The sequence below is a fragment of the Streptomyces sp. G-G2 genome, assembly GCF_030063135.1.
Lineage (GTDB): Bacteria > Actinomycetota > Actinomycetes > Streptomycetales > Streptomycetaceae > Streptomyces.
Genome location: NZ_JASISO010000029.1, coordinates 55,747 through 107,393, shown reverse-complemented (window position 1 = coordinate 107,393; position 51,647 = coordinate 55,747). Strand labels below are relative to the sequence as shown.

Genomic DNA, 51,647 nt, shown 5'->3' with positions numbered 1-51,647 from the left:
GCCCGGCAGGCGCCTCCTCGTACTCCCGACGGCCGGGCGGTCAGCCGGCGGCTCCGGCCATCCTGCGGCGCAGGCTCAGCGGGCGCATGTCCGTCCACACCTCCTCGATGTGGTCCAGGCACTCCTGCTTCGTACCGGACGTGCCCTCGGCCTGCCAGCCCCCCGGCAGTTCGCGGTCCAGCCGCCAGATGGAGTACTGCTCTTCCTCGTTGCGCACGACCTGGTAGCCGCTCTCACCGCTGGCACTCATCGCTTGGGCCCTCCCGCGTTCGATCGGTCGACGCGCCCCAGCCTGCCCCGCGAACGCGGGCCGCCATAGAGACAAACGCGCAGAAGGAGCGGCGGCTCCCGCTGCACGTCCTTCCCTGGTGGCGCGCCGGGCGCACCGGCAGGGTTCCAGGCAGCCAGGGTGACGCCCAAGACGGTACCCGGCGCGGAGTCAGTACCGCCTGGAAGGAGCTCCGCCATGACGGACGTCCCGGACCACGTGCACCTACCCACCGGAGGGTGGCGCCTGTGGGAGCATTTCGCCCTGCGCGGTCCCGGTTTCCCGGCCGAAGGGGTGCTGCGCATGGCGCCCCCCGGACTGGGCGTGGCCGCCGACAAGTTCGGGCCGCGCGACGCGCTGGCCGGCCCCGAGTGGGAGGCCTTCACCGAGACCTTCGACACGGGCGCCGTACGCACCGCGGGCCTGCTCCAGGAGATCGCCGCCGCGCCGCGCTTCCGCGCCGCGGTGGCCTGGCAGAACCGGACCGTCCTGCGCACGGGCATCGCCCCGTTCCTGAACTGGACGCCGACCGCGGCGGGCCGCACCAGCATGCCCCGCCAGCGCGAGGAACTGGTCGCGCACTACTGGCAGCGGTTCTGCGTCAAGAACGACACCATCGGGTTCTTCGGACCCGTCGGCTGGGGCCGCTGGGACCTGGGCACCGAGGGCATCGCCGTCGACCCCGGGACCGGGCTGCTCGCCGACTCCCAGGTGTACTTCGCCAGTTGGGCCATCGACGCGCTCGCCAAGACGCTGGGCGCCGATCCGGCGCTGAAGGCGTGGATCCCGCCGCGCCGGGTGTCGTTCGTGCGGGCCGAGGGCCGTACGGTCCGGCTGCCCGCCCGGCCGCCCCAGCCCATCACCGACTCCGCGCGGGCCGTGCTGGACCTGTGCGACGGGACCCGGTCGGTGACCGCGATCGCCGAAACGGCGGGGATCACCCTGGCGGAGGCGACCGAGACCGTCGAGTGGCTCCAGTCCAAGCGCTGGGTGCACTGGCGGCTGGAGGTGCCGAGCAGTACCCACCCCGAGCACGACCTGCGGGCCATCCTGGAGCGCGTCGGCGACCCCGGGGTGCGCGAGTCCGCCCTGGAGCGGCTGGCCGTGCTGGAGCGCGGCCGCGACGCGGTGCAGGCGGCCGGTCTGGACGCCGACGCGCTGACCGGGGCGATCGGCGCGCTGGAGGAGGACTTCGCCCGGCTGACCGACACCGACGGCCAGCGCGCCAAGGGGTCCCGCACCGCGCCGTGCCGCGGGCTGGTCTACTCCGACTGCAGGCGGTCGGCCACGGCCACGCTGGGCACCGCGCTGCTGGACGAACTGACCCCGCTGGCCCAGTGCCTGACCTCGGCGCGCTGGATGACGAACCGGTTCACCGAGCGGGTCGGCGTACGGCTGCGCGAGGTGTACGAGCGCCTGCACGCGGGCGGTCCGGTGGACCTGGGCTCGATGTGGCTGGCCTGCCTGCCGTCGCCGTACGCCGAGGCGGGCGCCGATCTGGACGTCATCCAGGCCGAGATGCGCGCGAAGTGGGCCCGGATCCTTCAGGTCCCGGAAGGGGCCCGCAGCGTGCGGGTGTCCGCGGCCGACATCGCCGAGCAGGTCCGCGAGGAGTTCGAGGAGCCCGGTGCGGGCTGGTCGCTGGCCCGCTACTTCAGCCCCGACGTGCTCGTGCTCGCGGAGGACGCGCAGGCAGTGGCCCGGGGTGAGTTCGCCCTGGTGCTGGGCGAGATGCACAGCGCGCTCAACACCATGGGGGCCTCGCTCTTCGTGCACCAGCACCCCGACCGGGAGCAGCTGATCGCGGAGACCACCCGGGACTTCCCGGAGCCCCGGCTGCTGCCGATGCTGCCCAAGGAGCTGCCGCTGAAGTGGTCCACGCGCAGCAGGCCCTCCCTGGACCGGCCGCAGGACTACTACGTCTCACTGGTCGACGACACGGGCGACCCGCACCGGCCGCGCACCGTGCTCAGCGCGGACGTCGCGGTGGAGGACCGGGACGGGGCGCTGACGGCGGTGCTGCCCGACGGGACCGCCTTCTCGCTGCTCGACGTCTACGCCAACACCCTGACCCAGCGGATCATGGACCGGTTCACGCTGCGTCCAGAGGGCGACCACACACCGCGGATCAGCATCGACAAGATGATCGTGGCGCGCGAGACCTGGTCCTTCCCCGCCGACGAACTCACCTTCGCCGATGAGAAGTCCGAGGCCAGGCGGTTCGTCCGGGCCCGGCACTGGCAGCGCGAACACGACCTGCCGCGCTTCGTGTTCGTGGTCTCCCCCACCGAACCCAGGCCGTTCTACGTCGACTTCGACAGCCCGGTGTACCTGACCATCCTGGCCAAGGCGGCCCGCAGACTGGCCCGCAAGGACCCGGAGGCACGGCTGAAGATCAGCGAGATGCTGCCGACCCCGGAGCAGTCCTGGCTGACCGACGACCAGGGCCGCACCTACACCTCCGAACTGCGCTTCGTCGCGGTCGACCAGAGCGCCGTGCACCCGGCGGGCGCGCACCCCGCGGGTGTCCGCCCGGCCGGCGCGCACCGGGGCGGGGACGCGTGATGCGGACCTTCGTCGACGACATCGCCGCGCACGCAGGGAGCCGTCCCGACCGGGTCGCGGTCGTCACCCCGGCCGGGGAGCTGACGTACGAGGAACTCAGCGCCCGGATCGAGTCCCTCGCCGGGGTGCTGCGGGCCCGCGGCGCCCGCCCCGAGGTGGTGTGCGCGGTGGCCGTGGAACGTGGCGTGGACGCCGTGGTCGCGGTCGCGGCCGTGGTGCGCTCCGGCGCCGCGTTCCTGGGCCTGGACCCGGAGCAGCCCCCGGCCCGGCTGGCGGCGCTGGCGCGCAGCGGCGGCGCCGAGATGCTGCTCACCACCTCGGCGCTGGCCGCGCGGCTCGACCTGCCCGCCGTGGGGCCGCGGGTGCTGCTGGACCGGCCCGGGGCCACGGCGGCGGGCGCCGCGCCCGCCGGGGGGCCGCCGGAGCGCGGCCTGGCGTACGTCAGTCACACCTCCGGGTCCACCGGGGAGCCGAGCGCGGTGCTGGTCGAGCACAGGGGTCTCGATGCGTACCTGCGTTTCGTCGTCCGGGACTACGGCCTCGGGCCGGACACGGTGGGCCTCCAGGTGGCGCCGCTGGGGTACGACGCCTCGGTGCGGGACACCTTCGCGCCGCTGCTGGCGGGCGGGCGGCTGATCGTCGTGCCGCGCTCGGCGCTGCTGCGGCCGGAGGAGTTCGGGGAGGCCGTGCGCGAGCACGGGGTGAACGCGCTGCTCAGCGTGACCCCGTCGTTCCTGTCGTTCCTGGCCGGCCGGCCGGACGCGGCCGGGCTGCTCGCGGGGCTGCGGCTGGTGGTCTCCAGCGGGGAGTCGCTGCGGCCGTTCCTGACGGCGGGCGGGCGCGCGCTGATCTCGGGCTCGCTGGTCAACCAGTACGGGCCCACCGAATGCACGATGACCTCGACCCGCTACGCCGTCCCGGCCCGCCCCGATCCCGCCGCGGTCACCGCGGACCGGGTCGGGACCCCGATCGACGGGGTCGTCGTACGCCTGCTGGACGCGGACCTCGCGCCGGTCGCCGACGGGGACACGGGCGAGGTGTACATCGGCGGGACCGGGGTGGCCCGGGGCTACCGCGGGCTGCCCGCCCGGACCGCCGAACGGTTCGTACCGGACCCGCTGGGGCCACCCGGCGCCCGGCTGTACCGGACCGGGGACCTGGCCCGGCGCGGCCCCGAGGGCCTGAGCTACCTGGGCCGGGGCGACCGCCAGGTCAAGATCCGGGGCTACCGCGTCGACCCGGCCGAGGTGGAGGGCGCGCTGCTGACCCACCCCGGCGTGAGCGGCGCGGTGGTCACCTCCGACACCGACGGGCAGGGCCGGGTGTTCCTGATCGCGCACGTCACCGGCGACTCCGGGGTCCCCGACACCGCACTGCGCGCGCACCTGGGGACCACCCTGCCGCCGCACCTGATGCCGCGCCGCTTCGTGCGGCTGGCGGAACTCCCCACCACCCGCGGGGGCAAGGCCGACCGGCGTGCCCTGGCCGAGAGCGGAGGCACCCGGTCATGACCGTCGCCGTCAACACCCTGGGCCCGGCCGATGTGGACGCGGCCGCGGAGCGGCTCGCCGGGTACGTCCGGCGGACCCCGCTGCTGCCGGGCCTGGCCGCGCCGGGCGGGCCGCGCTCGGAGTGCGCCCTGCTGCTGAAGGCCGAACACCTCCAGCACAGCGGCTCGTTCAAGATCCGGGGCGCGGCCAACGCCGTCCTGGCCCTGGGCGCGCACCGGATCGTCACCGGTTCCTCCGGCAACCACGGGATCGCGCTGGCCCGGCTGGCCGTCCCGCTGGGGGTCGAGGTGACCGTCGTGATGGCGGCCGGGGCCAGCGCGGAGAAGGCCGCGCTGATCCGGGCCATGGGCGGCCGGGTGGTCTCCACGGCGGGCGGGGTCGCCGAGCGGGACTGCCGGGCCGTGGAGCTGGCCCGGGACACCGGCGCGGTGTTCGTGCCCTCCTCCGACCACGAACTCGTGATCGCCGGGCAGGGCACGGTCGGCGCGGAGATCCTGGCGGAGGTCCCCGACGTCGAGACCGTCTACGTACCGACCGGCGGGGGCGGGCTGCTCGCCGGGGTCTGCCTGGCCGCCCGCGGCCACCGGGTGCGGGTGGTGGGCGTGGAGCCCGCCGCCACACCCCGCTACGCCCGTTCGCTGGCGGCGGGCAGGCCCGTACGGCTGTCGCCAAGCGACACCGTCGCCGACGGGCTGCGCGGGCAGCAGCCGGGAGCGGTGACCTTCCCCGTCATCCGGGACCGGGTCGACGACCTGATCGCCGTGTCCGACGCCGAGATCCTGGCCGCCGCCGCACTGTTGCGGCGGTGCGGGGTCGAGGCCGAACCCAGCGGGGCCGTCGCCATGGCCGGGGCGCTGCGCGCGGGCCGGGGCACCGGCCGCGCCGTCGCCATCGTCTCGGGCGGCAACACCACCGCGGCGCTGACCGCCGCCGCGGCCACCGAACCGTATCTGGAGGAGATCTCATGACCACGTCCCTGAACCCGGCCGCGACCACGCCCGTGACCGGCGCCGAGCTGACGGAGCTGGTGCTCGGCATCTACCGCGACACGCTGGGCGAGCCGGACCTGCACGAGGACAGCGACTTCTACGAGTGGGGCGGGGACTCGCTGACCGCCTTCCGGATCACCGCGCGGATCGAAGAGGCGGTGGGGGTGGAGGTGCCGGTCGCGCTGGTCTTCGCCTACCCGTCCCCCGCCGACCTGGCGTCCGTCGTCGACGCCGACCTCGTCCGGGCGTAAGGGGAAGACCATGACCGAGACGTATCTGCGGGGCGGCCGCTGGCGGCTGTGGGAGCAGTTCGCACTGCGCGGGCCGGGCTTCCCGGCGCGCGGGGTGCTGCGGCTGGCCCCCGACGGGCTGGCCGCGGCCGCCGACAAGTTCCCCGAGGGAGAGCAGTTGTCCGGGGAGCGCTGGGCCGAGTTCGGTGCCCTGTTCGCCGAGGCGTCGGTGGAGAGCGCCTACGCCCTCCAGGACATCGCCCGGATGCCCCTCTTCCGGGAGGCGGTGGCCTGGCAGAACCGGCCAGTGCTGACATCGGGGATCGCGCCGTTCCTGAACTGGACGCCGACCGCGGCGGGTCGCACCAGCATGCCCCGCCAGCGGGAGGAACTGGTCGCGCACTACTGGCAGCGGTTCTGCGTCAAGAACGACACCATCGGCTTCTTCGGACCCGTCGGCTGGGGCCGCTGGGACCTCTCCGGTGCGGGCGCCGAGGGCATCGCCGTCGATCCGGGCTCCGGCCTGATCGCGGACTCCCAGGTGTACTTCGCCAGTTGGGCCGTGGACGCGCTGGCCGCGACGATCGGGGCCGACCCGGCGCTGCGGGACTGGGTGGCGCCCCGCCGGGTGCCGTTCGTCCGCCTCTCGGGCACCGAGGTGCTGGTGCCGGGGCGGCCCGCGCAACGGGCCGCCCCGGGGACGGCGGCCGTACTGGCCCGGTGCGACGGGGTGCGCACGGCGCGGGAGATCGCGGCGGAGCTGCCCGGGACGGACGTCGCGGCGGAGCTGACGGAGCTCGTGGCCCGCCGGTGGGCGGTGTGGAAGCTGGAGGTTCCCGCCGACGCCCGCCCCGAGCGGTACCTGCGCTCCTGGCTGGACCGGATCGGCGACCCGGCGGCGCGCGGCCGGGCCCTGGCCGCGCTGGACACCCTGGAGCGGGGCCGGGAGCGGGTGGCCGCCGCCGAGGGGCCGGACGCCCTGGTGGCCGCGCTGACCGGGCTGGAGGGCGAGTTCGTCGCGCTGACCGAGACCGCCGCCGTCCGGGAGAAGGCGGCCGGCACGGCTCCGTGCCGGGCCCTGGTGTACTCCGACTGCCGCCGCTCGGCGAGCGCCCGGCTGGGCCCGGCCGTACGGGAGGCCATGGCCCCGCTGGAGCCGCTGCTGACCAGCGCCGGGTGGCTCACCGCGCGGCTCGCCGAGGCGGTCATGGCGAAGGCCTCGGAGGTGTACGAGCGGCTGGCCGAGCGGGGTCCGGTGGACCTGGCCGCCTTCTGGTTCGCCTGCATGCCCATCCTGCACGGCGCGGCGCGCAGCGAAACGGAGGAACTGCAAAGGGAGTTCAGGGCCCGCTGGGCCGCGATCCTGTCGCCGCCCGAGGACGCCCGCCGGGTCCGGCTGACCCTGGCCGACATCGCGGGTCCGGTGGCCGAGCGGTTCGGCGCGGACGCCGGAACGGGCGGGGGTGAGGGCGGCGGGACGGGCGTACGCGGCGGCTGGACCGCCGCCCGCTATCTGAGTCCGGACATCATGATCGCCGCGACCGGTACGGACGCCGTGGAGCGCGGTGAGTTCGAACTGGTCCTGGGGGAACTGCACATGGCGGCCAATACGCTGGGTTCCTCGCTTTTCGTCCACCAGCATCCCGACGCCCGGGAGCTGACCGCGCTGACCGACCGCGACCACCCGGCGCCCCGGCTGATGCCCCTGCTGCCCAAGGAGCACCGCTCGCGGCTGTCGGTCCGTACCCGCCACGCCCTGGTGCGGCCCGAGGACTACCACGTCGCGCTGGTCGACTTCACCGCCGATCCCGGCAGGCCGCGCACCGTGCTGAGCGCGGACGTGGCGGTGACGGCGGGGGACGACGGCGAACTGCGGGTGGTCCTGCCCGACGGCGCCGAGTTCGCGGCGGTGGACGTGTTCGCGCACGTCCTGACGACCCTGGCGATGGACCTGTTCCAGATCCTGCCGGACGCGGCGGAGCATTCGCCCCGGGTGACCGTCGACCGGCTGGTGGTGGCCCGGGAGACCTGGCGGCTGCCGCAGTCCGGGATCGCCTTCGCGGACGAGAAGGACGAGGCCCGGCGGTTCGTGCGGGCCCGGCAGTGGCGCGAGAGCCACGGTCTGCCCCGGTTCGTCTTCGTGGTGCTGCCGACCGAGACCCGGCCGTTCTACGTGGACTTCGACAGCCCGGTGTACCTCACCATCCTGGCCAAGGCGGTGCGCAGGCTGGCCCGCAAGGAGCCGGACGGCCGGGTCGTGATCACCGAGATGCTGCCCAGTCCGGAACAGGCCTGGCTGACCGACGACGAGGGCCGCGCCTACACCTCCGAGCTGCGCTTCGTGGCGGTGGACGAGGGCTGAGCACCGGCACGTCACGGCACGGACCGGCGCGGACGCGACGGCGGTGTCCCCGGGACCGCTCGGCGCGGGCGGGGCCGCCGTTGCGCGTTCTACCCCCGGCGGCTGCGCGCGCGGCTGCGTCTTCTTCCCTACTGACCGGCCTTTCCAGACAGCAGTGTGGTGCAAAACACCGCTTGGAGGCCCGCAGTGAAAGCATCGTTCGCGCAGCGCAGGCTGTGGTTCCTCGACCAGCTGACCCGAGGTTCCACCGACTCCCTGCTCCCCCTGGCCCTGCGGATCCGCGGCGCGCTCGACGTCCCGGCCCTGGAGCGGGCCCTGGCGGGAGTCGTCGCGCGGCACGAGGTGCTGCGCACCCGGTTCGTCGCCGTCGACGGGGAGCCGGTACCCCGCGTCGATCCCGCCGGGCCGGTCCCCCTCGGGCTCTTCGAGGCGGGGAGCACCGCCGAGGTCTTCGCCCGGGAGCTGGGCCGCCCGCTCGACCTGGCCCAGGAGCACCCGCTGCGGGCCACCCTGACCCGGCTGGGCCCCGAGGAGCACCTGCTGCTCGTGGTGGTCCACCACATCGCGGTCGACGGCTGGTCCTGGGGCGTCCTGCTGCGCGAGCTGGACGCCGGTTACCGGGGCGAGGCGGTGGCGGCGCCCGGGCTCCAGTACACCGACGTGGCCGCCGCCGAGGCCGAGCGGCTGAGCGGGCCGCGCATGGAGCGCCTGATGGGGTACTGGCGCGAGCGGCTGGCCGGGGTGGCCCCGCTGGCGCTGCCCGCCGACCGGCCCCGGCCCGCGTTCTGGGACGGTTGCGGGGACGTGGTGCGCTTCGAGCTGCCCGCCGCGCTGGTCGCCGAGGCGGACCGGGTGGCCCGGGAGCACCGTGCGACCCGGTACATGCTGCTGCTCGCGGTCTACCAGGCCCTGCTGGCGCGCTACTCTGGCCGCTCCGACATCGCCGTGTGCACCACGCTGGCCGACCGCGGCAGGCCCGGGGTGGCCGCCCTGATCGGGCCGTTCGTCAACACCATCGTGCTGCGCACCGACCTGGCCGGGGACCCGGCCTTCACGGAGCTGCTGACCCGGGTCCGGACCGGGGCGCTGAAGGACTTCTCGCACGCCGACGCGCCCTTCGACCGGGTGGTCGGGGAGGTGGTCACCGAGCGCGACCTGTCCCGGCACCCGCTCGCGCAGGCCTCCTTCACCCTGCTGAACAACGCCCCGGCGCCGGCGCGGCTGGCGGACCTGGACGTGGCGCTCGTCCCGACTCCGCTCGGCGGCACCGGACTTGACGTCTTCCTCGACCTGAGCCTGCGCGCCAACGGCGATGTCGCGGCGATACTCCAGTACTCCACCACGCTGTTCGACGACGCCACGATGGAGCGGTTCGCCGAGGGGTACGTCGCCCTGCTGCGCGCGGTGCTCGCCGCGCCCGGGGCTCCGGTCGCGGCGCTCGCCCGGGAGCTGGCCCCGCTGCCCGGGGCCGAGCGGGAGCGGCTGATCGCCCTGGCCGGAACGGGGGCGACGAGCGGCCCCGCTCCCGCCTTCACCGTGGCCGGGGACCCCGGCGCGGTGGCCCTGGTCTGCGGGGAGGAGTCCCTGACCTACGGCGGGCTGGACGCCCTGACCGGTTCGCTGGCCGCCGCCCTCGCGGGGGCGGGGGTCCGGCCGGGCACCGCGGTGGGGGTGTGCATGCGGCGCGGGATCCCGGCGGTGGCCGCCATGGCCGCGATCTGGCGGGCGGGCGCGGTGTTCGTCCCGATGGACCGTCAGCTCCCGCTGGAGCGGCTGGGGTTCATGGCCGCGGAGGCGGACGTGCGGTACGTGCTGACCGACTCCGCGACCCGGGAGACGGCCGACGCGCTCGGTCCGCGGGTGCTGGCCGTCGAGGACGCCGGATCCGTCGCCGGGCCCGCGCCCCGGCACGTCCCGGACCCCGGGGACCTCGCCTACGTCATCTTCACCTCGGGCTCCACCGGCCGCCCCAAGGCAGTCGGGGTCGAGCACCGGGCGATGGCCGCGCACGTCGCCGCCGCCCGGGCCGAGTTCGGGATCACGGCGGCGGACCGGGTGCTCGCCTTCTCCTCCTTCTGCTTCGACGCCTCCTTCGACCAGCTGCTGACCGCCCTGGGCTGCGGGGCGCGCGTGGTCGTCCGCCCGGACGAGCAGTGGCTGCCCGGCCGGGTGCCCTCGGTGGTCGAGCGGCACGGGATCACCGTGCTGAACCTGCCGCCCACCTACTGGGCCGAGCTGGCCTTCTCGCTCACGGGCGCCTCGGCCGCCGCGCTGGCCCCGCTGCGGCTGCTGATCCTGGGCGGCGAGTCCGTCCCGGCGGGGGCGCTGGCCACCTGGCAGGAGCGGGTCCCCTCGGTGCGGGTGGTCAACGCCTACGGCCCGACGGAGACCACCGTCACCGCCGCCACCCACGACATCGGCGCGGGCGGCTCCCGGGTCCCGATCGGCCGCCCGCTGGGCGGGCGCCTGCTGTACGTGGTGGACGAGCGGGACGAGCTGGTCCCCGAGGGGGTTCCCGGCGAACTCCTGATCGGCGGCGCGGAGCTGGCCCGCGGCTACCTCGGCCGCAGCGCGCTGACCGCGGGCACCTTCGTCCCCGACCCCTTCGGCGGGGGCGGCGGCCGGCTCTACCGCACCGGCGACCTGGTACGCCGACTGCCCACCGGAGAGCTGGAGTTCCTCGGCCGGACCGACGACCAGGTCAAGATCCGCGGGTTCCGCGTCGAACTCGGCGAGATCGAGGCCGTCCTGCTGGAGTGCCCCGGGGTGGTGGCCGCCGCGGTGGCCGTCGGGGCCGACGCCCGGGGCGGCCCGAGCCTGACCGGCTACGTGGTGGGCGCCGGCGCGCCGCCCGCCCCCGCGGCGCTGCGCGCCTTCTGCGCGGAGCGGCTGCCGCACTACGCGGTCCCCGGCGACTTCACGGCGCTCGACGCGCTGCCGGTGAACGCGTCGGGGAAGCTGGACCGGGCCGCGCTGCCCGCCGTCCGGCCGGACCGGGACCGGGCCGTGGGCGGCGCCGAGTTCATCGCCCCGCGCGACGCGACCGAGCGGGTGGTCGCCGCGATCTGGGCCGAGGTCCTGGGAGTGGACCGGGTCGGCATCGACGACGGGTTCTTCGACCTGGGCGGCCATTCGCTGCTGGCCACGATGGCGGTCTCGCGGATCGCCGAGCGCCTCGGCCGCGAGGTGGAGCTGCGCACCCTGTTCGAGAACCCGAGCATCCGCGCCTTCGGCCCGCTGGTGGCGGCGGCCCGCGAGGCCGGGGCGAGCACCGTGGTCCCGGTCGACCGCTCGGGGCCGCTGCCGCAGTCCTTCGCCCAGGAGCGCATGTGGTTCCTGGACCGGATGTCGGACGCGGGTGACGAGTACGTGCTGTGGTTCTCCTGGCGGGTGCGCGGCGGCCTGGACCGGGCGGCCTGGCAGGGCGCGCTGGATGATGTCGTCGCCCGGCACGAGGCGCTGCGGACGGCGCTGAGCGAGCTGGACGGAAAACCCGTGCAGCGGGTGCTGGAGGGGGTCGGCGTACCCCTGGAGTGGCGGGAGGCCGCGCCGGGCGAGGAGTCCGCACGGCTCGACGCGGTCCGTGAGCAGGCCTTCGGCTTCGCCACCCGCCGCTTCGCCCTGGACCGGCCGCCGCTGCTGCGCGCCGGGGTGTGGGAGCTGGGGGCCGGGGACCACGTCGCGGTCATCGCCTTCCACCACGCGGCCACCGACGGCTGGTCCAAGGACATCGTGATCGGTGAGCTGTCGGCCTGCTACCGCGCCCGGCTGGCCGGGGAGCCGGCGGAGCTGGCGCCCGTACCGGTGCAGTACGGGGACTACGCCGTCTGGCAGCGCGACCGGCTGACCGGGGAGGTGCTGGAGCGGCAACTGGACTACTGGGAGCGCAACCTCGCCGGGGTGCCCGCGCTGGAGCTGGCCACCGACCGGCCGCGCCCGGCGGGCTGGTCGGGCCGGGGCGGGGCGGTCGAGGTGGAGCTGCCCGCCGAGCTGGCGGCCGGGCTGGGCGAGCTGACCCGGCGCTACGGGGTGAGCCGGTTCATGGTCCTGCTGGCGGTGACCCAGATCGTGCTGGGCCGCTGGTCGGGGCAGCGGGACCTGTCGGTGGGCACCCCGGTGGCGGGGCGCGGGCAGGTGGAGCTGGAGCGGCTGGTGGGACTGCTGGTGAACACGGTGGTGCTACGGGCCGATCTGACCGGCGAGCCCACCTTCGAGGAGTTCCTGGGCCGGGTCAGGGAGACCGTACTGGGGGCCTTCGACCACCAGGAGGTGCCCTTCGAGCGGCTGGTGGAACAGCTGCGCCCGGAGCGGGACCCCTCGCGCAATCCGCTGTTCCAGGTGATGTTCGACGTACAGGAGAGCCCGGCCGGCGGTCCGCGGGTGGCGGGGCTGGAGGTGGAGCACTTCGTCCTGCCGTGGCGTTCGGCGAAGTTCGACCTGACGGCCACCTTCCTGCTCTATCCGGACCGGTTCGCGCTGAACGTCGAGTACGCGAGCGACCTCTTCGATCCCGGGACGGTGACCCGGTTCGCCGGGCACGTGGGCCGGGTGCTGGCCGCGGTGGTGGCCGCGCCGCAGCGGCCCGTGGGGCGGCTGGAGTTGCTGTCGGCCGAGGAACGGGCGGAGCTGGTGGGGGTGGCGGGCAGTTCACCCGCGGTCGCGGAAGTGCCGCCCTTCACGGTGGCGGGCGAGCCCGACGCGGTGGCCCTGGTCTGCGGGGAGCAGGTCCTGACGTACGGGGAGCTGGACGCGCTGACCGGCGGCCTGGCGCTGTCGCTGGCCGAGGCCGGGGTCGGCCCGGAGACCCCGGTCGGGGTGTGCCTGCGGCGCGGTACCTGGTCGGTGGCCGCGATGGCGGCCATCTGGCGGGCGGGCGGGGTGTACGTACCGCTGGATCCGCAACTGCCCGAGGAAAGGCTGCGGTTCATGGTGAAGCGGGCCGGGGTGCGCTGCGTCGTCACCGACGGTCCGACCGCGTCGCTGGCGGCCGCGCTGGACCGGCCGGTGGTCCTCGTCGAGGGGATCACGGCCGCCCCGGACGCGCCCCGGCACGTCCCCGGCTCCCACGAGCTGGCCTGTGTCATCTTCACTTCGGGCTCCACCGGCCGCCCCAAGGCGGTCGGGGTCGAGCACCACGCACTGGCCGCCCACACCCTGGCCGCGCGGGAGCGGTTCGGGATCACCGCCGACGACCGGGTGCTGAACTTCGCCTCCCACTCCTTCGACGCCTCCCTGGAACAGATCCTGCCCGCCCTCGGCGCGGGGGGCACGGTGCTGATCCGCCCCGACGAGGTGTGGACGGTGGAGGAACTCGCCGAACAGGTGCGGGCGGAGGGCGTCAGCGTCATGGAGGTCACCCCCTCCTACTGGGAGGAGATCGCCGCCCGCCTCGACACGGTGGCCGGGGACCTCAAGAGCCTGCGGCTGGTGGTGACCGGCGGGGAAGCCATGCCCTCGGCCCCGCTGGAGCGGTGGTTCGCCCACCTGCCCGACGTCCCCGTCCACAACACCTACGGCCCCACGGAGACGGTCATCTCGGCCACCTCCCACCTGGTCACCGGGCCGGTCGGGGGCCGGGTCCCGATCGGCCGGCCCTGGGGCGAGCGGCGCCTGTACGTCGTGGACGCGCACGACGAGTTGGTACCCGTCGGCGTGCCGGGCGAACTGCTGATCGGCGGGGCGGAATTGGCTCGCGGCTACCTCGGCCAGGGCGCGCTGACCGCCCAGCGGTTCGTCCCCGACCCGTACGGCGCCACCGGCGGGCGGCTCTACCGCACCGGCGACATCGTGCGCCGACTGCCGGGCGGCGAGCTGGACTTCCTCGGGCGGACCGACCACCAGGTCAAGATCCGCGGGTTCCGCATCGAACCCGGCGAGATCGAGGCCGTACTCGAACAGTACGAGGGCGTGCGCGGCGCCGCCGTCCTGGTCCGCGAGCTGCGCGGGGACCGCGCCCTCGTCGGCTACGTCGCCGGACAGGGCTTCGGCGCCGACGAACTGGCCGCCTGGTGCCGCACCCTGCTGCCCGGCTACATGGTCCCGGCCGCCTTCGTGGTCCTCGACAGCCTGCCCCTGACCGTGCAGGGCAAGACCGACACCACGGCGCTGCCCGACCCCGAACTGCCCGCGCGGGCCGAGTCCGTGGCCCCGAGGACCCCCACCGAGGAGGTCACGGCCCAGATCTGGGCCGAGGTCCTCGACCTGCCCTCGATCGGGGTGCGCGAGGACTTCTTCGCCCTCGGCGGGCACTCGCTGCGGGCCGTGGCGGTGGCCTCCCGGCTCCGCGCCGCCTTCGACTGCCCGGTCCAGGTCCGCGACCTGTTCGAGCGCCCGACGGTCGAGCTGCTCGCCGCCGAGGTGGAGCGCCGGCTGTTCGAAGAGATCGCCGGCATGAGCGATGACGAGATCGACCTGTCCCTGACGGCTGACTTCTGAGACGAGATAGGACCGCATTCCCATGACCACTTCACAGGTCGAACCCTCCACCGCTCAGGGCGGGCTCTCCCCGGCGGCCCGGCAGCTCCTGGAGCGCCGGCTGCGCGGCCGGGCGGGCGCCGCGCCCGCGGGCATCCCCCGCGCCACCCCGCGCCCCGACCGGATCCCGCTGTCCTCCGCGCAGCAAAGCCTGTACTTCCTGCACCGGCTCGACCCCGAGGGCGTCGAGTACCTGATGCCCGCCGCCTGGCGGTTCACCGGCCCCCTGGACCTGCCCGCGCTGGACGCGGCGGTCGGCGATCTGATCGTCCGCCACGAGCAGCTGCGCGTGATCTTCCCGGACGTGGACGGCGTACCGGCGCAGGAGGTGCTGCCCGCCGACGGCAGCGGCCTGCACCTGGTGGAGCTGCCCGACGGCGCGGACGCCCGGGCCGTGGCCGAGGCCGTGCGCACGGCGGCGGTGCGCCCCTTCGACCTGGCCGTCGAACCGGGGTTCCGCGCCACGCTGGTGCGGGTCGCCGCCGAGGAGCACGTGCTGGTCCTCGCCCTGCACCACATCGTCGCGGACGGCTGGTCCCTCGACCTGCTCATGCGTGACCTGCGCGCCTTCCACCGCGCCCGCTCCGAGGGCGGCGCGCCGCCCGCCGACCCGGCGCCCATCGCCTACGTGGACTACGCGATCTGGCAGCGCGGCCGCGACGAGAGCGCCGACATCACCTACTGGCGTGCGGCCCTGGCGGGCCTGACCCCGCTCGAACTGCCCCTGGACCACCCGCGCCCGGCGACCCGTTCCTCCGCCGGCGCCGTGCACACCGTGGAGCTGCCCGAGGCACTGACGGCGGCGCTGGTGGAGGCGGGCAAGCGGACCGACACCACCTCGTACATGACCACGATGGCCGCGTTCCAGGCCGCCCTGGGGTTCCACAGCGGGCAGGACGACATCGCGATCGGCACGGTCGTGGCCAACCGGGAACGCCCGGAGACCGAGCAGCTGGTCGGCTTCTTCGTGAACACCCTGGTCGTACGGACCGACCTGGCAGGCGACCCCACCGGCGACCAGCTGCTCGCCCGGACCCGGGAGAGCGTGCTGGGGGCGCTCTCGCACCAGTCGCTGCCCTTCGAGCGGGTGGTGGACGAGCTGAGTCCCGACCGGGACCTGTCCCACAATCCGCTGGTCCAGGTGCTGTTCACGCACACCACGGCCGAGCGGGGCTCCTGCGCCCTGGGCGGGGCCACGGGCACGGCCTTCCCGATCGACCTGACCACCGCGAAGTTCGATCTGACCCTGGACGTCCTGGAGGACGCGGGACGGCTCAGCCTGCGCTTCGTCTACCGCCCCGACCTGTTCGCGGCGCAGTCGATGGCCCGGCTGGCCGAGCACACGGTGGCGGTGCTGCGGGCGTTCACCCGGGAGCCGGCCGCCCCGCTGAGCCGGATGGCACTGCTCACGGACGCCGAGATCGCCGAGCTGCTCGGCCCCGACGGCCCCGCGAACCGGACCGTCCCGGCGCCGGGCGAGGGCTCGGCGAGCCGGGCGCCCCGGCTCGCCTGGGAGCGGCTGGCGGAACACACCGGGCGGACGCCCGGCGCCGTGGCCGTCTCCGGGGGCGGACGCTCCCTGACGTACGCCGAACTCGATTCGGCCTCGCGGGCCCTGGCCCTGCGGCTGCGGGCGACGGGGATCGGGCCGGAGTCCCTGGTGGGGGTGTGCCTGGGCCGCTCGGTCGACCTGGCGGTGGCGCTGCTCGGGGTGTGGCGCGCGGGGGCGGCGTACCTGCCGCTGGACCCGGCACACCCGCGGGCCCGGCGGGAGTTCACCGTCGCCGACGCGGGGGTGGAGTGGGTGGTCACCGACGACGCCGGGCGCGCGGCCGTGGAGGGGTTGGCGGTGGGGGTGATCCCGCTGGCGGATCCCGGCGCCCCGGGCGCCGCCGACGCCGTGGCGGACGCGGCGGAACTCGCCTCCGTGGCCCCGGGGCCGGACTCGCTCGCCTACGTCATCTACACCTCCGGATCCACCGGCCGCCCCAAGGGCGTCGAGGTCACCCACGCCAACCTGGCCTGGCTGCTCGGCGCGGCGGACCACCACTTCGACTTCGGCGCCGACGACGTGTGGACGCTGCTGCACTCCCCCGCCTTCGACTTCTCGGTCTGGGAGCTGTGGGGGCCGCTGACCTCCGGCGGGCGGGTGGTGGTGCTGACCGAGGACGAGGTCCGCGACCCGGCCGCGGTGCACGCCGTACTGCGCGGGGAGCGCGTGACGGTGCTCAACCAGACCCCGGCCGCCTTCAAGGGGCTGCGGGCCCATCTGGCCCAGCAGGGCGAGGGGTTCGCGGACCTGGCCCTGCGCACGGTGATCTTCGGCGGGGACGCCTTCGACGCCCGGGACTACCGGGACTGGTTCGCCGGGCCCGCCGCGGGGCGGCCCGCGCTGGTGAACATGTACGGCATCACCGAGACCACGGTCCACGTCACCTACCGGCTGATCACCGAGGCGGACACGGTCGCGGCGGTGTACTCGCCGATCGGCCGACCGCTGGCCGGGCAGCACGGGTACGTCCTGGACCGGGCGGGGCGGCTGGCGCCCCGGGGCACGGTGGGCGAGCTGTACATCGCGGGCGGCGGGGTGGCCCGCGGCTACCGCAACCGCCCGGAGCTGACGGCCGAGCGGTTCCCGCTGGACCCCTTCGGCCCGTTCGGCGCGGGCGGCGCGGGCGGCGTGGGCGGCGCGCGGATGTACCGCACCGGTGACCTGGTGCGGGTGCTGCCCGACGGGCAGCTCGCCTACGCGGGGCGCGCCGACCACCAGGTGAAGATCCGCGGGTTCCGGATCGAGCCGGGCGAGATCGAGACCGCGCTGCGGGTGCTGCCCGGGGTGCGCGACGCCTCGGTGGTGGCCCGGCCCGACGCGCACGGCGGGGCCCGGCTGGTGGCCCACGTGGTGCTGTCCGAGGGGCGGCCGCTGGACGCGGCCGACCTGCGGGACCGGCTGCGGCTGACCCTGCCCGAGTACATGGTCCCCGCCCTGTTCGTACGCCACGCCAGGCTGCCGATCACGGCGAACGGCAAGGTGGACCGCAAGTCCCTGGTGGCGGTGGCCGTCGAGGGGGCGGGCGCGCCCGCCGGATACGTCCCGCCGACGGGCCCGGCCGAGGAGGCATTGGCCCGCATCTGGTCGGACGTGCTGGGCGCCGAGCGGATCAGCCGTACGGCGAACTTCTTCGACCTGGGCGGCGACTCGATGCTGGCCCTGCGCGTGATCGGGCAGGCCCGCTCCGCGGGGCTGGGCCTCAGCGTCCCGGACCTGTTCCGGGCCCGCACCCTGGGCGACCTGGCCGCGCTGGCGACGGAGGCCGCCGAGGACGCCGGCCCCGCGCCCGTGGAGCCCTTCTCCCAGCTCGACCCGGCCGACGCGGCCCGGCTGCCGCGGGGCCTCGACGACGCGTACCCGCTGACCATGCTCCAGGCCGGCATGCTGCACGAGATGCTGGCCGACCCGAGCCGCGGCGCCTACCACAACGTCACCGACCTCAAGATCACCGTGCCGGAGGGCTTCGATCTCGCCGCCTTCCAGACGGCGGTGGACACCGTGGTACGGGGCCACAGCATCCTGCGGTCCTCCATCGACCTGGTCTCCTTCTCCGAGCCGCTCCAGCTGGTGCACGCCGCCGCCGTACTCCCGGTCGGCTACAGCGATCTGCGCGCGCTCTCCCACAAGGAGCAGTGGGCGTCCGTACGGGCCTACGTCGACGCGGAGTTCTCCCGGCGCTTCGACCTGGCGGCCGCGCCGTTGGTCCGCATCCACCTGCACCGGCTCACCGACCGGGAGCTGCGGCTCACGCTCACCGACTGCCACGTGGTGCTCGACGGCTGGAGCCTCACCTCGCTGATCGCGGACCTGCTCGACCTGCACCGGCAGGCCGTGGCGCAGGGCCGGACCCCGCAGCTGCAGGCGGCGCCCCCGTACGCCGAGTACGTCGCGCTGGAGCGGGCCGCGCTCGTCGACGAGGAGGGCCTGGAGTACTGGCGCTCGGCGCTGAGCGACCTGAGCCCGATCCGGTTCACCCGGCGCGGTACGGAGGGCGCCGAAGGCGGGCAGTTCGTGCACGAGGCGCGCCGCTCGTACGCGGCCCTCGCCGAGCCGATCGGCCGGCTGGCGCGGCTGGCCGGGGTGCCCCGCCGTACCGTCCTGCTCTGCGCGTTCCACCACACCATGAGCCTGTTCGCCGAGCGCGACGGCTCCGCCGAGGGCCACTCGGTCGGCCTGGTCACCAACGGCCGGCCCGAGGTGCCCGGCTCCGACCGGATGCGCGGGCTGTTCCTCAACACCGTGCCGTTCGGCGTCCGGCGCCCCCGGGGCAGCTGGCTGGAGTACCTGAAGGCGGCGTTCGCCGCCGAGCAGGAGATGCTCCCCTACCGCAGGGTGCCGCTGGCCCGCCTCGCGCAGCTTCGGCCGGGTGAGCCGAGTCTGGCGGACACCCTCTTCAACTACGTCAACTTCCACCGGCTGTCCGGTGACAGCTGGGACGACTCGCTGGAGATCGCCCGCACGGCGTTCCCGCTGATGCTCAACGCCAGCGTCGAGTCCTTCACCCTCGACGTCGACCCGGACTACCTGGCCCCGGCCACCGCCGAGCAGCTCGCCGACCTGATGTGCGGGGTGCTGAAGGCGATGACCGCGCGGCCCGGGGATCCGGTCACGGCGCCGACGCTGGCCGGCGAGGCGCGGATGCGGGCACTGGAGGAGTGGGGCCGCGGCCCCGAGCTGGCGAACACCTCGCTGATGTTCCACGAGTGCGTGGCCGAGCACGCCGTGCTCACGCCCGACGCGGTGGCCGTCCGGCAGGGCGGGCGGGAGGTCACGTACGCCGACCTGGACACCGCGGTGCACCAGTTGGCGGACCGGCTGCGTGCCCTCGGGGTCGGCCCCGAGGTACCGGTCGGCATCTGCCTCGACCGGGGTCCGGAGATGGTCCGGGCCGTGCTCGGTGTGCTGCGGGCGGGCGGCGCGTTCCTGCCGCTGGAGTCGCAGCACCCGTCCGACCGGCTGAAGTTCATCGCCCGGGACAGCGGGATGCAGGTGCTGATCACCCAGTCCTCGCTGCTGGGGACGGTGCCGTTCGACGGCCCGACCCTGGTCGTGGACGATCCGGCGACCTGGGCGGCGCCCGTCGAGGTCCCGGCGCCGGCGCTCGCCGTCACCGCGGACAACGCGGCCTACGTCCTCTACACCTCGGGCTCCACGGGCACGCCCAAGGGCGTCACCATCCAGCACCGCAGCCTGACCAACATGCTGGAGGGCCAGCGCGACCTGTTCCCCGTGACCCCCGCCGACCGGGTGCTCCAGTTCGCCTCCCTCAGCTTCGACGTCTCCATCATGGACCTGACCTGGGCCCTGGCGAACGGCGCCCAGCTGTGCACCCCGACCAGGGAAGGGCTGCGCGCCGGCGCCGACCTCGCCAACACCCTGCTCGACTACGGGATCACCGTCGCGATGCTGGCCCCGAGCGCCCTGGCGGCCCTCGGCGAGGACCGCTTCCCCGCCCTGCGGACCCTCCAGGTGGCCGGCGAGGCCTGCCCGGCCGAACTGGCCCAGAAGTGGGCGCGCGGACGGCGGTTCTACAACGTCTACGGGCTCACCGAGACGACCGTGTGGTCCGTCTCCACCCTCCTCAAGCCCGACTGCAAGCGCCCCCCGATCGGCTGGGCGATGCGCAACACCCAGGTCTACGTGCTCGACGAGGACCTCCAGCCGGTTCCCGTCGGGGTGCGGGGCGAGGTCTACCTGGGCGGGCGGGCCATCGGCCGGGGCTATGTGAACCGCCCCGGCCTGACCGCCGCCGCGTTCGTCCCCGACCCGTACGGCGCCCCCGGCGGCCGGCTGTGCCGCACCGGAGACATCGGCGTCCAGCTGCCCGACGGCGCGGTGGAGGTCCTCGGCCGCCGCGACAGCCAGGTGAAGCTGCGCGGGTTCCGGATCGAGCTCGGCGAGATCGAACACGGGCTGCGGGAACTGCCCGAGGTGCAGCAGGCGGTGGTCCTGCTGCGGCGGGACCTGCCGGAGCCGGCGCTGGTGGCGTACGTGGTGCCCGAGGAGGGGGTGGAGCCCGTCGTCGAGCCCTTCCGCCGGGCGCTGCGGGCCAAGGTGCCCGCGTACATGGTCCCCGCGCGGTTCGTCTTCCTCGACGCGATGCCGGTCAACAGCAGCGGCAAGGTCGACAAGAAGGCCCTGCCGCTGCCCCCGGCCGACCGGCTGGGCAGCGCCACCGAGTACGTCGCACCGGGCACGCCGGCCGAGGTGGTGCTCGCCGAGGTCTGGCGCACGGTCCTCGGCATCGCGCGGGTCGGTGTCCACGACGACTTCTTCGCCCTCGGGGGCAGTTCGCTCTCCACCGTCCGGGTCGCCGCGCAGGCGGCCGCACGCGGGCTGAGCGTCTCCGTACGGGACCTGCTGGAACGGCCCACGATCGCCCGGCTCGCCGCCCGCGCCACGGAGGCGGCGGAGCGGGGCGCCGACGCCGGAGCCGCGCACGCTTCTCCGGTCGCGAAGGCCGTCACCTCGGAGGTCCGCCTGCGCGAGGGCGACGGCGCCCCGCTGTGGTGCGTGCACCCCAGCGGCGGCAGCGGCGCCTGGTACGTGCCGCTCGCCCGGGCCCTGCCGCCCGGTCAGCCGGTGCGGGCCTTCCAGGCCCGCGGCCTGCTCGGCGGGGTGGACCCGACCACGATCTCCGGGATCGCGGCCAACTACGCCGCCGAGATCACGGCCCACGGCGGGCTCGGCCCGCACGACCTGCTGGGCTGGTCCATGGGCGCCAACATCGCCCTGGAGATGGCCACCCAGTTGCACGAGGCCGGTCACATCGTCGCACCGCTGACGCTGATCGAGCCGCACCTGCCCCACCCGGCGGCCGGCGAACGCCTCGCGGCGGTCGGCCGGGACATGGAGCGGGGGCTGCGGATGCGCGACCGCGTCCGTGCGCTGCCGCCGTCCCCGGAGCGGGACGCGGCCACGGCCGAGCTCACCACTCTGCTGCTGGGTGCCGGTATGAGCCCGGGCGAGGCGGCCCTGGTGGAACAGGCCCCCATCGAGGTCTGGCACTCGCTGCTGACCGCCCTGTCCGACTACGTACTGCGCCCCTACCCCGGTCACGTCCACCTCCTGGTGGGCAGCGCGGCCGCGGAACTGCCCGACGGCGAACCGATGCCCGGGCTGGACGTGGACTTCCGCACCTACGTCGAACGCTGGCGCGAGATCGCGCTCGGCGGCCTGACCGTCCACGTCACCGAGGGCGACCACATGTCCATGATGTCCGAACGGCTGATGCACAAGACCGCTGCTGTGCTCGGCCGGATCCAGTCGGAGGCACGCCGATGACCGTCCTGACCACCAACGCGCACACCGACACGACCACGGCCGCGGACCTCTCCGCCCTGGTGTGCCCGATCACCGGGCGGACCGCCCCGCCGGCCGCGGTGACCCGTACGGCACCGCCGGCACCGCCGGCCCCGGCGGCCACCTTCACCGAGCGCTACCTCCTCGACCCCGGGGTCAACGCGGACCCCTACGGCTACCTGAACTCCCTGCGCGACCACGACCCGGTCCACTGGAGCGCCATGCACCGGGCCTGGCTGGTCACCGGGCACGGCCAGCTGATGCACTGCCTGCGCGACCCGGCGGTCTCCGCCGAGCGGGTGGGGCCGCTGATGGACGCCGTGCCCGAGGGCGCCCGGGAGGACACCGAGCGGGCGTTCTCCGTCCTGTCCCGCTGGATGGTCTTCAACGACCCGCCGCAGCACCGGCGGCTGCGCCAGGTCTTCCAGGAGCAGTTCTCCGCCCGCGGCATCGCCCGCTACCGCACCTTCGTCGAGCGCGCCACCCGCGCCATGCTGGCGCGCCGCTCGGTGCCCGGCAGCGACGGTGACCTCCTCGCCGACATCGCCCGGCCGCTGCCCGCCCTGGTCTTCGCCCGCTGGCTGGGCGTCCCCCAGGCCCACAGCCCCTCCTTCTGGTACTGGAACGCCCGGGTGGGCGACCTGGTGCTCGGCGCGGCCCAGGAGGAACGCGAGTACCGCACCTCGCTCCAGTCCCTGGTGAAACTGGACGACTACCTCGGCGAGCTGGTGCGGGAACGGCGCGCGGACCCCAAGGACGACCTGATCAGCTCGGTGCTCGCCGGCGGCCAGATCGGGAAGTCGGTCAGCGAGGAGGAGTTCGTCGGGATGCTGACCCAGATGGCCTTCGCGGGCGGGGAGACCACCAGCAACCTGATCGTCAACACCCTGCTCGCACTGTTGCGGCACCCCGAGGAGCTGGCGGCGGTCCGCGCGAACCCCGATCTGGTGCCGCTCGCCGTCGAGGAGGCGATGCGCTACGACGGCCCATCGAAGATGTCGATCCGCAGCGCCGCCCGGGACTTCGACCTCGACGGCCGTACGGTGCGCGGCGGGGACCGGCTGTTCCTGGTGACCGCGGCCGCCAACCGGGATCCCGAACGCTTCGCGGACCCGGACCTGTTCCGTGTCGCCCGGGGCAGCACCTCGCACCTGGGCTTCGGGTTCGGCGCGCACTTCTGCATCGGAGCCGCGCTGGCCCGGCTGGTGGCCTGCGCCGTGGTCGGCGTACTCGTGAGCGACTACCCGGACCTGGCGCTGGCCACCGACCGGCACACCTGGCAGCTGTCCCTGCTCAACCGCGCCCTGACGGCTCTGCCCGTCCGCTACTGACCCGCGCCCCTGCGCTACCGACCCGTGGCCGCCCCCGGCGGCCCGACGAAGGGTTCGATCATGGCTTCCACCCTGGCGAGCGCGGGTTCCCGCCTGCGCGCGCCCGCCAAACTGCCCTCCTTCCGGCTGCTGTGGCTGGGTCAGTCCCTGTCCCTGCTCGGGGACGGCTTCAGCTACATCGCCTTCTCCTGGATCACGCTGAGCCTGACCCAGTCCACCCTCACCCTCGGTTACGTCCTCGCCTTCCAGGCGGTCCCCCGGGCGCTGCTGACCATGGTCGGCGGCTCGCTCAGCGACAAGTGGTCCTCCCGCACCCTGATGACCCTCTCCAGCTGGGCCCGGGCCGCGCTGATGGTGGGCGTGGGGCTGATCGGGATGGCCGGCACGCTCACGGTGCCCGTGCTGTGCTGCGCCGCCGCCGCGTTCGGCGCCGTCGACGCGTTCTTCCAGCCCGCGCGGGCCTCGATCCTGCCCTCGGTGGTGGACAAGGAACTGCTGGCCCCGGCCAACGCCCTGCTCGCGGTCGGCACGAAGGTGTCCTCCATCCTCGGTCCGGCGGTCGGCGGCATGGTGGTGGCCCTCTCGGACGCCCCCGTCGCCTTCCTCGTGGACGGGGCGTGCTTCGCGCTCTGCGGGCTGTGCGTCTCGCGGATCCGGACCCTGGCGCCCGTACCCCGGGAGGACACCGACCAGTCGGGCGCCGCGGCGGCCGAGACCGAGGCCGGGGACTCGCTGCTCACCCGGATGCGGGCCGGTCTGCGCTACGCCCTGGAGGACCCGCGGATCCGCTCGATCCTGATCGTCGACATGGCGATGACGTTCTGTTACGCCGGGACGTTCACGGTGGGCTTCGCCACGCTGGCCAAGGTGGACCTGCACGGCGGTTCGATGACCCTGGGCGTGCTCAACGGCGCGCTGGCGGGCGGGGCGATGCTCGGCACGCTGGTCGGCGGCTCCCTCAGCAGCCTGCCCCGGGTGGGCCTGCTGATCGCCGCGCTCGCGGGGTGGCTCGCGGTGGGCATGGGGGTGCTGGGCATGGTGGACAGTACGGTCGCGGCGTTCGTGACCGTCCTGGTGATGGGCTTCGGCATCGGTTTCCAGGGGGTCTTCGGCCTCAGCTGGATCCAGCGCAACATCGACCCCTCGGTGCTGAGCCGGGTGATCTCGGTGGACATGGTCCTGAGTTACGCGATGGCTCCGCTGTCGCTGATCCTGTGCGGAGCCCTGGCCCAGCACGGCAGCGGGCCGATGTTCGCGGTGTCGGGCGCGGTCCTCGCGCTGACGGCGGTGGGCGTGCTCAGCTCCCGGGCGGTGCGCGGGATGCGCTGATGGCGGGGCGGGGCGGCGCGGGGCGCGACGTGGGGCCGGACGGATCTCCGTTCCGGCCCTCAGGCGTGTCCGGTCCCGCTCAGCGCTCCGCGAGCACCCGGGGACTGTGGCGGGGGTCACAGGGAACCTTTGAGCGAGCAGCCTCCTCTCTTGTGTGACAACACCGGTACGGCGGACGGAGGCCACCATGAGAACCACCCGTGGGACATGGCGATGACGAGACCGCCCACGGCGGCGGAGCCGGCGTCCCGCACGGATCCCGCCCGTCTCCACACGCTGGTCCGCGCGGCTCAGGACGGCGACGTGATCGCGATGCAGGACCTGCTCGCCGTGCTCGCGCCGTACGTCGGGCGGCTCGCCGGGCCGATCGCCCTCGACGACGGCCCCGACGCGGCCCAGGAGGCCCTGACCGTGATCTTCAAGAACATCGGCCATCTGCACGAGCCGGCGGCCCTGTTCGGCTGGGCCCGGGCCATCACGGTGCGGGAGGCGGTACGGATGGCCCGCCGCGGCCCTCGTACCGCGGCGGCCGAGCTCACCGAGGTACCCGCGCCCGGCGACCCTCAGCTGGCCGCCGACATACGGGACGTGCTCGACCGGCTGACCCCGGAGCACCGCGCGGTGCTGACGCTCCGCGACCTGGAGGGACTCGACGAGCAGGCCGTCGGCGCACTGCTCGCCCTGCCCGTCGGGACCGTCAAGTCGCGGCTGTCACGGGCCCGCCGAAGCTTCCGGAAGGCGTGGGGACGATGACCGAGAACTGGCCCGTCGCAGAACTGGACACCGTCCGCCGACTGCGGATCCTCGCCGCCGCCCAGCCCAGCGCCCTGTTCGTCGAGGACCTGGTGCCCGCGCCGTTCGAAGCGGTCTGGGCCGTGGCCGCCGACCTGGAGAACGAGCTGCCCACCCTGCTGCCCGACGTCCGGTCCCTGACGGTCACCGCGACCGACGGGGAACGGCTGGAGGCGTACGCCCGCGGGTACGGCGGGGTACGGGCCCGGTTCGACATCGTGCTGAGCCCCGGCTGGTGCCTCATGCAGAGCCGGTTCCTGCTCGGTGGCATGGCGGCCGTCCCGGACGGAGATGGCACCCGGTTCGCGTTCCTCGGCGGTTTCCGCTTCCCGGGCGCCCGGTTGCTCCGGCCGGCGCTGCGGCCGCTCGGCGACCACTACGGCCCGATGGTGCTGCGCCGGCTGCGCAGCCGCCTCGACATCGGCTGACAGCCCCCCGCGGCCCGCCCGCCGCCCCCGCTCTCCCCCTCCGCATTCCTCATATGGAGAACCCTGTGAAGCGCTATGCCTTCGCGGCCCTCTGGGCTGCCCTTCTCGCGCAGTTGATCTGGTTCGTCACCCACCCGCCGGACGCCTTCGGCGTCGTGGTGATCGCGGTGCTGGGCGGATTCGCCGCACTGCACGGCCGGTGGGGGTGGCTCACCGTCCCCGTCCGGTTCCTGATGGGCACCGACTTCCTGCTGTCGGTCGGCGACCGCTTCGGTGCCTTCGGCCCGCCCGGAACCCCGGGCTCGCCGTGGGGAGACTTCGCCCACTTCGTCTCGTACACCCGCGAGGTGAGTTCGTACCTCCCGGGCGGCCTCGCGCCGGTCCTCGCGGTGCTGGCGACCCTCGCCGAGACCACCCTCGGACTCGCGCTGCTGCTCGGCGTACGGCTTCGGTCCACCGCCCTCGGCGCGGCGGCCCTGCTGTTCGCCTTCGGGGTCTCGATGGCCGTATCGCTCCCGGCGGCCGACCAGTTCCACTACAGCGTCTTCCTCCTGTGCGCGGGCATGCTCGCGCTGTCCGCGGCGGACCGGTACCCGTGGAGCACCGACGGCCTGCTCTCGCGGCGCGGAGCGCGGCGCGACCGCCCGGCGGGGACGCGGGCCACGGCCTGAGGACCGTCCCGCGATCCGCGGCGGGTCCGCCCTCAGGAGCGCAGGGAGGCCGAGAGTTCGCACAGGGCCGCGCGGTTGGTGCGCCCGGTCTTGGCGCCGAGGCTGGCGATGTGCTTCTCCACCGTGCGGGGCGAGATGTAGAGGCGGTCGGCGATGTCCTTGTTGCCCAGGCGGTCCGCGAGGAGCAGGAAGACCTCGTACTCGCGGACGGTGACCCCCTGGGTGCGCAGCGAGTCCGGGATGTTGCCGAAGCCGCTGCGCCGCTGGGCGACGGGGGCGCCCATGCGGCGCAGCGCGGCCCGGCAGGCGTTGGCCACGGGGGCCACGGAGTGCTGGTGGAAGTGGAGTTCGGCCCGGCGCAGCCACGCCACCGGCTCGCCCCAGCCGTCCTCGTGGGCGGCTTCGGCGATCAGCCGCAGGCCCAGGTGGAGGGCGGTGGCGTACGGCTCGGCCGTGGTCAGGGCCTCGTTGACGGCGGCGGCCGCCAGGTCGGGTCTCCCTTCCCGGCCGTGCAGGACGGCGGCCGCGAAGTGGACGAACTGCCGGTTCCAGCGCATCCGTCCGGGGGCGGTGGCGGCGATCTCCTCGTAGGGGCCGCGGCCCGCCTCGCCGGACAGCACGTCCAGGAGCAGCCCGATGCCGTAGCGCCCGCTGAGGTAGTAGGTGCTGGGGTTGGTGCTCTCCAGGTCGGAGACCGTGCGCAGTTCACGGGCGGCGGCGGCCCGGTCCTCCTCCATGAGCGCGCAGAACGCGCGGGCCAGGCCCCGGGTGAGCGGTTCCTCCTGGGCGCCGATCCCGTCCCATTCGGCGAAGGTGGCGAGCGCCGCCTCCATGGCCGCGCGGTCGCCCTGGTGCGCGGCCATGGTGGCCCGGGCCATCAGGACGTAGCGGGTGACGGGGGCGAGGCGCAGCCGCTGTACGACGGCCAGGCACTCCTCGGCGGCCTGCCCGGCGGCGGTGAACTCGGCGCGCAGCACCGCGTCCAGGATCATGATGCCGTCGATGGTGTGGACGATGGTGGCCGATCCGAGCCGCAGGGCCTCGCTGCGGGCGGCGAGCAGGGGGACGGTGTTGCCCTCGGTGAGCCAGTTGTTGCCGCCGATGCGGGTGAGGGCGTACATCCGCTGGAGCGGCAGTTGGTGCTGTTCGGCGGTGTGCAGGGCCGATTCCAGCAGGGCGGTGGCTTCGTCGAAGTCCCGTTCGCGGGCCAGGGTGGCGAGGAGTTCCCAGGCTTGGCAGACCACGGTGGGCAGGCCGTGGCGTTCGGCGGCCTGGAGCGCGGAGTAGGCGAGTTTCTCGGCGAGCTGGGTGCGGTCCGGGCCCGGGGTGTCGAGCGCGAGGTAGGCGGCGGTGACGTCGATGGAGGCGGCGCCGCGCTCGTCCGGGTTCTGCCCGAGGAGGGCTCTGGCCTGCGCGATCTGCCGGTTGCCGTCCTCCCAGCGGCCGGCGGTGTGGGCGACCTTGGCGAGCCGGGTGTGCACGGCGGCGAGCCGTTCGGCGCTGAGGCCGCTGCCGCCGAGGGTGTGCAGGTTCTCGGCGAAGCCGAAGGCCTGGGCGAAGTCACCGGCCTCGGCGAGGGCGGGCAGCAGCGCCTCCAGGGCGGCGGTGCGGCCCGCGGCGTCCCCGCTGGCGGCCAGCAGCCGTTCGGCCCGGCCGAGCAGGGTGACGGCGGAGCCGATGGCGCCCGCGCCCAGGGCCCGTAGTCCGGCGTCGGTGAACAGCCGTCCGGCTTCCCCGTCGTCACCGGCCTGGGAGCGCAACTCCGCGACCAGCGGGCACCATTCGCCCTCCAGCTCGGGGTAGAGCGCCTGCACCGCGTCGGCGGCCCGGCCGGACATCTCGGCCCGGTTGGTGGGGGTGAGCTGGGTGAGCAGGGCCTCGGCGGTCAGCGAGTGGCGGAAGGCGTACCAGTCGGGGGCGGGTTCGTCGTGGACGACGAGCTGCGCGGCGACCCCCGCGTGCAGGTGGCTCAGCAGGCTGCGGTCGTCGATGCCGGTCATCCGCTGGAGCACGGTCAGCGGGAAGCGGCGGCCGATGACGGCGGCGGCGGACAGCAGGGTCAGTCCTTGCGGGGCCAGCCGGTCGACCCGGCGCAGGATGCCCCGGGCCAGGGCGGTGGACACGTCGCTGCGCAGGTCGCCGACGACGGTCCAGCCGTCTTCGCCGCGCACCAGGGCGCCGCTGCCGATCATGCCCTGGAGGAGCTCCTCGACGAGGAAGGGGCTGCCCGCGCTGTCGTCCCAGAGCCGCTCCAGGGCGGGTTCGGGGACCAGTTGGGGTTCCGTGTCCAGCTGCGCGGCGATGACGGCGCGGACCTCCGGGCGGGTGAGCGGGGCGAGGGGGAGTACGGTCCCCACGCCGCGGCGGCGCGCCGATTCGGCCATGTCGAGGGCGTCGCAGGACTCGGTGCGGATCGTGGCCAGCAGGACCACGTTGGTGTATTCGAGGTTGTCCACGAGGTACTCGACGACCGCGAGGGTCTCGGGGTCGGCGTCGTGCAGGTCCTCCAGCAGGAGCAGCTGGCCGTGTTCCCGGCCGGTGGCGATGAGCAGCCGCAGGACCGCCTCGCCGAGGATCACCATGGAGCTGTGGTCCTGGGTGTCACCGCTCCAGTCGGGGATGATCCGGCCCAGCGCGGGCCGGTAGGGGCCGAGCGGCAGGTCGTCGAGCGCGGGACCGTCGAGCGGGCCGCCGCGGAACAGCGCCATCAGGGCTTCGGTCAATGGCCGGAAAGGCACCGTGGGCCCGGTGGTGCTGCTCCGGCCCCGCAGGGCCCGCATGCCCGAGGTGAAGGCCATTCCCACGGCCTCGGCGGCGAGCCGGGACTTGCCGATCCCCGCCTCGCCGACCAGGAAGACGACCCCGCCCCGCCCGTCCCGCGCCTCGGTCAACGCGTGCTTGATCTCCAAGAGTTGAGAGTCACGACCGATGATGTACCGCGTACGGGAACGCATGAACGCAAATCTAGTTCATGCGTACGGTCCGCCGTGCACCGAAAGTCGGCCTTTCCCTCCCGCGGTCCTCCGGAATACGGGCACTACCAGGTGACGTTGGGGGCCGAGACGCTGGTGTCTATCTGGCTCAGCGCGACCACGAGTCCACTGGTGAGGACGAGGCCGGCCAGCGCCCGGGCGCGCGCGCACGCCGTGTTGCGGCCCGACAGGCTGATCCCGCCCGCGGGGTCCTGGACGGGGGCCTCGGCGGCGTGGGTGGTGGCGGCTGCGTCGATGGCGTTGACCTGGAACTCCTGCATGGTGGTGAGTACCTTTCTCGGAACCTGAAGGGGAGTGTGGGGCTCGGTGCGATCGTTCAGTGGAGCAGCAGCACGGACGGGACCGCCTCCGGGAAACCCAGCCTGAGCAGGGCGTACCCGATGCCGGAGAGACCGGTGAGGAGACCGGGTGAGGGAACGTGGTCGGGGGTGCCGCAGCGGTGGCCGTGGCATTCGAGCCCGCCGAGCACCTGGCCCGCGCGGTGGGTCAGGGCGGTCGCGGCCCCGGTGTGGCCCTGCCCGGCGAGGACGCTGAGCAGTTCCAGCGAGCCGAGGGTGCCGTGGCCGAGGCTGAGATCACCGGACCCGGCGGGGCCGACGGGCCCCCCGGACTCCGCCGGGTCGCCCAACAGGGCCGCGCACCAGGTCAGTTCGGCCCCGGGGACCGGCTGCCCGGCCCGCCCGAGGGCGTCGGCGGCGGCGAGCGCCGTGCCCGCCAGCCCGGAGTGCCAGCCTAGGTCGGCGGGACGGCCCAGCGCGGTGTCCAGGGCGGGCCGCAGCAGGGCGGCGCCGGTACGGGCGCACTCGGCGGCCCGCGCCGCACCCGCGCCGTCCGCGCCCGCCCGCCCGGCCTCGGCGGCGTAGCGCAGCAGTGCCCAGCCGATCCCGGCGTCGCCGTGGGCGAACCCCGGGTCGGCGGGCGCGGACGGCCGGGTTCCGGAGCGGGCCCGCAGCCGGTCGGCGAAGGCGTGGGACAGGGCGGCCGCGCCGGGCATCCCGGTCAGCCGGTGTACGGCGACGGTCGCGGCCAGCGCGCCGGCGAGCCCGTCTGCCAGGTCGTCCGGCCCGTCCGGGTCGGCCTCGACGGCCAGCGCGAGGGCGGTGAGGGCGTCGGGCAGACAGGCGCGCAGCCCCTCGGATCCGGCGCGCGGCCCCTCGGATCCGGCGCCCGGGGCCCGGTCCAGGTCGTTCCCGGGCGGGTCCAGGAGGGCGGCGAGCCGGGCCACGGCGTAGACGATGCCGCTCAGCCCGTGCAGGGCGCCGGGGCCCACGGCGGCGCTCAGCGCGGGGTTCGCGGCGAGCGTGGCCAGCAGCTCCGGCAGCGGCCGCGCGGCCCGCCGGGCCAGTGCGGTGTAACGTCCGGCCCCGGTCAGCGCGCCGAGCTGGGCCAGGAAGAGGGCCACCCCGCAGTAGCCCTGGGCCAGCCCGCCACCCATCGGCAGCACCGCCCAGTGCTCCCCGGCGACCTGCTCCAGGCCGAGCCAGTTGACCCGGTCCTCGCCGTGCACGGCGCGGGCCGCGATCTCGTCGGCGATCCCGCAGGCGGCGGTCAGCAGCCGGGAGGGTTCGGGAACGACGGCGGGGGCGGGGTGCCCGGCCAGCGCCGAACGGGGCCCGCCCGCCGTGAGGTTGGCGCCGGTCACGGCCAGCGTCGCCGAGATGATCCACTCCTGGTCGTGCCGGTCGACCTCGTCCATCGCGGCGATCTTGTCGAGGGCCGTCCGCAGACTCGGCGCGGGCAGCACCCCCTCGATGAGCGCGCCCCGGGAACTGCGGACCGAGGTGTGCGCGGGGTGGTGGTAGAAGAGCGGTACGTCCCCGGCCCACAGGTCGGCGGTCTCGTCCTCGATCAGCCGCCGCCGGGCCGGGTCGTTCTCGGACTCCGCCCACAGTACGGCGAACAGCGCGTCCCGGGTCAGCGCGTCGCGCAGCACGTCGGGGTGGGTGGACTCCTCCAGCAGGGTCGTGTAGAGCCGCGTGGCGCGGGCGATCAGGCGTCCCGGGCTGGTGGCCCAGCGGGCCAGCAGCCCGTCCTCGCCGAGGAGTTCGTCACGGTGCTCGACGATGGCGTCGTACCCCGCGCGGAAGCCCTCCAGCAGCGCGGCCCGGTGGTCGCCGTGTCCGGCGGCCGGGTCACCGGGGGCGGGCCGGTTCTGTCCGGCGGGGGTCTCGACCCGGCCGCGCAGCACCCGCATCTCGTCGGTTCCGGCGGCTTCCCAGCGCATGCCGTCGCTGGGGTAGGAGCCGCCGTGCCCGCCACCGAGGGCGGAGATGTCCATGGCGCCGTTCTCACCGATCAGCAGGCTGGGCAGCAGGCAGGTGCGGTGCACCGAGGCCGACAGGGCGGCGGCCGCGGGGTCCGTGCCGCAGGTCACCGCCGCGGGCAGGCCGGAGTGCAGCAGGGTCTCGGCGTCCACCAGTACGGGCTGGTCCCCGCAGGCGATGACGTTCTCGTAGTGCATGTCGACGCCGTCCACCGCGTACAGCAGGGCGAGCAGGGCGCCCTGGCGGCGGTAGAACCGGTCGAGTTCGGTGACCGACGCGCACCAGCCGTGTGCGATGAACTCCAGCCAGCCGTAGCCGGGGCGGCGCACCGAGCGCGGGGTCCGCAGGCCGAGGCCCGGCACCTTGGCGTTGGTCCAGCCGACCGCCTGGTCGAGCAGGGCGTGCTGGTCGAGGGGGCGGGGCTTGTGGACGACGGTCGAGCCGTCGGCGAAGCGCAGCAGGGCCACGGCGCGGTTGCCCTGGTGCACGTCGCCCCGGCCGAGGTCGATCCGTACCAGCGGACCCGGGTCGCGGCCGTCGAGCAGCCCCCGGACGACCGCGGCACGGTCGGCGCTGTAGCGGCGCGCCAGCTCGGCCGCAGCCGCCGCCGCGTACCGGCAGGACTGGGCCAGCATCCGGGCCAGCACCGGGTAACCGGTGAACAGCCGGACGAGGCCCTCGCGGGTGCCGGTCCGGGAGAGGAAGTCGTCGAACCGCTCCCGGGAGGTCCGCCCGGGCAGCGTCCCCGCGGTACGGGCCGCGTGCAGTTCCCGTACCAGGGTCCGGGCGCACTGGTGGATCAGCCGGTCGCCGAGCCAGGCCTCGAACGCGGCCCGGAGTGCGGCGAGTTCGGTTTCCGGGAGGTCGATCAGCGCGGCCGCCTCGGCCCAGGCGGTGTCGATCAGGGGGCGCAGTACGGGCAGGAACACCGCCGCGCCCCCGGCCCCTTCGGCGCCTTCGCCGCCGGGCGCCGTCCACCGCTCGGGCGCCGCCGCCACGATCCGCTCCGCGTACGCCGCCCAGTCCGGCTTCTCGGCGCGGGCGGCCAGCCGCCGGGCCTCCTCCCGGGCCAGGGCGTACCCGGCGTCCTCGGTGCTGCCCAGGCTCGCCAGCCGGGCCGCGAAGCCCTCGGGGTCTCCAAGGGACCACGAGGCGGGCCGGTCGTGGGGGGCGTCGGTCCGCGGGGGAAGGGGCGCACCCGGCGCGGCGAGCCGCTCCCGCAGGTTCAGGGCCCGGGCCCACCAGGAGTGGGTCAGGCCGCCGACCTCGGTCTCTGCGGCAGTGGCGGTGTCAGTCACAAGAAGAAAGCTCGCAGAGGCGCGCGAGACGCACATGGGGGCACGTCCCCCATATTCCGCGCGGCCGCCCCCCACTGCCCCCCGCACCGGCCGCGCGACCGCCGCCCACCGGCCCCCGGGCCCGCCGCCGGGCCGCCCCGGACCGGCCCGGCCCCGGTGTCCGCCCGGTCCGGGGGCCGCTCTCCACATGCTCCGCCGCCCACACCACCACACCTTCACAAATGTGGGGGCGGGGGCCCGATGCCCGGCCCGACGGTCCCCCGCAGTCTTGGGACCAGCACCCTTTCCGCCGGTCGGTACCCCGGCCCGCGGATGACTTTCGGAGGACCCGGTGGGAGAACCCGTCCCTGTCAACGTCGTCGCGCTCGATCCGGTGCTCGAAGCCGGTACCAAGAGTGCCCTGCTCGCCTGTCCTGAGGTGTACCTGACCGCTCCGGGCGGGGAACCCCGCGTCGTGGTCATGACCGTGGACCGGGTCGGCCGTCCGGAACTCGACGTCCTGCGGTCGATCCGGGAGACCCCGCCCCGCCCCGACGTGGTGCTGGTGGCCGGGGAACTGGACCCCGCCGACGCCCTCCGGGCGATCGCCGCCGGGGCCCGGGGGCTGCTGCGCCGCCGCGAGGCGGACCCCGTCCGCCTGGCCCGGGCCGTACGGGCCGCCTCGCGCGGTGACTGCGCCCTGCCGCCGGACCTGCTGGAGCTGCTGCTCCAGCGCTCGGGGGCCCCGGGCGCGGCGGCCGACGGGGCGGCGGCCGGCCCCTGGGACGCGGCCGGGCTCAGTGACCGGGAGCGGTCCGTGCTGCGGATGGTCGCCGACGGGCACGAGACCAGCGAGATAGCGAAGCGGCTGTGCTACTCGCCGCGTACGGTGACCACGGTCGTGCACGACATCACCCAGCGGTTCCGGCTGCGCAACCGCGCCCACGCGGTGGCCTACGCGCTGCGGGCGGGCATGCTGTGAGCCCCACGGCCGCGTTGACGCGCGACACCGTCGAGATGCCCTACGCGGACCTCGTACGCCTGCTCGGCAGGCACGGCTCCCTGCCGGTTCCCCGCGCCGTACTCCCCTCCGACACCCCGCACCTGACGGCGCGCCAGACATCCGTACTGGCCCTGATGGCCGACGGGCACGGCAACGCCGTCATCGCCCGCACCCTGTCCTGCTCGGAGCACACGGTCAAGAACGTGATCTACGAGCTGATGTCCCGTCTGCACGCCCGCAACCGGTCCCACGCGGTGGCCTGCGCGGTGCAGCACAGCCTCATATGAACGGCCCGGCCCGCGAGGAGCGCGGGCCGGGCCGTTCACGTGCGCGCGTGCGGTCAGTGCCGGGAGTCCCGCGAGTTGCCGAAGAAGATGCGGTAGGCGACGAGCAGGACCAGTGAGCCCGCGATCGCCGCACCCCAGGTGGCCAGGTCGAAGAAGTGGTTCGCGATGGGCCGGTCCAGGAACCTCGCCGACAGCCAGCCTCCGAGGAAGGCACCCACGACACCGATCAGGGTCGTCCCGATCAGACCGCCCGGGTCGCGCCCGGGCAGCAGGACCTTGGCGATGCCTCCGGCCAGCAGCCCCAGAATGATCCAGCTGACGATCCCCATACCCACTCACTCCTCTCCCCTGCCTGCCCGCACGCATACGGGCGCGGGCTCACCTGGGAGGACGCCGCCGGGGCCGAAATGGTTCTCCGCCCCGCGCGGGGACATCGGGGCCGCCCCGGTCACAGGGCTGCGTGGACCCGAACCTTGGCGGGGGCTATGCCGTCAAGTGGCCGGAAAGGCACAGTCGTCGGGCGGGCCGAAGCAAGGCGGCGCGCAGCACAACCGCTCCTCGCCCCGTCCCTTCCCCGTCCCGCGCCCTCCCTCCGTCCTGCAGCGAGGCCTCCATGACACAGCCCGAACCGTCCGGCCCGGCCGGCGTCACCCACGTACTGGTGGGATACAGCCCGGTGATGCTCGGCAAGCTGGACGTCCTGCTCCCCGAGAACTCCGTCCTGGTCGTGGAGGAGCCCGCCGTCATCGCCGCGCGGGGCATCGACGGCCTGGCGGACGCGCACCGCTGCGTGGCGGCCCTCCTCGCCGCGCCCAGCCAGGACGAGGAGCACCCGCACCGGATCGTCGCCGCCGTCCCCCGGCCCCCGGGCGTGCGCGCCGTCGTGCCCGTCGTGGAGTACGGCGTGGTGGGCGCCGCGGCGCTCGCCGAGGCCTGGGGGCTGCCCGGCGCCGGACCGAAGGCCGCCCGCGTCCTGCGGGACAAGGCGCGGCTGCGGGCCGCGGTGGACGGTACGGACCTGCACCAGCCCGCCTGGCGGCTGGTCCGCAACCCCGAGGACGTGAACGGCTTCCGCGCCCGTTACGGCGCCGCGTGCGTGCTGAAGCCCGCGGGCCGCCAGGCCAGTCTCGGCGTACGGCTGCTGGACGCCGACGACGACACGGCCGCCGCCTGGGCGCACACGACGACCGCCGACGAGCCGTCCCTGCGCGCCGGTTATCCGGACTCCGCCCGCTTCCTGGTCGAACAGCGGCTGTACGGGCCCGAGGTGAGCGTCGAGGCCGTGGTCCACGAGGGGCTCGTCGGCTTCACCAACATCACGGCCAAGACGGTCCAGGACTCGCGCCATCCCGTGGAGACCGGGCACACCGTGCCCGCCTGGCTGCCGGGGGCCCAGGCGGACGCGCTGCGCGGCGCGGTCGCGGTGCTGGTCGCGGCCACCGGCTTCCGTTCCGGTGTGCTGCACTCGGAGTGGATCCTCGACGGCGGCGCTCCGCACCTGGTGGAGTGCGCGGCCCGGCTGCCCGGCGGCGGGATCACCGCGCTGATCGACCTCGCCTACGGGATGGACATCCTGTCCGCGCTGCTCGGCGTCCTGGACGGCAGCGGCCCGACGGCGGAGCGCCCCCCGGTACTGGGCGCGGCCGTGCGGTTCCTGATCGCGCCCGTCGGCCCGGTCGAGGCCGTGGAGGGCGCCGAGGAGGCGCGGCGCGCGTTCGGGGTCGAGGAGGTCCACCTCGGGGTGGCGCCCGGCGATGAGGTGCTGGCCCTCACCAGTTCCTGGGAACGGGCGGGCTACGTCATCGCCACCGGTACGGACGCGACGGCCGCGGCCCGCCACGCCGAGGACGCCGCCGCGCTGGTCTCGGTGCGCACGGCCCGGCACGTCGGGGGTGCGCGGTGAAGCGGATCTCGCTGTCCGACTACGTGCCCGTCAGCGCGGCCGGGCGGACCTTCGCCCTGACCTCGCTGATCAACGCGATCGGCACCGGGCTGTTCCTCGCGGGCTCCACGGTGTTCTTCATCCGCTCGGTCGGGCTGTCCGCGACCCAGATCGGGGCGGGGCTGGCCGTGTCCGGGTTCGTGGGCTTCCTGGCCACCGTCCCGATCGGCGCGCTCAGCGACCGGATCGGCGCCCGGCGCACGCTGGTAGGCCTCCAGATGTGGAGGGCGCTGTGGTTCGTGGCGCTGGCCTACATCCACGGCTTCGCCGGGTTCCTGATCGTGTCCTCCTGCCTGGCCGCGGCGGAGGGGGCCACCCAGCCGATGACCCAGGCGGTGGCCTCCGACACCACCGAGGAGTCCGATCGTACGCGGACCATGGCGATCGTCCGCACCGTGCGCAACATCGGCTTCTCGGTCGGCGCGCTGCTGGCCGCGCCGCTGCTGGCGGCCGACAGCATGTGGGCGTACCGGGGCATCGTGCTGGGCAACGCGACGGCGTTCGTCGCCTCGGCCGTCATGCTGTCCCGGCTGCGGCTGACGCGCTCCAGCGCGGCGCGGCGCAAGGTGGGGCCGCTGACGGCGATCCGGGGGTTCCGGGACTGGCGGTACCTGAGCCTGGCCGGGCTGGGCGGCGTACTCAATCTGCACACGACGCTGCTGTCGGTGGGGCTGCCGCTGTGGGCGATGACGGCCACGGGGGTGCCCGCCGGGTTCGTACCGGTGCTGATCCTGGTCAACACGGTTATGTCGATCACCCTCCAGGTGCCGGTGTCCCGGGGGGCCGAGCGGCCCGGCGGGGCGGCGCGGGCGCTGCGCCTGAGCGGGTTCGCGCTCGCGGTGTGCTGTGCGGCGCTGGCGGCGGCGCACGGGCCGTCCCCGCTCTTGGCGGGGGCACTGCTGCTGGCCGGGTGCGTGGCGCTGACCTTCGGGGAGATGTGGCAGGCGGTGGGCGGCTGGGACCTGAGCTACGCGTTCGCGCCGGAGGACCGCCGGGGGACCTACCTGTCGGTGTTCAGCCTGGGCAACTCCGGTCAGCGGATCGTGGGTCCGGCGCTGGTGACCGGGGTGGTGATCGCGACGGGCGCGGCCGGGTGGGCGGCGCTGGGCGCGCTGTTCTGCCTGGCCTCGGTCCTCGTACCGCCGGTGACGCGGGCCCTGGAACGGCAGCAGGAGCGACAGCGCAAGCAGGAGCAGGACCGGGTTCAGGTGTCCGAGGCAGCGAGTGAAGGAGCGGTGGCGTGAAGGATCTGCTGGTGGTCGGCGTGGGCACGATGGGACGGCCGTACGTGGACGCGGCGCGGCGGCTGGGCCACCGGGTCCGCGCCGTGGAGAACGCGGCGCTGATGGGCGACCGGCCCGCGGAGGAGGACGTCGTCTACTACCCGGTGTCGGGTTCCCTCGACGAGTCCTGGTTCGCCGGGGTCTCGGCGGCGCTCGCCGACCGGGCCCCCGACGGGGTCCTCGCCTTCGCGGAGGCCAATGTGACGGCGGGCGCGCTGGCGCAGGAGCGTCTCGGGCTGCCGGGTCCCTCCCTGCACGCCTCGGTGATCTCGCGCAACAAGGCGCTCCAGCGCACCGGTTTCGGTGCGTACGGGGTCCCGCAGCCCGAGTTCCTGCTGGCCCCCCACCTGGGCGCGGCCCGGGAGTGGATGCTGGAGCGGCTGCCGGTGGTGGTCAAGCCGCTGTCCCTGGGCGGCAGTGAGGGCGTAGAGCTGGTCACCAGCGCGGCGGAGGCCGAGGAGATCGTTGTCCGGCGGGGCGGCGAGGGCAAGATCCTGGTCGAACGGGCCGTCATGGGGCCGGAGTACAGCTGGGAGGCGCTCGTCCACGAGGGCGAGGTGCTCTTCGCCAACGTGACGGAGAAGGAGACCACGGCCCCGCCGTACTTCGTGGAGCTGTCGCACCGCTGCGGGTACGAGTTCACCGACCCGGCGCTCGCGGCGCGGGTGGACGCGCTGATCGCGGGAGTGCTGCGCGGGCTGGGCATGCGGACCGGGCTGGTGCACCTGGAGTTCCGGGTGGGGTTGGAGGGTCCGGTGCTGATGGAGGTGGCCGTCCGGACGCCCGGGGACTTCCTGGCCGAGGCGGTGAGCCTGACGTACGGCTTCGACCTGCACGAGGCGGTGGTGCGGCTCGCGCTCGGGGAGCCGCTGGGCTCCCTGCTGCGGACCCGGCCGGTGGCGTACGCGGCGACGTACTTCCCCACCTGCGCGCCCGGCACGATCACGGCCGTCGAGGGGGTCCAGGAGATCGCCGCGCACCCGGCGGTGGTGCGGGTGGGGCTGCGCAAGGGCGTGGGCGACGTGGTGGGGCCGCTGACGTCCTCCTCGCAGCGACTGGGCCACATCCTGGTGACGGCGGATTCGCCCGCCGAACGCGAGGGCGTCCTGAAGTTCCTGGCGGAGCGGCTGCGGTTCTCCGTACGCGCCGACTGACCGGCCTGGGTGCGCGGGCCCCGAGGGGGGCCGCGCACCCTGCTGGTGCTGTGTCGGGCAACGTTCGCCCCATCGCGGCACTAGGCCAGCGTGACGGGCAGCTCGAACAGGTCGTTCTGGGTCACGATCGGCTTGTTGCGCAGTTCCTCGCGCCCGACGGCCAGGCTCAGTTCGGGGAAGCGCGCGTACAGCGCCGGGAGGGCCACCCCCGCCTCCAGGCGGGACAGCGCGGCGCCGGGGCAGACGTGCGGGCCGTGGCCGAAGGAGATGTGCCGGTTGGGGGTGCGGGTGACGTCGAACGCGCCCGCGCTCTCGCCGTGCTGGGCCTCGTCGCGGCCGATGGCCCCGAAGGAGACGATCAGGCCCTCGCCCTTGGGCAGGACGCCGTCACCGACCTCGATGTCCTCTGCGGCGAACCGGATCAGCACGTGCGAGGTCGGGGTCGACCAGCGCAGGGTCTCCTCGATGACGTTCTCCCAGGGCACCTCGCCCTTGAGCACGAGGGCGCGCTGCTCGGGGTGGGTCTCCAGGGCGACCACCGCGTTGACGATCAGGCTGATGGTGGTCTCGTGACCGGCCGCGACCATCAGCTGGAGGGTGTTGGTGATCTCCTCGGTGGTGAGGTGGTCACCGTCCTCCGAGGCGGCGATGAGCGCGCTGGTCAGGTCGTCGCCGGGGTTCTGCCGCTTGGACTCCACGATCCGGCCGAACAGCGCGACGAGGTCCGCCATCATCTGCGGGACCTCCTCGGGCCGGGTCTGCGTCGAGAAGAACTTCTCGAACAGCTCCTTCATCCGCGGGTGGTCTGCGGCGTCCACGCCCATCAGCCGGCTGATCACGTTCATCGGCAGCGGGTACGCGAAGCGCGCCTTGAGGTCCACCGTCTCCCCCGCGGGCACCTCGGCGAGCCGGTCCAGCATGTCCGTGGTCAGCGCCTCGATGCCGGCGCGCAGGGTCTCCACCCGGCGTACGGTCAGCGCCTGGGCGACCAGGGTGCGCAGCCTGCGGTGCTCGTCGCCGTCGACGGTGAGCATGGAGCGGCCGGGGTTGGCCAGCCCGATCAGCGGCCAGTCCAGGGGGATCTCACCGCGCTGCCAGGCACCCCACGCGTTGATGTCCTTGACCACCCGGGGGTCCGTCAGGAGCTTGCGGGCCTCGGCGTGGTGGGCGACCGAGTAGCAGGGCACCCCGCCCGGCAGGACGACGCGGACCAGCGGTCCGGCGGCGCGCAGGGCCGCGCTCTCCGCGTCGAGGTCGGCGACGAAGGGGTCCAGGCTGATGGCGGCGGGGCCGGAATGATCGATCGGGCACGTCATCTGGTGGCTCCAAGGGCGGGGGTGGGGGTGTAGGTCACGGGCAGCTCGGACAGTCCGCGCAGCCAGGGCGAGGGGCGGCGCGCGAGTGCGGAGGCGGGCACCGCGAGGTCGACGTCGGGGAGCCGGTCGAGGAGGACCTCGATACCGGTCCGCGCGATGGCCTCGGCGACCTCCTGGGCCGGGAAGGGGCAGCGGTGCTCACCGTGCCCGAAGGAGAAGAAGGCGTTGTTGCCGCCGGTCAGGGCGCCCGCGTCGGTGCGCACGTGCGGGTCGGAGTTGGCGGCGGCCAGGCCCAGCAGGACCAGGTCCCCGCTGCCGATCCGGCGCCCGCCCAGGTTGGTGTCGCGGGAGGCCCAGCGGCCCGCCACGTTCTGGGTGGGGGTGTCCTCCCAGAGCACCTCGTTCATGGCCTCGCCGACGCTGTGCCTGCCGCCCGCGAGGGAGGCCGCGAACCGGTCGTCGGTGAGCATCAGGCGCAGCGAGTTGCCGATCCAGTCGGCCGTGGGCTGGTGCCCGGCGGCCATCATGACCATGAGGTCCTGGGCGATCTCGTCCAGGGTGAATCCGGCCTGGTTGGCGAGCATCCGCGAGGCCACGTCGTGACCGGGCTCGGCCGACTTGGCGGCGAGCAGCGCGTACATGGATCCGCCGAGGTGCTGCTGGCCCGCCAGCGCCCCCTCACGCCCGTTGATCATGTCGTTCATGGCGGTGACGAGGCCGGGGCCCTCCTCGTCCGCGAAGCCGTAGATGCGGGCGAGGACGCGCAGTGGCAGCAGCATGGCGTACTGGCCGACGATGTCGCATGCGCCCTTGCCGCAGATCTGGTCGATCAGCTCGTCCGCGAACCGTTCGGCATGGCCCTTGAGTTCGAAGGGGTCGATGGCCTCCAGGGCGTCGGTGATCACCGCCGCCCGCTCGCGGTGGCGCTCGCCGACCGTGTAGAGGATCGACGGCTGCTTGCGGCCGATCATCGGGAGCAGCGGCCAGTCGGCGGGGATCCGGTCCCACTGGTTCCACAGGTCGGAGTCGCGGGAGAACAGCACCGGGTCACTGGTGACCTGGTGCAGTTCGCGGTAGCCGAGGACCAGCCAGGCCGGTACGTCGCCGTCGAGGACGACCGGGGCGACGGCGCCGTGGTCGCGGCGCATCTCCCGGTACAGCTCGGTGGGATCGGTCTGGAACCGGGGGCCACCCAGGGGGACGGGGCGGGGCTCGGGGGTGGTCACGGGGTGGGCTCCGGGGTCGTCGGCCGGTCGGCCGTCTGGGCGTGCTCGGTGTGAGGGGCGTGCTCGGTGTCGCGGACGTGCGCGACGTGCTGCACGTGCCGGACGAGGGAGATCAGGACCTGCTTGCTGGACTCGCGGGAGCGGGCGTCGCAGAACACCAGCGGTACGTGTGCCGGGAGGTCGAGGGCCGCCCGGATCTCGTCCGGGGTGTGTGTGGGCCCGCCGAAGTCGTTGCAGGCCACCACGAAGGGGGTGCCGTGGTGTTCGAGCCGGTCGATCGCGTACCAGGAGTCGGCGAGCCGCCGGGTGTCGACGAGGACGACGGCCCCGAGGGTGCCGGAGAACAGCCGGTCCCACAGGAACCAGAACCGTTCCTGGCCGGGGGCGCCGAACAGGTACAGCACGTTGTGCGCGTCGAGGGTGATCCGGCCGAAGTCGAAGGCGACGGTGGTGGAGGTCTTCGTGGCGACCCCGCCGGTGTCGTCGACCCCCTCCCCGGCCTTCGTCATGGTCTCCTCGGTGTTCAGCGGACGGATCTCGCTGACCGAACGGACCATCGTGGTCTTGCCGACGCCGAACCCTCCCACGACGACGATCTTGAGACCGTTGTCCGCGGTGCTGCGGAGCGCCTGCCGGGCCGGGCGGGGTTCGAGCTGATCAGCACGCTGATCAGAGATTGCGGAGTCCAACGAGCACCTGCTCCAGGATGTCGGGGTCGGTAAGGCGGTACGCCGCGTCCGTCGAGTACGCCGCACGCGGGTGCCGGGCGCTGATCCGGCCGGTGCCGAGCAGGTCGGCGAGCAGGATGCGGACGATCGACACCGGCAGTGCCAGTTCGGCGGCGATCTCGACGACCGCCGTCGGGTACTGGCACATCCGCAGGATGGTGGCGTGCTCCGACTGCATGCCCGCCACCGGATCGCATTCGGCGACGATCAGGGTGACCAGGTCGAAGGCGTCCGAGCCGGAGCGGCTACGGCCGCCCGTGAGGGTGTAGAGCCGGTCCGGGGAGTCGTCCCGGGCCGGCCTGCTCCGGCTCATCCCCGGGGCCTGGCGATCAGATGCTCGCCGAGCTGTTCGACCAGTTCCGACATGTTGTGCCCGACGAGGCCGGCGTCCGCGTCCTCGGCGGCGACCAGCGCGAGGTGGGCACCCTCACCGGCCTCGACGATGAAGAGGATCCCGCCGTAGAACTCGGCCATCGCGGAGCGGACGCCGCCGCTCCCGTCGCCGAACTCGATGGACGCCCCGTGGGAGAGGCTCTGGATCCCGGCGGCGATCGCCGCGAGCTGGTCCGCCTGGTCGACGGACAGCTCGGGGGTGCGGCACAGCTTGAGGCCGTCCCGGGAGAGCACGAGGGCGTGGCGGGCGCCGGGGGTGCGTTCCAGAAGTCCGTCCAGGAGCCAGCTGAGCGTCTCGTCGGTGGTGGTGCCGGTCATCGCGTGTTGCCTTCCGGGTGCGGGGGGTTCGAGGGCGTCGAGGGCGGCGTGGCCGCGGCGCCGCGCACGGCCTGGCGGAAGCTGCCGAAGCGCGCGGCGGAACGGGAGGCGTCCGCGGGGGCCCGTGCGGCCGCCTGGTCCGCGGCTCCGGCTCCCTCGGGGTGCGCGGCCGCGAGGGTCCGGCCGCGCCGCCGCTGCGGCAGCGCGCTCTCCCCGGAGCCGTCGGCCCCGGCGCCGCTGCCCGTGTCGTCGCGGCGGGGGTCGGGGTGTCCCGTACCGCCGCGCGCGCCGCCGGCCTCGGGGCCGTCGTGCGCGGCGGCTCCGCCGTGCCCGTCCGCGTCCTCGCGCGGGGCCGCCGCCGAGGCGGGGGCGTCGTCCGCCGGGCCGTCGGGGGTCGCGTCGGAGGCCTGGGCGCCGGCAGCCTCGGCGGTCTCGGCGGGGGTGCCCGGGGCGGCGGCGGTGGCCGACTGGGCCTGGCTGATCAGCTCCTGCGGGAGCATCATCAGCGCGCCCGTGCCACCGCGCGCCGACGGGCGGAAGGAGACGGTCAGGCCGTGCTTGCGGGCGAGCCGGCCGACCACGGCCAGGCCGAGGCGGGTACCGGAGAGCCCGGCCAGGTCCAGGGACTCCGCGGTCACGGCCTGTTCGGCGCGGCGGAGCTGGACCTCGCTCATGACCAGGCCGCTGTCCTCGACGGTGATGATGATCCCGGCCGGGACCTCCTCCACGTACACGTGGACCTCGGCGGTCGGCGGCGAGAAGTTCGCGGCGTTGTCGAGCAGTTCGGCGAGGGCGTGCATGATGCCCTCGGCCGCGTGCCCGGCGATGGCGGCGTCGCTGGTGGAGTGCAGCCGCACCCGCTGGTAGCTGCCGATCCGGCCCATCGCCCCGCGCAGGATGGACTCCATGACGATCGGCTTGGCCCAGCGGCGGCCGGAGCGCGCGCCGGTCAGCACGGCGATGGAGTCGGCCAGCCGTCCCGCCTGGGCGGTGCGGTGGTCCAGGTGGAGGAGGTCGCCGAGGACGTCCTCGTCGGCGTGCCGGTGTTCCATGTCCCGCAGGTCGGCGAGCATGCCGGTGGCGAGCGCCTGCATCCGGCCCGCGGCGTTGGCGGCGGCGGCCATGGCGGCGGCCCGGCCCGATTCGGCGCGGCGCAGCTGTTCTCCGATGCGTTCGCGCGCGCTCAGGTGGGCGGCGGTGAGCCGGTCGGCCTCGGCGCGCGCGGCTGCGGCGATCCGGTCGCGTTCGGCGGCGTACTCGGCGATCAGCCGGTCGCATTCGACGGCGTGGTCGTGGACCAGTCGCTGCCGTTCGGCGGTGTGGGCGGCCGTCTCGCGCGCCGACAGGGCGGTGAGCCGGGAGATCTCCGCGTCGCGCGCGGCCATCTCACCCGCGAGGCCGGATATCCGGCCTCGCTGCACCCGGGCCGTGCGCGTCGTCCAGGTGACGGCGAACGCGGAGATCCCGAGCAGCAGGACCCCCGCCACGGCGAACCAGGCGAGTGGTGTTCGGACGGTCGACGGGGCCGCGGCCACCGCCGCCGTGCAGAGCGCGCCGGCGACCGCTGCGGTGAGCAGCAGGGCCAACGCGGAGGGGCGAAGGGGGGAGGGCGGCGCCGTCATCAATCAAAGCCTCAAACCGGGCGGAAATGGAAGAGAGGGTTCCTCTGGCAACGAGAGTCAACTATAGGAGAGTTGGTGATCGATTTAGAAAGCTCTTGGTGAAAATTGCACAGCGAGCGGGGCAATAAGGGGGAAGATGCAATGATTTGTCGCAAGATTTTCATGCGGTACGCATGCCCGGCCGCGACCCTCCGAAGCCGTCAGATCCATGATCATGTGACCTGGCATCAGCGAGGCGGACGCCCCGGCCCCGCGCGACTGCCCCTCAGGCAGTGACGGAGCAGCGACCATTGGCCCACCTTCACGGCCGCACAATGGCCCTTCTGGACGGGACACCCTCCTTCTAGTCTCGGAGGATGACCAACAAAGTCGACTTCTACTTCGACCCCATCTGCCCCTTCGCCTGGATCACCTCCCGCTGGATCCTGGAGGTGGAGAAGCAGCGCGACCTGGACCTCACTTTCCGTGTCATGAGCCTGTCCGTACTCAACGAGGGCAAGGAAGACCTGCCCGAGCGCTACCGCAGGCTGCTGGATACCGGCTGGGGCCCCGTGCGGGTCTGCATCGCCGCGGCCCAGGAGCACGGCGAGCACGTCCTGCGCGACCTGTACACCGCCCTCGGCACCCGGCTGCACAACCAGGACCGGTCGGCCACGGACGAGGTCATCCGGGAAGCGCTGGCCGAGGCCGGGCTGCCGGTCGAGCTGGCCGACGCCGCCGGGCGCACCGAATACGACGATGCCCTGCGCAAGAGCCACCACGAGGGCATGGACCCGGTAGGCGAGGAGGTCGGCACCCCGACCATCCACATCGACGGCACCGCCTTCTTCGGTCCCGTCCTGACCGCGATCCCGCGCGGGGAGGACGCCGTACGGGTCTTCGACGGGGTACGGCTGCTGGCCGGGTACCCGAACTTCTTCGAGCTGAAGCGGACCCGTACCGGCGGCCTCGACTTCAGCTGAGCCCGTCCGGCGGAGCAGTCCGGCGGAGCAGCCCGGCGGTTCAGCCGGAGCCGCCCCCTCCGGAGTCGTCCCGTCCGGAACCACCCCCGTCGGAGCCGCCCCGTACGGAATCACCCCGCCCGGGACCGCGGCGGCGGCCCGCGGCCGCCGTCAGCGCGACACAGGCCGTGAAGACCAGGCCCGCGCCGCGCAGGCCCAGCCCGAGGGTGAGCGCGCCGATGCCCACCACCGGCAGGGAGATCCCGCAGTAGGCGACGACGAACAGGGTGGAGATCGTGGCCCCCCGCTGCTCGGCGGGGGCCGCGGCCGATACGGTCGCCACCGCCGCCCGGAAGGCCATCCCCTGGCCGATCCCCGCGACGGCCGCGCCCGCGACCAGCAGCGGGAGCGACTCCGCGGCCAGCGAGGCGGCGACCAGCGCCAGACCGGCCACCAGGAGCAGCCGGCCCCGCGGCAGCGCCCGGGACGCCTCCAGGCGGCCCGCGGCCAGCTGGCCGACGGTGGAGGCGAGGAAGACCGAGAAGACGACGGCGCCCGACGCCGCGTGGTTGGTGACCCCCAGGGTCTGCGCGAGGAAGGTGGGCGCCACCGCGGTGAACAGCCCCAGCAGGGCGAAGCCCGCGAACGCCGCCGGGGCGCAGAGCGCGAACGCCGCCCGGGCCTCGGGCGGCACCCGCACGCCCTGGGGCCGCGGCCGGGCCCGGGGGTCGGGGTGCTCCACCGTCTCGGGCAGCAGCAGGACCACGACCGCCGCGGGCACCAGCAGCGCGAGGTGCGCGAGGAAGGGCAGCGCCAGCGGGTGCGGGGCGTACTCGGCGAGCAGCCCGGACAGCAGCGGCCCGCAGCCCAGCCCTCCCATGTTGGCGGCGGTGGCGGCGAAGGCGGCCCGGGCCCGGCGGTCGGGCGGGGCCAGTTCGAGGACGGCAGCGGTGGCGGTACCGCTGAGCAGCCCGGCGGAGAAGCCGGACAGCAGCCGCCCGGAGAAGAGCAGCGGCAGCCCGTTCTCGCACAGGAAGCAGACCGCGCTGGCCGCCGCGATCCCGAGCGCGGCCAGCAGGACGGGCCGCCGTCCGACCCGGTCGGAATAGTCGCCCGCGAGCAGCAGGACGGCCAGCACACCGAGCGCGTAGACGGCGAAGACGACGGTCACCACGAAGGTGGAGAACCCGATCTCCTCGCGGTAGATCCCGTAGAGCGGGGTCGGCAGCGTGGTGCCCATCATGCCGACCGCGAAAACGGCCGCGGCGGCGAGGTATCCCGGTCGGCGGCGCGAAGCGGCGGTGATCACCGCTGCATCGTACGAGCGGGCGGACCCCGGACCCGGAACCGTGGCCTGATGCGCGCGCCCCACCGGTGCGACCCCCGGTCCGGCCCGGTGGGCACCCTCGGCGCCCACGGAGCGGAACGCGAACCGCGGGAGCTGCCCCGGCTCGGGCAGACGGCGCCGAGCTGGCGCCCCCCGAACTGCTGGACCGGCCCGTCCACGCGATCGCCGCCCGCTGGGGCTTCGCCAACCCGGCCGTCTTCAGCCGGGCCTTCCGGGCGGCGTACGGGATCACCCCGGGCGAACTGCGCCGCCACGCCGGCCGCGCGCACTGCGCGGATCGTCAACGACCGCCGCACGCGGTGCACAGCCGGTGACCCCGGGCCGTCCCAGTGCCGCGGAGCGGGATGCGTGAGCGGGTGGTGTTGGCATCGGGGGACGCGACACCACCCTCACTCCTCCTCCCTCGGCTCCCTTCCCGCCCGCCCGCCGTGCGCGCGAGGTGTGACGGAATCCTGACGGACGGCCTCCGGCCCTGGTGCCCGGGCGGTGACGGTGGTCGAATCGCCGGGTGAGCACTGAACAGCACGCACGGGACAGGGACCACCCGGACCCGGGGCGCCCGGACCCCGAAACCGCGGATCCGGACGGCCGGGGCGCCCCCGTCGGGCGGCGTCTGGTCCTGGGCATGGTCGGACTCGGCGCCCTCGGGCTGGCCGCCGCCCCCGTACTGCAGCGCGGCTTCGAAACCGTCCTCGGCGGCGCCGCCGACAAGGACCCCACCGGGATCACCTCGCTGCTGCCCAACGGCGGCGGGTTCCGCTACTACTCCGTGGCCTCCTCCGTCCCGCGGCGCGGGCCCCAGGACTACCGGCTCACCGTCGACGGCCTGGTCGAGCGTCCCGCCACCTACACCCTGGCGGACCTCGGGCGGCTGCCGCAGACCCGCGTCGTGCGCGACGTGCAGTGCGTGACCGGGTGGCGGGTGCCCAGCACCCCCTTCGAGGGGGTGGCGCTGCACCGGCTGCTGGACGCGGCCGGGGTCAGCCCGAAGGCCCGGGCGATCCGGTTCACCTGCTTCGACGGGACGTACACCGAGAGCCTGACGCTCCCCCAGGCCCGCCGGGACGACGTGATGGTGGCCCTGCGCATGCAGGACCAGCCGCTCGGCCACACCCACGGCGGCCCGGTCCGGCTCTACGCCGCCCCCATGTACTTCTACAAGTCGGCGAAGTGGCTCTCCGGCATCACCGTGACCGAGGAGGTCGAGCCGGGCTACTGGGAGCGCCTCGGCTACGACGTCGACGCCTGGGTCGGCACATCGAACGGACGCGACGATGCCCCTACCGTCTGAACAGCTCACCGACCGGCTCCAGACCCGGGTCCGGCGGTTCGGCCGCGCCCAGCGCTGGGTGCACCGGAGTACGGGACTGCTCATGGGGCTGTGCGTGGCGAGCGCGGCCTGCCTGTACCTCTCCCCGCTCGCCGAACTGGTCGGGCGCAGGCATCTGGTCGTCACCGTGCACGAGTGGTCGGGGCTGCTGCTCCCGGCGCCCTTCCTCCTGGGCCTGGTCTCACAGGCCTTCCGGGGCGATGTGCGCAGGCTGAACCGGTTCGGGCCGCACGACACGGTGTGGCTGCGGGCCGCGCTGCGCCGGGACCGCCTGAGCCGGCGGCCCGCCGGGAAGTTCAACGCCGGGCAGAAGGTGTACGCGAGCTGGCTGGCCGGGGCGGTGCTGGTGATGCTGGGGACCGGGCTGCTGATGTGGGTGACCGGCTTCGCGCCGCTGCACTGGCGGACGGCGGCCACCTTCGTCCACGACTGGCTGGCCCTCACCCTGGGCGTGGTGCTGGGCGCTCACATCGGCAAGGCGCTGGCCGATCCGGAGTCCCGGCGCGGGATGCGCACCGGTTCGGTGGACCGGGCCTGGGCCGAGCGGGAGCACCCGCTGTGGAAGGTCCCGGACCGCAAGGACTGAAGGGTCACGGAAGGGGCACGGGAGGGGCACGGAGGCGGGACCGACACGGGTCCGGCGAGGGCGGTCCGGCGCGGATCGCGCGCCGGACCGCCGCTGGTACCGCGGTCGTTCCGCTGGGCTCAGCCGCGGTCGCGGACGGCCACGATCCCGTTGAAGACCCCGACGTACGCCGTGCCGTCGGGCCCGATGGTGATCGGCGCCCAGTTGTTGTCGTAGAGCGGCCCGGTGCCGGTCAGCTGCCGCCAGCGGCGCTCCCCGGTGCGGAAGTCGACCGCGCTGAGGTACCAGGCGTCGATCCCCCAGATGTTGGGCTCCTTCTCGTAGAAGTAGAGCAGCCCGTTGGCGGTGGAGAGCTTGGGCACGGTCGAGGGCGAGCGGATCCCGTTCTCCCAGACGGTGTCACAGCCGCTTCCGTCGGGGCGGACGTCGACCCGGCTGACGCCGCCGACGACGCTCTTGCCGAGCAGCAGGGTGGTGAGGTTCTCGTAGCCGTAGTTGTTCTCGGCGACGAGGCTGTTGCCCCAGCTGATCAGGGAGTTGTCGGTGGTCGAGGCGCCGGAGCGGAACACCGGGACCTTGCAGACGAGCCGTTGGTCCGCCGGGACGTCGACGCCCCGGCGGTAGACGAGGATGTTCATCCGGTCGTCGGCGTTGTCGGTGATGGCGACGTAGCCGTTGCCGAACAGGTCGGGGGTGGTGCCCGAACCCTGGTTCACCGAGCCGGGTTTGGTGCCCGTACCGCGGTCGTAGGTCTGGCGCCACTGCACCTGCGGGGTGCCGTCGGCGGTGGCGCGGAAGCTGTAGAGCGCGTGGTCGGAGACGATGGACACGCCGTCCTGGGCGACGGAGAAGGAGTTCTGGATCTCCTCCCCGTCCAGCCGGACCGAGCGCAGGCTCCCGGTCGCGGGGTCCACGGTGCCGACCCGGCCGAGCCGGGTGACCCACCAGATGCGGCCGTCCCAGTCGGGCATCACCGAGGTGACGGGGTCGCAGGTGCCGCTGGGCCACAGGTTGGTCCAGCTGACGCAGTCGTGCGGGACCTGGCTGGTGAGGTCCCAGTCGTCGACGGTGGTGAACGTCCACCCGCCGTCCCGGTTCTGATGGTGCGCCAGGCGCAGGATGTGTTGGCGCGAGTCGGCAAGCACGGCGCGGTCCTGGTCGTCCAGGTAGAAGTAGGCGCCGCCCGAGGTGTCCTTGAAGATCTTCGAGAAGTCGAGCGAGGTGATCGCCTCGACCGTCGAGGAGCGCTGCGGGAGCTGGTACTCCGCGAGCGTGCCGAGCGTCCGGGGGTCGAGCAGCTTGACCTTGAATCCGGAGAAGGTGCCGCACACCGTGACCAGGCGGCCGCCCGAGTCGAAGGTGGCGGTGGCGCACTCCCCGCCGAGTGCGGCGATCTTCTCGCTGCTGACCTGCGGGTTCTTGCCGAGCGGGCCGGACCACGGGTAGGTGGCGCTGCCCGCCGCGTCGGCGTGCATGCCGCTGCGGCCGTTGGGCGCGAGGAACGGGTGCCGGGGCGGGGCCTCGCGGGGCACCGGGACGGCGGTGGCGGGGGCGCCGTCGTAGTGGCTGACCAAGCGGTGACCGGGGGCCTGGGGGATCTCGCCGGCCTGGGCCGCGGAGACGCCGTACATCGCCACGAATACGGCGACGGCCGGAACCACCGAGCAGTGCAGCGCTCTTCGGAACATCCGCGCTTCCTCCGTTCTCTTCAGTTCTGTTGACAATGCGTCTGACATCGCGCCGCGGCCAGACGCTAGAGCGGAGCGCCTGAGGAGTCCATGGAAGAGCGGGATGATTCACGAAGGCGCAACAGTCGATCAAGCCGAGGCGATCTCGTCGCCGACCATCCGGCCCGGACGCGGCGCCAACGCCCTTGCCGGACCGGCGCGTTGGGGCTGACCGTCGCCGACCTCGGGGCAACGGCCCGGCAGCTCGGGGCCGAGCCCCACCCGGTGGCCAACTCCCCCACCGGGCCAGAGGTGACCGGTAGACGACGAACTGCCCCGGATCACCCCCGCCTGCGGCCCGGCGTGTGCGCGCGGGTGACGCCGGAGGTCTTGCCCGGGACCCTCAGGCGTGCCATATATGTCTAGACCTTTGCGGGTCCAATGGCGGCCCCCACCCGTCCCGGCCCCACCCGTCCCGGCCCCACCCGGACGGCCCCGCACCGACACCCCGTGAGGATGGCCCCCTTGCGCCGCCCCACCGCCTTCGCCGCGGCCTCCTGCTGCCTGGCCGCCGCCCTGCTGACCGGCTGCGCCGCCCCGGACACCCGGCCGCCCGCCTCCCCCACCGGCCTCACCGCGCAGGCGGGCAGCGCCACCGCGGTGCACGTCATGTGGGAACAGGCCGACCCCCGCGACGGGGTGAGCGGCTATCAGATCCTGCGGGGCGACGCCCTGGTCCGGGAGGTCCCGGCCAACAAGACGATGGTCGACCTCACGGGCCTGGCGCCGCTGACCGCCTACGCCTTCACCGTCCGGGCGAAGGACTCCGCCGGGAACCTCTCCGCGCCCAGCACCGCGGCCACCGTCACCACCCCGGCCGCCGAGCCCGCCGACCACGGGCCGCCCACCGCCCCGGCCGGCGCCACCGGGCACCCCGACGGACCCCGGGCGGCCGTGCTGTCCTGGTCACCCGCGACCGACGACACGGGCGTGACGGCGTACGACGTCTACCAGGGCGGCGTGCGCATCCACACGGCCCCGGGCACGGCCACCACCACCCGGCTCACCGGCCTCCAGCCGGACACCGTCTACACCTTCACGGTGCGCGCCCGCGACGGCGCCGACACCTCCTCGCCCGACAGCGCCGGGGTGGACGTGACCACGGCGACCGCTACCGGCCGGGGCCCGGGCACCGCGCCCGCCGACTTCGGAGCGGCCGTCGCGCCGGGCACGGTCACACTGTCCTGGAACCCGCCCGACACGGGGGAACAGACCCGCGAATACCAGCTGTACGTCAACGAACAGCCCACCACGATCATCCAGTTCGGCGCGGGAGCGGTGCCCACCGGGCGAGCGCGGTACCAGCTCGCCGTGACCGAACCCAAGGGCACGGCCTGGGCGTTGAAACTGCGCGCGCGGCTGCCGGACGGCAACTGGGGATCCTTCTCGGCGGAACGCCGCGTCACGCTCGGCTGAACCCGGCCGCTCCCCCGCCGGTCCTCCGCCGCTCCCCCGCCGTCGGCCGCGGCCGCCCCGCCCGCCCCACCCCGCCCGGGCACGCGCACGTACACGGGCGCCCGCCAACTTTCGCGATCTTCACCGAACGGCACTGCCGCGAAGGCGGATCGCGCACAATACATGCGTGTTCGGTGAGTACTCGATCAA

Annotated in this window: 34 protein-coding genes and 1 pseudogene; 22 read left to right on the top strand and 13 right to left on the bottom strand. The window is 74.3% G+C overall.

Features of this window, described 5'->3' with window-relative positions; all coding sequences use genetic code 11:
- Positions 1-40 precede the first annotated feature (40 nt).
- The gene (locus QMF80_RS23040; protein ID WP_283456180.1) at positions 41-250 is read right to left on the bottom strand and encodes an MbtH family protein; all 210 of its coding nucleotides are present in this window, start codon (positions 248-250) and stop codon (positions 41-43) included.
- Positions 251-466: 216 nt separating this feature from the next.
- Here QMF80_RS23040 and QMF80_RS23035 point away from each other — a divergent pair, with 216 nt between their 5' ends.
- The 12 genes from QMF80_RS23035 to QMF80_RS22980 all read left to right on the top strand — a co-directional run bounded on the left by QMF80_RS23035 (position 467) and on the right by QMF80_RS22980 (position 26,304).
- The gene (locus QMF80_RS23035) at positions 467-2,833 is read left to right on the top strand and encodes a lantibiotic dehydratase (protein WP_283456178.1); all 2,367 of its coding nucleotides are present in this window, start codon (positions 467-469) and stop codon (positions 2,831-2,833) included.
- Positions 2,833-4,344, top strand: a complete 1,512-nt coding sequence (locus tag QMF80_RS23030; RefSeq protein WP_283456177.1) for an amino acid adenylation domain-containing protein — start codon at positions 2,833-2,835, stop codon at positions 4,342-4,344. Before QMF80_RS23035 ends, QMF80_RS23030 begins: the two co-directional genes overlap by 1 nt.
- On the top strand, positions 4,341-5,312 hold the full coding sequence (locus tag QMF80_RS23025) for a threonine ammonia-lyase (RefSeq protein WP_283456175.1): 972 nt from the start codon (positions 4,341-4,343) through the stop codon (positions 5,310-5,312). Before QMF80_RS23030 ends, QMF80_RS23025 begins: the two co-directional genes overlap by 4 nt.
- Complete coding sequence (locus QMF80_RS23020; RefSeq protein ID WP_283456174.1) at positions 5,309-5,584, top strand: acyl carrier protein; 276 nt, start codon at positions 5,309-5,311, stop codon at positions 5,582-5,584. Before QMF80_RS23025 ends, QMF80_RS23020 begins: the two co-directional genes overlap by 4 nt.
- A 10-nt stretch (positions 5,585-5,594) precedes the next feature.
- Positions 5,595-7,925 (top strand): lantibiotic dehydratase, encoded by a 2,331-nt coding sequence (locus tag QMF80_RS23015; RefSeq protein ID WP_283456172.1) that lies wholly within the window; start codon positions 5,595-5,597, stop codon positions 7,923-7,925.
- 186 nt (positions 7,926-8,111) lie between these two features.
- Positions 8,112-14,360, top strand: coding sequence for a non-ribosomal peptide synthetase (locus QMF80_RS23010; protein WP_283456170.1), 6,249 nt, complete (start codon positions 8,112-8,114; stop codon positions 14,358-14,360).
- A gap of 22 nt (positions 14,361-14,382) precedes the next feature.
- The gene (locus QMF80_RS23005) at positions 14,383-21,735 is read left to right on the top strand and encodes a non-ribosomal peptide synthetase (protein ID WP_283456169.1); all 7,353 of its coding nucleotides are present in this window, start codon (positions 14,383-14,385) and stop codon (positions 21,733-21,735) included.
- On the top strand, positions 21,732-23,084 hold the full coding sequence (locus tag QMF80_RS23000; protein WP_283456166.1) for a cytochrome P450: 1,353 nt from the start codon (positions 21,732-21,734) through the stop codon (positions 23,082-23,084). The genes QMF80_RS23005 and QMF80_RS23000 overlap by 4 nt, the downstream gene beginning before the upstream one ends.
- Before the next feature lie 60 nt (positions 23,085-23,144).
- Complete coding sequence (locus QMF80_RS22995; protein ID WP_283456165.1) at positions 23,145-24,413, top strand: MFS transporter; 1,269 nt, start codon at positions 23,145-23,147, stop codon at positions 24,411-24,413.
- Between the two features lie 213 nt (positions 24,414-24,626).
- Positions 24,627-25,166 (top strand): RNA polymerase sigma factor, encoded by a 540-nt coding sequence (locus tag QMF80_RS22990; RefSeq protein WP_283456163.1) that lies wholly within the window; start codon positions 24,627-24,629, stop codon positions 25,164-25,166.
- The gene (locus QMF80_RS22985; protein ID WP_283456160.1) at positions 25,163-25,633 is read left to right on the top strand and encodes an SRPBCC family protein; all 471 of its coding nucleotides are present in this window, start codon (positions 25,163-25,165) and stop codon (positions 25,631-25,633) included. The genes QMF80_RS22990 and QMF80_RS22985 overlap by 4 nt, the downstream gene beginning before the upstream one ends.
- 65 nt (positions 25,634-25,698) lie before the next feature.
- Positions 25,699-26,304 carry a hypothetical protein gene (locus tag QMF80_RS22980; RefSeq protein ID WP_283456158.1) on the top strand — a complete coding sequence of 202 codons (606 nt, stop codon included), beginning with the start codon at positions 25,699-25,701 and terminating at the stop codon, positions 26,302-26,304.
- Between the two features lie 32 nt (positions 26,305-26,336).
- Here QMF80_RS22980 and QMF80_RS22975 read toward each other — a convergent pair whose 3' ends face one another.
- From QMF80_RS22975 to QMF80_RS22965, 3 genes are all read right to left on the bottom strand, one after another.
- Positions 26,337-29,258, bottom strand: coding sequence for a helix-turn-helix transcriptional regulator (locus QMF80_RS22975; RefSeq protein ID WP_283456156.1), 2,922 nt, complete (start codon positions 29,256-29,258; stop codon positions 26,337-26,339).
- An 83-nt stretch (positions 29,259-29,341) separates the two neighbouring features.
- Entirely contained in the window at positions 29,342-29,557 is a 216-nt protein-coding gene (locus tag QMF80_RS22970; RefSeq protein WP_283456155.1) for a hypothetical protein, read from the bottom strand.
- A 56-nt stretch (positions 29,558-29,613) separates the two neighbouring features.
- Positions 29,614-32,859 (bottom strand): type 2 lanthipeptide synthetase LanM family protein, encoded by a 3,246-nt coding sequence (locus QMF80_RS22965; protein WP_283456153.1) that lies wholly within the window; start codon positions 32,857-32,859, stop codon positions 29,614-29,616.
- Positions 32,860-33,190: 331 nt separating this feature from the next.
- Between QMF80_RS22965 and QMF80_RS22960 the strand changes: the two genes are divergently transcribed.
- Both QMF80_RS22960 and QMF80_RS22955 read left to right on the top strand, forming a co-directional pair.
- Entirely contained in the window at positions 33,191-33,820 is a 630-nt protein-coding gene (locus tag QMF80_RS22960; RefSeq protein WP_283456151.1) for a helix-turn-helix transcriptional regulator, read from the top strand.
- Positions 33,817-34,128, top strand: coding sequence for a response regulator transcription factor (locus QMF80_RS22955; protein WP_283456149.1), 312 nt, complete (start codon positions 33,817-33,819; stop codon positions 34,126-34,128). Before QMF80_RS22960 ends, QMF80_RS22955 begins: the two co-directional genes overlap by 4 nt.
- A gap of 53 nt (positions 34,129-34,181) precedes the next feature.
- Here QMF80_RS22955 and QMF80_RS22950 read toward each other — a convergent pair whose 3' ends face one another.
- Positions 34,182-34,457: a GlsB/YeaQ/YmgE family stress response membrane protein gene (locus QMF80_RS22950; protein WP_283456146.1), complete on the bottom strand. Its 276-nt coding sequence runs from the start codon at positions 34,455-34,457 to the stop codon at positions 34,182-34,184.
- 284 nt (positions 34,458-34,741) lie between these two features.
- Here QMF80_RS22950 and QMF80_RS22945 point away from each other — a divergent pair, with 284 nt between their 5' ends.
- Genes QMF80_RS22945 through QMF80_RS22935 form a run of 3 tightly spaced genes read left to right on the top strand, consistent with a single transcriptional unit; the run spans position 34,742 to position 38,507 of the window.
- Positions 34,742-36,031 carry an ATP-grasp domain-containing protein gene (locus QMF80_RS22945; protein WP_283456144.1) on the top strand — a complete coding sequence of 430 codons (1,290 nt, stop codon included), beginning with the start codon at positions 34,742-34,744 and terminating at the stop codon, positions 36,029-36,031.
- Positions 36,028-37,314, top strand: coding sequence for an MFS transporter (locus QMF80_RS22940; protein WP_283456142.1), 1,287 nt, complete (start codon positions 36,028-36,030; stop codon positions 37,312-37,314). The genes QMF80_RS22945 and QMF80_RS22940 overlap by 4 nt, the downstream gene beginning before the upstream one ends.
- The gene (locus QMF80_RS22935; RefSeq protein WP_283456140.1) at positions 37,311-38,507 is read left to right on the top strand and encodes an ATP-grasp domain-containing protein; all 1,197 of its coding nucleotides are present in this window, start codon (positions 37,311-37,313) and stop codon (positions 38,505-38,507) included. The genes QMF80_RS22940 and QMF80_RS22935 overlap by 4 nt, the downstream gene beginning before the upstream one ends.
- A gap of 80 nt (positions 38,508-38,587) precedes the next feature.
- On the opposite strand, the gene QMF80_RS22930 is transcribed toward QMF80_RS22935, so the two are convergent.
- Genes QMF80_RS22930 through QMF80_RS22905 form a run of 6 tightly spaced genes read right to left on the bottom strand, consistent with a single transcriptional unit; the run spans position 38,588 to position 44,110 of the window.
- Positions 38,588-39,823 (bottom strand): cytochrome P450 family protein, encoded by a 1,236-nt coding sequence (locus QMF80_RS22930; RefSeq protein ID WP_283456138.1) that lies wholly within the window; start codon positions 39,821-39,823, stop codon positions 38,588-38,590.
- Positions 39,820-41,049 carry a cytochrome P450 gene (locus tag QMF80_RS22925; protein ID WP_283456135.1) on the bottom strand — a complete coding sequence of 410 codons (1,230 nt, stop codon included), beginning with the start codon at positions 41,047-41,049 and terminating at the stop codon, positions 39,820-39,822. Before QMF80_RS22925 ends, QMF80_RS22930 begins: the two co-directional genes overlap by 4 nt.
- Positions 41,046-41,738, bottom strand: a complete 693-nt coding sequence (locus tag QMF80_RS22920) for a GTP-binding protein (protein WP_283456133.1) — start codon at positions 41,736-41,738, stop codon at positions 41,046-41,048. Before QMF80_RS22920 ends, QMF80_RS22925 begins: the two co-directional genes overlap by 4 nt.
- On the bottom strand, positions 41,719-42,090 hold the full coding sequence (locus tag QMF80_RS22915; RefSeq protein ID WP_283456131.1) for a DUF742 domain-containing protein: 372 nt from the start codon (positions 42,088-42,090) through the stop codon (positions 41,719-41,721). Before QMF80_RS22915 ends, QMF80_RS22920 begins: the two co-directional genes overlap by 20 nt.
- Complete coding sequence (locus tag QMF80_RS22910) at positions 42,087-42,488, bottom strand: roadblock/LC7 domain-containing protein (RefSeq protein WP_283456129.1); 402 nt, start codon at positions 42,486-42,488, stop codon at positions 42,087-42,089. Before QMF80_RS22910 ends, QMF80_RS22915 begins: the two co-directional genes overlap by 4 nt.
- Positions 42,485-44,110, bottom strand: a complete 1,626-nt coding sequence (locus tag QMF80_RS22905; RefSeq protein WP_283456127.1) for a sensor histidine kinase — start codon at positions 44,108-44,110, stop codon at positions 42,485-42,487. Before QMF80_RS22905 ends, QMF80_RS22910 begins: the two co-directional genes overlap by 4 nt.
- Before the next feature lie 356 nt (positions 44,111-44,466).
- Here QMF80_RS22905 and QMF80_RS22900 point away from each other — a divergent pair, with 356 nt between their 5' ends.
- A complete protein-coding gene (locus QMF80_RS22900) occupies positions 44,467-45,072 on the top strand; it encodes a mycothiol-dependent nitroreductase Rv2466c family protein (protein WP_283456124.1) in 606 nt (201 codons plus the stop codon).
- Positions 45,073-45,112: 40 nt separating this feature from the next.
- On the opposite strand, the gene QMF80_RS22895 is transcribed toward QMF80_RS22900, so the two are convergent.
- Positions 45,113-46,360, bottom strand: coding sequence for an MFS transporter (locus tag QMF80_RS22895; RefSeq protein WP_283456122.1), 1,248 nt, complete (start codon positions 46,358-46,360; stop codon positions 45,113-45,115).
- A gap of 158 nt (positions 46,361-46,518) precedes the next feature.
- Here QMF80_RS22895 and QMF80_RS22890 point away from each other — a divergent pair.
- The 3 genes and pseudogenes from QMF80_RS22890 to QMF80_RS22880 all read left to right on the top strand — a co-directional run.
- Positions 46,519-46,713: pseudogene (locus QMF80_RS22890) on the top strand (helix-turn-helix domain-containing protein); the annotation flags it as partial.
- A 311-nt stretch (positions 46,714-47,024) separates the two neighbouring features.
- The gene (locus QMF80_RS22885) at positions 47,025-47,690 is read left to right on the top strand and encodes a molybdopterin-dependent oxidoreductase (protein WP_283456193.1); all 666 of its coding nucleotides are present in this window, start codon (positions 47,025-47,027) and stop codon (positions 47,688-47,690) included.
- The gene (locus QMF80_RS22880; protein WP_283456120.1) at positions 47,674-48,315 is read left to right on the top strand and encodes a cytochrome b/b6 domain-containing protein; all 642 of its coding nucleotides are present in this window, start codon (positions 47,674-47,676) and stop codon (positions 48,313-48,315) included. Before QMF80_RS22885 ends, QMF80_RS22880 begins: the two co-directional genes overlap by 17 nt.
- A 119-nt stretch (positions 48,316-48,434) precedes the next feature.
- Here the strand turns inward: QMF80_RS22880 and QMF80_RS22875 are convergent, their stop codons facing one another.
- The gene (locus tag QMF80_RS22875) at positions 48,435-49,946 is read right to left on the bottom strand and encodes a hypothetical protein (protein WP_283456190.1); all 1,512 of its coding nucleotides are present in this window, start codon (positions 49,944-49,946) and stop codon (positions 48,435-48,437) included.
- A gap of 552 nt (positions 49,947-50,498) precedes the next feature.
- Here QMF80_RS22875 and QMF80_RS22870 point away from each other — a divergent pair.
- On the top strand, positions 50,499-51,458 hold the full coding sequence (locus QMF80_RS22870; protein ID WP_502962900.1) for a fibronectin type III domain-containing protein: 960 nt from the start codon (positions 50,499-50,501) through the stop codon (positions 51,456-51,458).
- Positions 51,459-51,647 lie beyond the last annotated feature (189 nt).

What these genes read in the sequence shown, in the direction of transcription:
- QMF80_RS23040 (WP_283456180.1), bottom strand. Translation starts at nt 250, where the DNA reads ATGAGTGCCAGCGGTGAGAGCGGCTACCAGGTCGTGCGCAACGAGGAA.
- QMF80_RS23035 (WP_283456178.1), top strand. Translation starts at nt 467, where the DNA reads ATGACGGACGTCCCGGACCACGTGCACCTACCCACCGGAGGGTGGCGC.
- QMF80_RS23030 (WP_283456177.1), top strand. Translation starts at nt 2,833, where the DNA reads ATGCGGACCTTCGTCGACGACATCGCCGCGCACGCAGGGAGCCGTCCC.
- QMF80_RS23025 (WP_283456175.1), top strand. Translation starts at nt 4,341, where the DNA reads ATGACCGTCGCCGTCAACACCCTGGGCCCGGCCGATGTGGACGCGGCC.
- QMF80_RS23020 (WP_283456174.1), top strand. Translation starts at nt 5,309, where the DNA reads ATGACCACGTCCCTGAACCCGGCCGCGACCACGCCCGTGACCGGCGCC.
- QMF80_RS23015 (WP_283456172.1), top strand. Translation starts at nt 5,595, where the DNA reads ATGACCGAGACGTATCTGCGGGGCGGCCGCTGGCGGCTGTGGGAGCAG.
- QMF80_RS23005 (WP_283456169.1), top strand. Translation starts at nt 14,383, where the DNA reads ATGACCACTTCACAGGTCGAACCCTCCACCGCTCAGGGCGGGCTCTCC.
- QMF80_RS23000 (WP_283456166.1), top strand. Translation starts at nt 21,732, where the DNA reads ATGACCGTCCTGACCACCAACGCGCACACCGACACGACCACGGCCGCG.
- QMF80_RS22995 (WP_283456165.1), top strand. Translation starts at nt 23,145, where the DNA reads ATGGCTTCCACCCTGGCGAGCGCGGGTTCCCGCCTGCGCGCGCCCGCC.
- QMF80_RS22990 (WP_283456163.1), top strand. Translation starts at nt 24,627, where the DNA reads ATGACGAGACCGCCCACGGCGGCGGAGCCGGCGTCCCGCACGGATCCC.
- QMF80_RS22985 (WP_283456160.1), top strand. Translation starts at nt 25,163, where the DNA reads ATGACCGAGAACTGGCCCGTCGCAGAACTGGACACCGTCCGCCGACTG.
- QMF80_RS22975 (WP_283456156.1), bottom strand. Translation starts at nt 29,258, where the DNA reads ATGCGTTCCCGTACGCGGTACATCATCGGTCGTGACTCTCAACTCTTG.
- QMF80_RS22970 (WP_283456155.1), bottom strand. Translation starts at nt 29,557, where the DNA reads ATGCAGGAGTTCCAGGTCAACGCCATCGACGCAGCCGCCACCACCCAC.
- QMF80_RS22950 (WP_283456146.1), bottom strand. Translation starts at nt 34,457, where the DNA reads ATGGGGATCGTCAGCTGGATCATTCTGGGGCTGCTGGCCGGAGGCATC.
- QMF80_RS22945 (WP_283456144.1), top strand. Translation starts at nt 34,742, where the DNA reads ATGACACAGCCCGAACCGTCCGGCCCGGCCGGCGTCACCCACGTACTG.
- QMF80_RS22930 (WP_283456138.1), bottom strand. Translation starts at nt 39,823, where the DNA reads ATGACGTGCCCGATCGATCATTCCGGCCCCGCCGCCATCAGCCTGGAC.
- QMF80_RS22915 (WP_283456131.1), bottom strand. Translation starts at nt 42,090, where the DNA reads ATGAGCCGGAGCAGGCCGGCCCGGGACGACTCCCCGGACCGGCTCTAC.
- QMF80_RS22910 (WP_283456129.1), bottom strand. Translation starts at nt 42,488, where the DNA reads ATGACCGGCACCACCACCGACGAGACGCTCAGCTGGCTCCTGGACGGA.
- QMF80_RS22905 (WP_283456127.1), bottom strand. Translation starts at nt 44,110, where the DNA reads ATGACGGCGCCGCCCTCCCCCCTTCGCCCCTCCGCGTTGGCCCTGCTG.
- QMF80_RS22900 (WP_283456124.1), top strand. Translation starts at nt 44,467, where the DNA reads ATGACCAACAAAGTCGACTTCTACTTCGACCCCATCTGCCCCTTCGCC.
- QMF80_RS22885 (WP_283456193.1), top strand. Translation starts at nt 47,025, where the DNA reads ATGGTCGGACTCGGCGCCCTCGGGCTGGCCGCCGCCCCCGTACTGCAG.
- QMF80_RS22880 (WP_283456120.1), top strand. Translation starts at nt 47,674, where the DNA reads ATGCCCCTACCGTCTGAACAGCTCACCGACCGGCTCCAGACCCGGGTC.
- QMF80_RS22875 (WP_283456190.1), bottom strand. Translation starts at nt 49,946, where the DNA reads ATGTACGGCGTCTCCGCGGCCCAGGCCGGCGAGATCCCCCAGGCCCCC.
- QMF80_RS22870 (WP_502962900.1), top strand. Translation starts at nt 50,499, where the DNA reads ATGGCCCCCTTGCGCCGCCCCACCGCCTTCGCCGCGGCCTCCTGCTGC.